This window comes from Helicobacter sp. (assembly GCF_022770205.1).
Taxonomy (GTDB): domain Bacteria; phylum Campylobacterota; class Campylobacteria; order Campylobacterales; family Helicobacteraceae; genus Helicobacter_D.
The window spans coordinates 173014-230684 of sequence record NZ_JALEIK010000019.1 but is presented as its reverse complement, the minus strand read 5'-3'; the positions used below and the strand labels follow the sequence as shown (position 1 = coordinate 230684).

Here is a 57671-nt window from a genome sequence, read left to right as displayed (position 1 = left end):
CAAAGCTTATAGAATCTTATGCCTTGTATCATAAGTTACAGAACAAAAGTATTTTTGAATACCAAAAGATGGTAATTGGCGTAGGAGATAAAGAAGTTGATTTTATAAAGAATCGCCACGAAGAATTTAAAGAAATTTATCCGGATTTAGAGTTCTTTACAAAAGAGAATTTAAAAGAAATTGAACCTAATGTTGTGAAAATGGCAGATGGTAGTGATAGGACTGAAAATATTGTGGGTTCTGGTATGCGTAAGAGCTTTTGTGCGATGAATTTTTGCTCTGTGGCGACACATATGATTGAGCAGTCTTTAAGCCCTGAACACGCTGTGTTTTTTAATTATCTTGTAGCAAGCATAACACAGCAAAATGATGGACGCTATTTGATTCGCTCTAAAGGAAAAGAGGCTATTAGCGCGTCCTTTGTGCTTGTAGATGCTGGGGCGCATTCTTTGTTTTTGGCGCAAAATATGGGTTATGGTCTTGATCTTGGCTGTTTGCCTGTTTCTGGAAGTTTTTATTTTATACCCGGCGATAAATTAAAAGGCAAGGTTTATACTGTGCAAAATCCTAAGCTTCCTTTTGCGGCAATCCACGGAGACCCTGATGTTGTTGCACAAGGAAAGAATCGTTTAGGACCAACAGCACTTGCTTTACCAAAACTAGAACGCTTTAAAAGTGGAACTTATTTGGATTTTATGAAAGTTTTTGGCTTTGGCAGTGCGACGACAAAAATTATGTGGGATTTGCTATCAGATAAAGAAATTCGCAATTACATCTTTAGAAATTTTTTGTATGAGATTCCAAGTATTGGGAAAAAGTATTTTTGGGAAGAAGCTAAGAAAATCATTCCCTCTATTCAATTAGAGGATTTAACTTATGCAAAAGGTTTTGGTGGAATCCGTCCGCAAGTTTTGGATAAAAATCTAAAAAAGCTTGTGCTAGGAGAGAAAAAAATTAAGAGTGGCAAAGGAATCACTTTTAATATGACTCCAAGTCCGGGAGCTACTAGCTGTATGCGTAATGCTTTAATTGATATGCTAGAGATTGCAGAATATTTAAATGCGCAAGTAAAAATGGACAGAATCAAAACAGAGCTTAATGAAGAAAGTTTGGAGTGGCTGGTTGATTAATGCACTTTCTTATACATTTGTGCAAAATGCTCTAATGGGAGCATTTTTTACTAGCATAATTTGTGGAATCATCGGCACGCTTGTGGTAACAAATCGTATGGTTTTTATTGCAGGTGGAATCGCACATAGTGTCTATGGAGGCGTTGGGATTGCGGCATTTTTTGGATTGCCTATTTTAGTGGGTGCAACAGGTTTTAGTGTGCTTTGTGCAGTGATTTTAGCTTATATGCTTTTATATGCAAAAGAGCGTTTAGATTCCATAATTGGTTCTTTATGGGCATTTGGGATGGCATTGGGTGTGATTTTAGTTGAATTAACTCCGGGATACAACAAGGACTTTATGGGATATTTGTTTGGAAGTATTTTAAGCATAACGCAAAATGATATTCTTGTAATGGCTGGCTTTAGCTTCCTTTTGTTTGTGTTTTTGCTGCTATAATATCGTGTGATTTTGGCGTTTTCTTACGATAATGAATTTACGCAACTTCAGGGAATTAACACGCGCTTGTTTAGTGTTGCATTGATGGTGCTAATTGCTGTTGGGATTGTGATTTCTATGCGTTCTGTTGGGATTATTCTTGTTATTGCGCTTGTGAGCATTCCGGCATATTGCAGTGAAATTTTTACCGCTTCGCTTGGAAAGATGATGTTTTGGGCGAGTGTAATTTCTTGTGGTGCGATGTTGGGTGGAATTACAATTGCATACTATTATGATTTGCAAGCAGGTGCTAGTATAGTGATGGTTTTGGCTTTGTTTTCTTTTGTTTTAGCATTTTATCATTACTTTTTAAATTCTAAAATGCGATTAACTTAAAATTAAAGGGATAGGAATGGAAGAGCAACAAAAAACTTTAGAGTTAGCTAAAAGCACAGCAAAAAGAGCGGTAAAAATTGCTTTGATTGCTTGTGTGATTACAATCCTTTTTGCGACACTTAGCCTTTGGGTGTTATTAAATCAAATTACTGCTACTGCAAATTTGACAAAAATGCAAAAAATACAAGAAATGCGCTTAGAAAAACTAGAAAAAGGTTTGATATAAAAATATTTTTTGGATATAATTACGCCTCTAAATGCCGGGGTGGTGAAATTGGTAGACGCGCCAGACTCAAAATCTGGTGGGGGCAACCCCGTGTCGGTTCGATTCCGACCCTCGGCACCATTAATAGAAATAATGTAATCTAAGATTCCAACTACACGATATTCCAACAATAAAATATAATCTAATCGTTTATGGAATAAATTTTCTTTTTAAAAGAGAAGCTTTATAAGAATTTTTGCTATTTTTACTCGCTTTTAGTTTTATGGGTAGGCATCAATATTTATTGAATTTTTAATACCATTTTTATATTTTTTAAAATAGAATTATAGAGAATGCATAGTAATATTTTATATTTTTTGAAATTTATAGAAGGATAAATGCGTAATTTCAATATCATAATTATACAATCGGGTATTGGCATGGGGGATTTTAATTAAATCAATAAGGGCTGTGCATTTATCCTTCTCTAAATTTCAAAATTCTTATTGATGTTTATTCTATTTCTCTTTGATTACTTCTTGAGGGATAAAATCTTCTTTTTTTGCTATTTTGATAGAATTGTGCTATCTTAAAAAATAATTTTTAATAAAAGGATAAATATGCAAGCATTTTATGATTTAGTTGGTGCTATCAGTGGGTTTTTATACACTTATTGGCTTGTTTTTGCGTTAATTTTATGCGGATTGTATTTGACGATTAGAACGCGCTTAATTCAGTTGCGTTTTTTAAAAGATGTATTTTGGGTGTTAAAGGAGCGTGGAAACAAAGAGCATATTACGCCCTTTGGTGCATTAATGATTTCTACGGCTTCAAGAGTTGGAATCGGAAATATTGTAGGGGTTTCCGTAGCAATTACTGGCGGGGGCGTTGGAGCATTGTTTTGGATGTGGGTTACTGCTATTATTGGTGGGGCAAGTGCATTTGTGGAATCTACTTTGGCGCAAGTGTATAAGCGCAAAGACGGAGAGCATCATTATAAGGGTGGTCCTGCGTATTATATTGAGAGTGCGTTAAATTCACGCATTCTTGGTGTAATCTTTGCCATTTCTTTAATCTTTTGTTTTGCTTGCGGATTTAATGGATTACAATCTTACACACTCACTTCTGCGTTTGAAATTTTTGTGGGAAAAGAAATTTACAATAATGGTTATTTGACGCTTTTTGTGGGCTTAATTTTGGCGATTTTAGTAGCGTTTTTCTTCTTTGGTGGAGCAAAGAAATCTGCAATCATTTCATCAGTTTTAGTGCCAATTATGGCATTGGGTTATCTTGTGGTGGCATTAATTATTGTGGGTATGAATGTGGATAAGATTCCGCTTATTTTTGGAAATGTTTTACAGGAAGCCTTTAATTTTGAAGCAATTTTTGGCGGATTTGCTGGAAGTGCAATTGTGATTGGGATTAAGCGTGGATTGTTTTCTAATGAAGCGGGTATGGGTTCTGCACCAAATGCCGCCGCCGCTGCACACACTAGCCATCCAGCAAAGCAAGGTATGGTGCAAACACTATCGGTGTTTATTGATACGCTAATTATTTGTTCAGCAAGTGCTTTTATAGTGCTTTGCTCCAATATCGACAAAGAAAGCTTGCAAGGAATGTTTCTAATTCAAGGTGTGATGCAAGGGCATTTAGGGACTTTTGGGCTTATGTTTGTGAGTGTTGCAATTGTGCTGTTTGCATTTACTTCATTGATTGGAAATTATTTTTATGCAGAGGCAAATTTTAAGTTTATTACAGAGAATAAGCTTGCATTGCAGATTTTTCGTTTTTTGGCTGTGCTTATGGTGTTTATTGGTGCGCAATTAAATTTATCGCTTGCTTGGGATTTAGCCGATGTGTTTATGGGGCTTATGGCAAGCATTAATATTATTGTGATGTTGCTTTTGAGTAATCTTGCCATTAAGGTTTTAAAGGATTATGAGGCGCAAAAAAAGGAAGGAAAAAATCCTGCATTTAAGGCTGAGAATGTTGGAATCACAAATACAGAGTGTTGGAAATAAATGCAATCTTTATTTTAAGCTTTAAAATCTGTTACAATTTGAGTTTTAATTCTTGGAGTGGAAGTGTTAAGACGATTGCGTTTTTTCTCTAAAGATAGAAGCCGTAGGATTCTAAATATTGCAATTCCTTCTGGGTTAAACTCGCTTTTGGACATTATTAATCTTAGCATTGATTTGTTGATGATTGGTGTTTTTGGAGCAAGTGCAATTGTAGCAGTGGGGGTTAGTTTGAATTTTATGCTACTAATCTTTGCATTTACGACGATTATTTTTGTTGGGAATAGTGCGCTTGTGGCTAGGTTTCTAGGTGCAAATGATGCAAGAAGTGCAAATGAGGTGGCACTTAGTTTAACCTTCGCCTCCTTTTGTTTGTCTTTGCCTTTGATGGTGTTGGGATTTTTTAGTTATGAAATTTTTTTCTCTTGGATTGGAATCTCTAATGAAGCGCACGAGATTGGAAGTGCGTATTTAGAAATCGCACTTTTTAGTGTGCCTTTACTTTTGATTAAGCAAGTGAGTATTTCTGCATTTTCTGCTGCTGGGGCTGCGAAATTCCCTTTTTATATTAAGGTTATTATCACGCTTATTAATCCTTTTATTAAGTTTATTTTAATTTTTGGCTTTGTCCTTATTCCTGCTTTTGGTGTGATTGGGGCGGCTATTGGCACATTAATTATTAATACCCTAGAAACTTTAGCACTTTTTTTGCTTTTGTTAGTGTATAAAAATAGTCCTATTGCATTAAGGGGGCGGATTAATTTTAATTACATTAGGCGTGCATTTGTTGTTGGGATTCCAAGTGGGGCGGAGCGGTTTTTAACGCTTTTTGCAATTTTATTTATGACAAAATTTGTAGCTCTTTATGGCACTTATGATTTGGCGGGCTATCAGATAGCTACACGGATTGAAGGATTTGCTTTTATGCCGGGCTTTGGATTTATGATTGCTGCAATGGCGTTAATGGGACAAAATCTTGGAGCAAAGAAGCCTTTAGAAGCAAAATATTCCACGCTAAATACTTTGCTATTAGGTGGAATCTTTATGGGGCTTGTTGGGCTTATAATGAGTGTATTTGCTCCAGAGCTTGCAGGATTTTTCACTCAAGACATTGAAGCAATAAGTGCAAGCGCAAGCTATCTTATCCCTATTGGAATCTCTCAATTACCTTTTGCTTTTATTTGTATTTTAGATGGGGCATTGCGTGGAGCTGGGATTACGAAGATTACATTAGCAATTAATAGTGTGATGATTTGGGGATTGCGTGTTCTTCCTTGCTATTTTATTGCAACGCTTGGATATGCTGTAGAGTATATTTATTTATGTATTTGTTTAGAAACTTTTTTAAGAGCATTTGTGTATTGGAAAATTTTTCAAAGTGGGATATGGAGAAAACAGAAAGTCTAAGATTCCAAAAGTTGGAATCTTTTTGTGGGTTTTAGCTAATTAGGGCGATGAATAACTCAAGATTGCCTAAAATATATAATATGATGATTCCAAAACAAACTAAAAACGCCACAAAGAATAAAAGTTTTTTTTCAAAGCTTGTCAGTTTGGTGCTATTTTTTCTAATTGAAATTCCAGCGATTGCTAAAATTACAAGTGAGATTCCGCATAGAATTGAAAGCGTGAGTGTAAAATTCCCAAGCATTTAAACTCCTTAAAAAAGCTTAATTATATATTGTTTTTCTTTGATTTTTCCTAATTTATAAAATTTTTAGCCTATTTTAAAAAGCAGTATTGTAGAATCCTTACATCTTCAAGTTTGTTGGGGTTATGGTATGATTGATTTAAAACTTCTTGTCAATGCCTTTGATTCTGTGGCAGAAAAATTATCAAAACGCAATATTGATGCAGCTTTCTTAGATGCTTTGCGTCAGAGTAGTTTAAATTATAAGCAAAAGAAAATTGCCCTAGAGGAGTTACAAGCAGAGCAAAATGCAAAAACAAAGCTTTTTGCAAAATACAAGCAAGAAGGCGGCGATATTAACGCTCTTAAAATAGAGTGTGATGGGCTTAAAACACAGATTGATTTGCAAGCAAAAGAGTTAGAAGTTTGGGAAAATCAACTTCAAGAATTAACGCATAATATCCCAAATATTCCGGATTCTAAAACGCCTTTTGGAAGAGATGAGAACGATAATGTGGAACTAAAAAAGGTGCTAGAGATTCCACAATTTAATTTTAAGCCAAAGGAGCATTGGGAATTAGCGGAGCAAAATGGGTGGATTGATTTTGAGCGCGGTGTGAAGCTTGCTAAAAGTCGTTTTAGTGTGTTTATGGGAATGGGAGCGAAGCTAGAGAGAGCATTGATTAATTATATGCTTGATTTTAATAGTGCGCACGGATTTAGTGAAGTTGGCACTCCAGTGATTGCAAATGCACAGACGCTTTTTGGCACAGGGCAGTTACCAAAGTTTGAAGAGGATTTATTTAAGATTTCTGATTTTAAAGAGGAAGAGAGTGGCAAGGGACGCGCATTATATTTGATTCCAACGGCTGAAGCAACGCTTACAAATCTTTATAGTGATGAGATTTTAAAAGAGGATATGTTACCTATGATGCTAACAGCTTATACGCCTTGTTTTAGGAAAGAAGCGGGCAGTGCAGGGAGAGATACGCGTGGGATTATTAGACAGCATCAATTTGATAAGGTAGAGCTTGTGGCACTCACAACGCCACAAGATAGCGATAGGATGCAAGAGAGAATGGTTGCTTGTGCTTCAGAATTGCTTGTGTCTTTGGGACTTCCCCATCGTTTAGTGCAACTCTGTGGTGGGGATTTAGGCTTTAGCGCAAGCAATACGATAGATATTGAAGTGTGGCTTCCGGGGCAGAATTGTTATAGAGAGATTAGCTCCATTTCCAACACAAGGGATTTTCAAGCAAGAAGGGCTAAAATCCGCTATAAAGATTCCAATAAAAAGAATGTCCTAGTGCATACATTAAATGGTTCAAGTCTAGCAGTGGGTAGAACACTTGTAGCCATTATGGAAAATTATCAAAATGCTGATGGAAGCATTAGGATTCCATCTGTTTTGGAATCTTATTTGAGATAGTAAATGGCTGAGAATCAAAGCAATACACCAAGCAATGCGCCACAAGCCCCTGATGGCGATGTGATTCAACTTGATGATAGCTTTAATGTTTTAGATGATATTTTAAAAAAAGATGCAGAACCACAAAAGCCAGAAGGGAAAACAGTTAGGTTATTAGACTATTTTGCACAACATAAGAAAACAACAGCTTTTTTATTTTTTTTGTTTGGGCTTTTGTTGCTTGCATTTATTTTTCTCATTGGTCTTCTTTTGACTAAAGAGCATAAAGAACCGCAACAAACAGATGCTATGATAACTCCGCCAGGAGATTTTACGATTAATCAAAGCAAAGAATTGATTACAAATGCTGAAAATTTAGAAGCATTGATTAAAAAGGCAAATTTTTTATACACAAATGGAAACAAGCAGGAAGCATTAGACTTATATGGAAGAATTTCTAATTATTCTGAAGTTTTGTCTAATTATAATTTAGGTGTGGCACAAATGGAAGAGAGGGCTTATGCAGAAGCCCTTAAGTCGTTTCAAAAAGCGATTGATTTAAATGAGGATAGGGTGATTAGTGCATTAAATGCGGCGGTGTGTGCTTTGCGTTTAGGGGAGCCATTGCAATACCGCTACTATTTGCAGTTGGCACAAACTTATTTGCCTTATTCTGGAAATTTGCCTTTATATTCTTATTTGTATTCTTTGACAAATTTTTATTTGGGGAATTATTTAGAAGCGTTTTCATCCCTTTTGCATAGAAATTCTCCGTATTATCAAGCTGAAAGTGATGCGCTCTTAGCAGCGATGTATGCGTATTTTAATAATAATTACAAAGCCATTGAAGCTTTGAGTAGAAATTCAACAGATGCTAAAAATTGGTTTAATCTTGCTTTGCTTTATGCGCGCATTGGGGATTATCCGCGTGCAAACTCATTAATGCTGCAAAGCATTGACGCCTTTGGAAGCACTCAAGAAGCAGATTTTGCGTTGCTATTAATTAAGATGAAACTTCCAGAATACGGACAAGCTTCTAGGATTTCTAGTAAGTATGCAAACGATGAAGGTGCATTAAAGAGTAATCCCTATCCAATTAAAATCACTTTGCGCGATGAGTTTTTTAATGTGGATATTGCACAAAAGCGTTTTTGGGAGAGTTTTAGCGGACAAAAGCTAAATGCTTATAAGATTCTTTTTTATTATGCACCTTATAAGGTTTTTGATGCGCAAGAAGCCTTTAATGTGATACAAGAAGGTGGGATTAGCATACACATTGAAAATTTGCAAGAAGCAAAAGAGATTTTAGTGCGCGGACAGACGATTTCTCGTGTTAATCGCAATATTGCAAATGCGATTTTAGAAACGCTAAATGGGAATGTTCGCAATGCCAATGCACTTTTAAAGAAAGCGGTGGATACCTATCCAAACCATTCTATTTTGCATTATAATTTAGGATTAAATTATGCGCAAATGAATGATTTTGACTTAGCATATCGTCATTTTTTGCGCGCGTTTCACTTAAATCCTAGTGATTTGCACGCCGGACTTTTTGCGATGATTGCAGCAAAATTAACATACAGAGATACCACACGCTTAGAAGAAGAAGTGGGCAGGGAGATTGTAAATTTTAATGGCAGTATAATGGAGCAAGAGTTTATTCAAGCACTCTTAAATTTTGTGCGTGATGGGATTCCAAATTCTTTAGAATCGCTAGAGAAAGAAAATAGCAATGTGGCAATTTATTATGCGCTAGATTTTGCGCAAGGTGTGCAACTCAATAACCAAAGCTTGCTAATTAAAAGTGCGGAATCTTTAAAGCATATTGCACCGCGCGATCCTATTGCAAATTTGCTAACCCTGCTTGCACTTAATTACAAAGATGATCCAAAAGCCCTGTCTTTAAAACTTCAGCAGTATTACCAAGACAAAAATATCAATAAAGATGCGTTTTATTATGGCGCATCTGTGGTGCGTGAGATGTATGTTGAGATTGCATATATTATTGGAACTTTGCATTATATTGAACAAGATTTAGATGTGCGTTTAATCACGGAACAAAAAGATGTGCGTGGCGTGATACAGGCTTTAGCATTAACTTATTTGTATCTACAAGAGTTTGAAAAAGCTTTTACGCTTTATAATAGTTTAATAGATGATTTTAAGGAGCAGGATACGCAAACGCTGTTTTTAGCGGGAGTTACAGCAGTTGGGGCAGGGCATTTAGAAAATGCTGCTGCGTTGTTGCAATTAGCTAAACTAGAAGCACCAACGCATTATGAAACAAGGATTGCTAATGCAATTATTTATCTACAAGAGAAAAATTTTAATGCAGCAAGTGTGCAGTTTGGAATGCTTGGGGATTCTAAAGTGGAATCTAAATATTTTGATTTTAAAATTGATACAAGGCAATTATTACAGAATCCATAATGGCTTTTAAGATTCCAAAACATCCCTCTAAAAAGTTTTTAAAAGTGTTTTTAGAAGCACAATATCAGAATTTTAATGCAGAATGCGCTGTGAGTGAAGAGTTCTTAGATCCCTTGCTTGTGGCAAGAGAGTTTAGAAATGAAAAGATTGCTTTGTTTTGTGCGTTATTTGCTTATGGTAATGTTAGGGCGATTTTAAAATTTTTACGGAGCTGTAATTTAGGGGATTTGTTAGATTCTAATGGGAATTGTAAATTGCAAACAAATCAACCTTATCGCTTTCAAAGTAATGCAGAGATTCAGGATTTCTTTAGGGTGTTGTTGCATTTAGAGTCTTTGGAGAGTATTTTTTATCAAGGGTATCAAAAAGTTGGAATCCAAAATGGTATTTTAAGTGGAATCCAAAGTTTGCAAAATGCAATTTATAGGCGTTTGCAAAACCCAAATTCTAAGGGCTTGCAATTTTTGTTAGGTGCTCCAATTACTGAGAAAAACACTTCGCCTTTAAAAAGATGGAATCTTTTTTTGCGTTGGATGGTGCGTAAAGATTTTCTTGATTTAGGGCTTTGGAGTAGTGTGGATACAAAGGATTTATTATTGCCGCTTGATACGCATACTTTTAGAATCTCACAAAGGCTAGGATTGCTAAAGCGCAAAAGTTATGATTATAAAGCGGTGCTTGAAGTCAGTCAGAGTTTAAGGGAGTTTGATGCAAGCGATCCGATTAAATATGACTTTGCGCTATACAGAATCGGACAGCTTAGGCTTTTGTCTTAGCGTTTGAGTTGGATTGCTTCTTGCATTAGCTGATCGGCTGTTGTGATGGATTTAGCACTCATTTGGTAGCCCCTTTGATAAATGATTAAATCTGTTAGGGCGGTTCCTGTATCTACATTGCTAGTTTCTAGCATATGGTCCATTACTTGCCCAAACTTAAGCCCTGCAAGCCCTTTCTCATTCCACGCTAAAATCGGAGGTCCGCTGACAACATTCGTTTCTTCATTAATGGTGCGCACATTCATCTCAAAAAGATTCCCACCTATTTTGCTTAAACCTTGATCATTAACAAATGCAGCAATTCCAAAGCGTCCAATAGGCTCCATTTTTCCATTTGTGAAATTAACTAAAAGGATTCCATCATTATTAATGATAATGTTTTTTACAATTCCAGCTTGTGTTCCATCTTGCGTAACGGATTTTGTGGTGGAATCTGTGTAGGCAAAGTTGCTAGAAGTTTTGCCATCTTCAGATTTTGTTAAATCCACGCTAATACTTTGGTTATTAAATGGCACTTCAAAAGGAGTAGCATTTGCGCTTCCGTCAGCATTAAAAGTGATTTCACTCATCACGGGAGCATCGCTAATTAGCATTTTTCCTGTGCTGTCATAAATTTCTGTGCGCACTTCCCAGTGCTCTAGTGTTGCTGGGTTAGCGTTAGGGTTGCTTTGTTCTAAAAGCACATATTGACTCTTTAAAATAAATTTTTCACCAGAATCGCTAAAGATTTCTGTATTTGTTTCATAAGTTGGAACTTGAAGTTGTGTGCTAGTGATGCCATTGACTCTAAGTGGTTTCCAGCCTTGTGAGTCTTCGGCAGGATTTGTGTTGCCTGTGCCATTAATTTTTTGGTATAGGATTCCATTATGGCTAACAATAGAATCCTGCTCATAGGTTTCGCCTTCTTTGTATTCTCCGATACTCCCTATTGCAGCTTCAGCGACTTCTTTCCAGTTTGCTGTGTCTTCTGCTGGGGGAGTAATGGTAGCTTCGCCAGTAACGGGATCTATGACTTCTGTTATACCCCCTTTTCCTGTTTGCTTTTGATAAATCTTACCATCTACAACAACAAGGGCGTCTTTTTCATAATCTTTAGCCTGTTTCTCAGAATATTCTGCCACAATGCTACTATCAATAAGCGTCCAACCATTAGGATCTTCAAGTGGATTTGCAGCAGCTGCTCCATCGCCATTTTTTTGAAAAATGATTCCTTCATATTTAACATAGTCTTTGTCTTTGTAAGTTTCGCCATCTTGGTATTCTTTAAGCTCGCCTTTAAAAGCGGATTCCAATGGGCTTTTATTTGCTTTTAAACCTAGTTTATCTGCTAGCTTTCCGCTAACACTTAATTTTATATCTTGCATTCCGCTATTGCTTAAGAATAAAGAACAATCAGTGGGATTGCCAAGGCTATCAAGCTTTAATCCTAATGTTAAGCCAGTTGTTTCCTTGATGCGCTCCATAAGCTCACCCATACTTTTAAAATCTACTCCATAAGAGAAAGCATAATCTCTAGTTATTCCTTCTTTTTCAATGCTAAATTTAATGTCTTTAAAGTTTTGCGCATCAATAAGCTTCCCGCTAGCGTCCATTAGGGAGTTAATGTCTTGTGCTAGGAATTTATCCATACTAAAATTGCCCTTTTCATCTTTTAAGGCGGTGATTCCCTTTGGATTTTGTGTGCGGTTTAAATTGATGGCAAGATTTACTTCTGTGGTTAGTGTTGGTTGGTAGTGTAGATTTTTTGGGATTTGCAAAGGCTTTAATGTTGATCCTCCAAGTGCTGCATAATCTGCTTCTAGGTTGTTTGTGCCTGTTAGCGTTCCATCAGCTGCGATTTTTCCTAGATTGATTCCATACATATAATAACCGCTAGAATTTACTAAATAGCCTTCACCATCTAAGCTAAAAGAACCATCGCGCGTAAAAAAGTTTTGTTGCACTCCTGTGTAGTTTGGTGCTTTAATGTCAAACTCTCCGCCTTTATTTAGCCCCACAACAAACCAGCCTTTTCCGCTATAAGCAACATTAAACTCTCCATCAGCCTTTACATAAGTCCCATCATTAGCGTTAATTGCATTTGCTCCAATCGTAGAACCATAATTATAGTCATTAGAAATTGGAGAGTTAGAGTTGATGTAGTTTAGATTTGTTGAAAAAAGACTTTTAAATTCTGTGGAATTTGCTCTGTATCCCGTAGTATTAACATTTGCAATGTTGTTTGAAGTGGAATCAAGTGCGAATTGATGTGTTCTGATTCCACTAATCCCTCTGTATAATGAACCTATCATTGCAAACTCCTTTATGCTTTGTTTTCAGGCTTGGGCAAATCAGGCAGGTCTATTCCTTCCCCTGTTTTTTTATAATAAGATGTAACATAGACAATGGGGATGGTTAATTTCTCTCCTAATTTCACATAAGGCACTCCTTGATCAAATACGATGCTTTGCACCTCACCTCTGCCTAATTGCGTTTCTTTGTATTTGTTTGAAGTTTTATCAAGATTGTATTCTGCTCTTACTACATAATCGCCTTTTTGCATAAAATTGCCTTGATTATCTCTTGTATCCCATTGGAATTGCACATATCCTTGCTTGCCTTGATACTTATAGCTTCCATCAGAGTTTTTTTCAGCTAAGTCAATTTCTTTAATGACTTTATTGTCTTTATCCATAATGGTAATTTTAGGAGAACCTTTTGTTGGATCAATTGGCTCATCAAAGTAAAGCTCAAAATCAATGGCTTCGTTTTTTTCTATTTTGAGTGCAGTAAATGGTGTTTCTGCGATATTTCCTATCATTCCAATTGTGTTGTAACCATTAAGGATAGAACCATCTTGAATGCTTCCAGAAAGATTTCCCATTGTTTCTAGCATTTTTTCTTGTGTTTCTACAAGCTTTTTTTGTGCTTCAATGGTAGCTTGATTTGTTTCTTGCATAGACTTCATTGTAGTTGTCATATCTTCCATTGCTTTTTTCATTTTTTCTTGTGCTTCAACTTGTGTAAGCTGTGCAGTTTGGGTTAAAATCTCTTGTGTTTCCATAGGAGCAGTTGGGTCTTGGTTTTTGAGCTGTTCTAAGAATAAGCGCATAAAAGCTTCATTGGATAGGGAATTACTATTTTCTTGGTTTTTATTTGGAATGGGCTTATCGCCTAGTGCATTAGTGTTGTTTTCTGATGGCTCAGTAGAGTTTGCTGTATCGTTTGCGCTTGTATTGTTTTCTAATTTGTTAGTGTCTTCTTCTTTTGTTGCGCTTGGTAAGATATTATTTTCTCTTGAAGTTGGGAATTGGTAGTTGCCATTTAAATTTGGGATTGTTGACATAGTTGCTCCTTAGGCGTAATATGAAAAGCTAAGTTCCACAATGGCTAATTTTTCATAGGGATTCTTTGCTTTTTTGTCTATGTGCAAGCTATTTTCGTTCCAATTTTCAGTATTTTGTGAATTTTGTTGTGTGTTTTGTTGAAAATTGTGTGGATTATGTTGTTGTCCTTGTTGGAATCCGTTTTGCTGATTTCCGCTAGAATCGCTAAAATTCCCATTACTTAGACTACTACCTTGATTATCTTTAAAGTCAATCTCTACATTTTGGAATCCTAAATTGCCTAGTGCATTTTTAAATTCTTGTGTGTTTTGCATAATGAGTTGCAAGGCACTTTGGTTAGAGCTAATTTGCACAGAGAGCTTCTCGCCATTTTTGGCAATGGTTAGCTCCACACTACCTAGATTTTGTGGGTTTAGCTCTAGGCTTATTTTTGTAACAGGGGGGCGATAATTTGTTATAGCATCTCTTAGGTGATCGCTAAAATGTATAAAAGTGTTTTGGGGATTAAAGCGTGATTCCCTTTGGGTTTGTATGGGGTTTTGGTAATTTTCTTGGTTTAATTTTTCATTTTCTTTACGGATTTCTTTTTCTTTGGGTGGTTGTTGGGTTAGTTCTTTTGGCTCGCTTTGTGGTTTTTGGTTGGTTTTTAAAAAATTATCTAAAAAACTTTCTTGTTTAGTCTGTTCTAAGGACTGCTGAGTGATTTCTTCTTTTTGTGTTGCAACTGCATTAAGGGTATTGGGCAGATTTTGTCTAATCTCTGTTTGTTTGTCATTTTTGATTGCAGGTTCTTTTTGGGATTCTTTGCTGTTTTTTGGAGTAAAGTCCCTTTGTATAGCATTTGGCTCATTTTTAGTTTTAGAATTTATTTTGGATTCTAATTTTGTAAAGTCTAGCTTGGAGTTAGTTTTAGATTCTGTTTTGGACTCCTTTGATTCTTTTTCTTTAATGGGTATGTCTAATTCAGATTTAGAATTTATTTTGGATTCTAATTGGATTTCTGTTTTAGATTCTGGTTTTATCTCTGGTTTGGTGTTTGTTTGAGATTCTTTCTTTTTAAGGGGAATGGAATCTAAAATGTTGGATTCTGTTTTTGTTTGTTTAATTGTTTTAGTTTCTTTGGTTTCCCTTATTTTTGGAGAATCTTTAGAAACTAGGTTTTTATCCTGTAAAATTAAGTTAAGCAGCGAAGAGTTTTTTGGAATGTTTTGGAGTTGTTGTTTGGATTCTATTGTATTTTTAGATTCTATTTTAGATTCTACATTTTCTGACTTTATAGAGATTTTTTTAAGAGAGAGTTGTAAGTTTTTGGTAACTTCGCTTAAGTCTTTGAGTGTTTTGCCTTGTTTTTGAGAGCTTGAAAACTCTAACAAATCTTTAGCACTCTTTAGTGGAGGGGTTTTTTGGTTTTTGAAATCTTTTGTTAGATTATATTTTTCATCAAGGATTTTTAGAAAATTGCTAGGTTGTTGATTGGGGGTTAGCTTATTTCTTCTATTTAGCGTTTTTAGAGTAGAATCTTTTTTTGTTATGGGTTGTGTTAGCGCGTTAAAAATTTGTGCAAAATCTTGAGAATTCTCTGTGGGGTTATCCAATAAATTTTGCGTTTCTTTAGAGATGCCTTTAATGAGGGTAGAGGATTTTTTTGGAATGGATTCAACTTCTAAGAAAGGGAGCATAACAACGCCTTTTGATAAAATTTATTGTATTTTAAAGCAAAAAGTATTCCAAAATATAGAAGCAGGATTAGTCTGATTTTTTAAGGATTTTTTGAGTAGAATCCGCAATTTATTTTATTGATTAAAACTCTTTAAGGAAACAAATGCAAGAGATTAGAAATATTGCGGTTATTGCGCATGTAGATCACGGAAAAACAACGCTTGTGGATGGTTTATTGCGGCAGTCTGGCACATTTGCAAGCCACGAGCAAGTTGATGAACGCGTGATGGATAGCAACGATATTGAAAAAGAGCGTGGGATTACGATTTTATCTAAAAATACAGCAATCCATTACAATGGGACTAAGATTAATATTATAGATACTCCCGGACACGCTGATTTTGGTGGAGAGGTTGAACGCGTTTTAAAAATGGTTGATGGAGTGCTATTGCTTGTAGATGCGCAAGAAGGGGTGATGCCACAGACTAAATTTGTGGTAAAAAAAGCATTAGGGCTTGGAATCCGTCCTATTGTGGTAGTCAATAAGATTGATAAACCTGCGGCACAACCTGATAGAGTGGTTGATGAGGTGTTTGATTTGTTCTCTGCAATGGGAGCAAATGAGGAACAATTAGACTTTCCTGTCATCTATGCTGCGGCGCGTGATGGCTATGCAATAAAGGAGCTAGAGGATGAAAAAAAGAATTTAGAGCCACTTTTTGATGCGATTTTAGAATATGTGCCATTGCCTAGTGGGAATAGGGAAAATCCTTTGCAGGTGCAAATTTTCACGCTAGATTATGACAATTATGTGGGTAAAATTGGAATTGCAAGAATCTTTAATGGTAAGATTAAAAAGGGTGAGAATGTAATGCTTGCTAAGAGTAATGGGGAGAAAATTACAGGTAAGATTACAAAACTCATTGGTTTTTATGGGCTTGCAAGAACAGAGATTGATGCAGCGCAAGCGGGGGATATTGTAGCCTTAGCGGGATTCCATTCTATTAATGTTGGGGATTCTATTGTAGATCCTAATAATCCTATTCCACTGGATCCTATGCACTTAGAAGAGCCAACAATGAGTGTGAATTTTGCAGTTAATGACTCCCCATTTGCCGGATTAGAAGGCAAGCATGTAACAGCAAATAAGTTAAAAGAGCGCCTTGAAAAAGAGATGCAAACAAATATTGCAATGAGGGTTGAAGAACTAGGCGAAGGGAAGTTTAAGGTTAGTGGCAGGGGAGAGTTACAAATCACAATCCTAGCGGAGAATTTAAGAAGAGAGGATTATGAGTTTAGTATTTCGCGCCCTGAAGTGATTGTTAAAGAGATTGATGGGCAAAAATGCGAGCCTTTTGAATCTTTGGTTGTGGATACGCCACAGGATTATTCTGGGAGTGTGATTGAAAAGCTAGGGCGTAGAAAAGCGGAGCTAAAGGCTATGAATCCTATGGGTGAGGGATACACAAGATTAGAATTTGAGATTCCAGCTAGGGGGTTGATTGGATATAGAAGTGAGTTTTTAACAGATACTAAGGGAGAAGGTGTGATGAATAATAGTTTTTTAGAGTTTCGTCCCTTTAGTGGAAGCGTAGAAACACGCAATAATGGTGCGTTAATTTCTATGGAAAATGGAGAAGCAACGCCTTTTTCGTTGGGAAATATGCAAGAGCGCGGTGTGCTATTTATCCCGCCACAAACTAAAGTTTATATAGGAATGATTATTGGAGAGCATAGCAGAGAGAATGATTTAGATGTTAATCCCGTCAAAGCCAAGCATTTAACAAATATGCGCGCAAGTGGAAGTGATGATGCAATTAAGCTCACTCCGCCTAGAGATTTAAATTTAGAGCGTGCATTAGAATGGATTGAAGAAGATGAGATTTTAGAGGTAACACCAAAGAGTATTAGAATCCGCAAAAAAGTGCTAGATCCAACGCAAAGAAAAAGAAAAGCAAAATAATTTTAAGGAGAAGAGAATGGATGCATTTTTAGAATCTGTGCATTTTAGACATGCTTGCAAGTTATTTGATAGAGACAAGAAGATTCCACAAGAGGTTTTAAATGCAATTTTAGAAGTTGGAAGGTTGGCACCTAGCTCCTTTGGTATGGAACCAACAAGAATGGTAGTTTTTCAAAGTGAGGAGGCAAAAGAGTCTTTGCAGACGCTTTGTTGGAATCAACCACAAATTGCCACTGCCAGTGCTGTGGTGGTTTATAAAGTTTTGTGTCAAGATTTAAATCCACCAAGTGCATATTTAGCGAAGCTTGCAAGCGGAAAAGCCCCTAGCAAAGAAAGTTTAGATGGGCTTTTTAATGTGTTAAAACAACATCTAAAAACTAGGGGATACTTAGAAAATAATATTTTTCAATGGGGAGCAATGCAGGCTTATATTATGGCAACTTATATGGTTGCTTATGCAAGTTATCTAAAGATTGACACTTGCTATATGGAGGGTTTTGATAAGGCAGGGATTGAAAGCTATTTGCATTTAGATGCAACAAAGGAACAAGTGGCTTTAGTTGTGTGTTTTGGTTATAGGGCAAAAGCGCAGCAAGAGAGATTTCGTTTAGGATTAGATGAGATTGTAGAGTATAAGTAATTAAGGCTTTCTTCGTGCAGTTTATAAGACTTTAGGTTAAACTATGAGAAATTAATAAGGGGTATTATGCTAACAGTGATAAAAAGAAATGGACGCATTGAGCCGTTAGATGTTACAAAGATTCAAAAATATACGCGTGATTCTGTTGTTGGATTAGAGGGGGTTTCTCAAAGTGAGTTAGAAGTGGATGCAAAATTGCAATTTCGCGATAAAATCACCACACAAGAGATTCAACAAACACTCATTAAAACAGCGGTGGATAAGATTGATATTGATTGTCCTCATTGGACTTATGTTGCAGCGCGCTTGTTTTTATATGATTTATACCACCGCGTAAATGGATTTAATGGCTATAAAAGTCTTGCAGAGTATTTTGCAGTGGGGGAAAGAGAGAATCGCATTATTAGGGGATTAAAAGAGAAGTTTAATTTGGAGCGTTTGGATAAAAAAATTGTAAAAGAGAGGGATTTGCAGTTTAATTATTTGGGTGTCAAAACGCTTTATGACCGCTATTTGCTAAAGGATAAGCAAGGCAATCCCATTGAATTGCCGCAGCATATGTTTATGGGGATTGCGATGTTTTTGGCGCAAAATGAAAAAGATCCAAATTATTGGGCGGAGCAGTTTTATGATTTACTCTCAAAATTTGAAGTAATGGTAGCAACACCAACACTCTCTAATGCAAGAACGCCGCGCCATCAGCTTAGCTCTTGCTACATTGGAAGCACTCCTGATAGCATTGAAGGGATTTTTGATTCTTACAAAGAGATGGCACTTTTAAGCAAATATGGGGGTGGAATCGGATGGGATTTTTCAAAAATCCGTGGATTAGGAAGTTTTATTGATGGGCATAAAAACGCTGCAGGTGGGGTGATTCCCTTTTTAAAAATCACAAATGATATTGCTATTGCTGTGGATCAATTAGGCACTAGAAAGGGTGCAATTTCTGTGTATTTAGAGCCTTGGCATAGTGATATTTTTGATTTTGTGGATATTAAGAAAAATAGTGGTGAAGAGCGAAGACGCACACACGATTTGTTCCCGGCATTATGGATTCCAGATTTGTTTATGAAAAGAGTGAGTGAAGATGGCTTGTGGAGTTTGTTTGACTCGCTTGCTTGTGCAGATTTAACTAATCTATATGGTGAAGCCTTTGAAGCGCGCTATATGCAATATGAGCAAGATGCAAGTATTGTTAGAGAAACCATTAAGGCTAAGGATCTTTGGAAAAAGATTCTAACAAGTTATTTTGAAACAGGCTCTCCCTTTTTGTGCTTTAAAGACAATGCAAATCGTGCTAATCCAAATGCTCACATAGGGATTATTAGAAGTTCAAATCTTTGCACAGAGATTTTTCAAAATACAGAGCCAAACACTACTTTTATCCGTGTAGAATTTGAAGATGGTAGCATTAAAGATTATCCAGAATATCAGTTGATTCTTACGGATTGTGGCATAGAGAAGCCTTCTAATAAAATCACTTCTACAGATAGCATTGGTGGGAAAAAGGTTTTCATTGCACAAAGAGAGTCAAAAGATGGAAAAACTGCTGTGTGCAATCTAGCGTCCATTAATCTTTCAAAAATCCACACAAAAGAAGATATAGAGCGCGTTGTTCCCATTGCAATTAGAATGCTTGATAATGTGATTGATTTAAATTTTTATCCCAATCGCAAGGTTAAGGTTACAAACTTAGAGAATCGTGCCATTGGGCTTGGCGTGATGGGTGAGGCACAAATGCTTGCAGAATCGCGCATAGAGTGGGGGAGTGATGCGCATTTAAAAAAGATTGATGCAATTATGGAATCTATTAGTTATAATGCGATTGAATCAAGTTGTAAGTTGGCGCAAGAAAAGGGTGTGTATAGCGATTTTGTAGGCTCTGAATGGTCTAAAGGGATTTTTCCTATTGATAAGGCGAATAATGAAGCAAAATCCTTAGTGGATCGTGGTGGTTTATTTGCCTATGATTATGATTGGAATGCCTTGCGTGAAGAAGTGAGAAGCAAGGGGATGCGTAATGGCTATTTGATGGCGATTGCGCCGACAAGTTCTATTTCTATTTTAGTTGGCACAACACAGACGATTGAACCCATTTATAAGCGCAAGTGGTTTGAGGAAAATCTTAGCGGTTTGATTCCCGTTGTTGCTCCAAATTTGAGCTTGGAAAATTGGAGTTATTACACTTCAGCCTATGAAATTGACCAAAAATTATTAGTAAAAGCCGCCGCTGTGCGCCAAAAATGGATTGATCAAGGGCAAAGCACAAATATCTTTATGGCTCTTAATCTAGCTAGTGGAAAATACTTAAATGAAATTTATATGCTTGCTTGGAAGCTTGGCTTAAAATCCACTTATTATTTGCGCTCACAAAGTGTAGAAGCAGAAGCCACAACAGATACAATGGATAGAAGCATTGAATGTGAAGGTTGTCAATAGGTGAAAAAATCCTATCTCATTGACACTTCAATCATCTTAGATGATGTGGAGAATCTCTTTTTTCTCCATCAAAATGGTGAAAATGCAATTTTTATTTGCGATGTAACCTTAAGCGAGCTAGATAAGAAAAAGGACTTAAATAACGAAACGGGATTTTTTGCAAGGGAATTTTTTAGAAATATTAATAGTGATAACACTAGCATACCACGCATTTGCGCAAAGGAAAATGACAAAATCCATACGCTATATTTTAGCAGTAATGCTAGAGAGATTCCTTTACAAATTATCCATCGTCCCATTTATAAAACAAAATTTCAAGATTATGGGTTAAATGATGCGCGCCTTTTAGAAATTGCAAAAGATTATAATCTCACACTTTTGACCAATGATATTTCACTAAAAGTTTATGCACTCTCTTTAAGTATTAACTCACAATCTCTAATGCGCGATCGCATTGAAAATCCCCAAGAGATTGATTTTTTAACGCATTTTAGCGCACATAAGAGCGATATTAAAGCAAACATAGAGAAAGAGCAAGCATTTAAACATTTAAAAAATTGGAGCTTGCTTGCCATTGATGAGTTGGACAACACAGAAAATAGTTTGTATCAAACAGGTAGAAAGCACTATGGATTTAAGCTTGATGGAGCTTTTGAGTTATTGGATTTTGATGTGCTTTTAGAAGAATTTATGTTTTATGTCAAGCCTATTAATTTAGAGCAAAAATTTCTTTACGCACTTTTAATGCACCCTAGGAATAAAATCACCATTTGTAGCGGTGCAACAGGGAGCGGGAAAACGCTCATTGCATTACAGGCGGGGTTGCATTTGCTAAAAAAAGGAGTGGTGAGTGGAATCGTGTATTTGCGCAACACCATTACAGCAAATGATAAGGAGGCAGAACTTGGATTCCGCAAAGGCGATGAAAATCAAAAACTCAACTATTTTATGTATCCGCTTTTTAGTGCAATCAACTTTATGATTACTAAAATGCAAAAGGAATCCCTAGCAAAGCGTATTGAGTATCGCGGAGAGGCAAATAGCATTCAAAGCAAGGAGGCAACGGAATATTTTATCACAAAGCATAATATTGAAGTGATGGATATTGCGCACGCTAGGGGGGTTAGCATTGCTAAGAAGTTTGTGATTTTTGATGAAGCGCAAAATGCTTTAAATGCGACGATTAAGCTGATTGGCACAAGAATGGCAGAAGATTCTAGGATTGTGTTTTTAGGCGATCCTATGCAAATTGATCATCCTTATTTAAGCAAGTTTCGCAATGGGCTTGTAAGCTTGCTAAAAAAAGCAAAGCAAGATGATTTTTTGTCTGCTATTGTGTTGCACCAAACAATCCGCAGTGAGATTGCAGGTTGGTTTGAGGATAATTTTTAAATTACGATTCCGCATTTTGCGTATTAATGTGAATAAGCACGCCTTCTAAAATCGCATCAATATCGCCATCTAAGATTGCATCTACATTAGTGTAAGCAAGATTGGAGCGTAAATCTTTGACTTGTTGATAAGGCGTTAAAACATAGCTTCTGATTTGATGTCCCCAGCCATTATCGCCTTTGTCTGTATTGCTAGTTTGTGCTTCACGCTTTAGACGCTCTAGTTTATAAAGTTTAGATTTTAGCATTTTAAGCGCACTGGCTTTATTTTTATGTTGGCTTCTATCATTTTGGCATTGCACGACAATTCCACTAGGCTTGTGTGTGATGCGCACAGCAGATTCTGTCTTATTCACGTGCTGTCCGCCTGCACCGCTAGCACGATAAGTGTCAATTTCTAAATCTTTTTCATCAATTTCAATCGTGATAGCATCATCAATTTCAGGGCTTACTTGCACGGAGCTAAAGCTTGTGTGGCGTTTAGCATTTGCATCAAAAGGAGAAATGCGCACTAGGCGATGCACACCATTTTCAGCCTTCGCATAACCATAGGCGTTTTCACCCTTTATGATAAAGCTTGCATCTTTAATCCCTGCTTCATCTCCTTCTTGATAATCTAGTAATTCCACCTTAAAGCCCTTGCGTTCTGCCCAGCGCAAATACATTCTATAAAGCATACTTGCCCAATCTTGCGATTCCGTCCCTCCAGCACCCGGAGTGATGGTAAAAATTGCATTGTTGGAATCTAATGGATCACTTAGCATCACTTCAATCTCAGCATTTTTAATTGTGGATTCCAACTCTTCAGACTCTGCAAATAATGCTTCAAGGCTGTCTAAATCATCACTTGAGAGTTCAAAAAGCTCACTTGCATCATCAAGGGCGGATTTTGCATTATTGTATTTTTCAAGTTGTCGTTCACAACGCTTTTTTTCCTTTTGTAACTCCCCTGCTTTTTTTGCATCTTCCCAAAATTCCTTTGTTTGTTCTAGTTTTAAAATTTCATCAATGCGCATTTTTAGGGAGCTAGGTTGCATAATTTTTGCAATGTTTTCACATTTTGTAGCAAGAGTTTTTAATAATTCGCCATAAGTGTAAGTATCCAAAAGTTTCCTTTATTTGTAAAATTGTGTAGCAAAATTGCAAATTTCAGTATGCGCTTGCTCTAAGGAGTGATAGGGAATGGTATGGAGATAGGATTCCTTTTTATAAACCTTATCGTAATATTTTATGAGTAAAATCTCAGCCACTCTTTCTAAATCTCCGCATTCAAAGGCATTTTTAGCATTTTGCCAATATTCCTTTTTCATAAAAGGAGCAATTTTTTGCATTGCATTTTCAAAAAATGTGGGTGAAATTTTACCATATTGCTTAGTAATTCTTTTAATGCGCTCATTAATTGGAGTTTGGATAAGAATTTTTGGTGCATTTTGGTAAGTGTTATAAAGCACACTAGGCAAGATTAAATTGCCAATCCTTTTGCTCTCACCTTCAACCAAAATAAAGGGAGCGTTTTCTAGCTCCTTAAGCCTTGTAAATAGCGTGTTTTGGAAGTTTTTAACGCTAGGTTGGAATCCAAAAATTGCCCCAAAGCTAGAACCTAAATGCCTTGCAATCCCTTCTAAATCCAAAGAATTTTTAAAAGAAGCGATAATCTCACTCTTCCCACTGCCTGTTTGTCCTATAAGCGTAATGAAGCGGTGTGGCAAGGGGGATTGCAAATAGCGCACAACCTCTTTGCGGTAAGCCTTATACCCACCTTCTAGCAAAGCGACTTGATAGCCAATTTGATGGAGTATAATCCCAAAGGATTGACTACGCATTCCACCGCGCGCGCAATAGATTCCAATAGGTTTTTTAGGATGGATTGTTTCTTGTAGTTTTAAAAGATATTTAGAAATATTTGCGCTTACAAAACTTGCACCTAACACCTTAGCATTAAAGGGATTTTGTTTATAGAGTGTGCCAATGCGCTCAAACTCATCATCATTTAAAACAGGGTAATTTATGGCGTTTGGAATGTGTGATTGTGCGTATTCTCTAGGGGAGCGCACATCTATGATATGAGAAAAATCTGTTTGTAAAAATGTTTCTATGGGAAGTTTGTTTGTCATTTTAAATCTTTAACACCCTTTTTAAGATACTTGCGGCACATAGATGTTTTAGAGGCTCTGCTGTGTTCCCACCCTGAAGCATTATCTAAAAAACCCATTGCACAAGTCTCAAAAAGGGCAGTTAGAATTATATTTTAAACTTTAAAAAAAAGCAAATTTTAGATTCCAACTTTTTAGATAAGCCTTAATAAGACTTGTTGTTTAAAGTTTTGCGCTTTACATACAAAGGATAGAGATAATTTTGTCAAAGGCTGTTTTTTTATGCAATTGATGTTTAAAAAGTTAGAATCGTAATTGAACTGTTTGAAAAATTTAAAACACTAGAAGTTGCAATGCAAGATATTCTTTAAAGTTGGAATCGGTTTTTAGATTCCAACTATTATACAAATTACACAGGGAATACCCTAATGCTAGAATCTAAAGATTCTTGTAAGACGGATTCAATGGCAAAGAGTGTTCCAGTAGCACTACTAGAACAACCGCTGCAAGCACCTAAATAGCGGATATAAACATCTGTGTAGCCATCACTTCCATTTTTTAAATCAATGATTTCCATATTGCCACCATCCATCATTAGCATTGGACGGATTTTTTCATCAATTGTGTTTTCAATGGCTTTAATTTTTTGCACCATTGTCATTTCTATGAATTTCAAATCCCCGTGGCTTTGTGCATCTGCCTTTTCTTTTAAGGATTCTTCTTCTATTTCTGCACGCACTTCATTAAGAATATCCACTAAATAATACTCTCTCTCTTCGTGTCCACCGGGTTTAATGCAGCTTTTACAAAATGCACCTGCCTTTGTGTATTCTGTGATTTCTTCTACACTTTTTAAACCATTAAGTTTAATCACTTCTTTAAGCGTTCCAAGACTCACTCTAGCGCATTCACACACGATAATTTCATCTTCAAAATCTTCAGGATTTTTTCCTAGATAGAGTGCTGCTGCTTTTTTAATCACATCATATGCCATTACAGAGCAGTGCATTTTTTGCCCCGGAACAGCTGGAGTGTCAGGTTCATCGCGTAAGGCTTTTTCCACATCAATGTTTGTGATTTTCACAGCCTCTTGCACTTTTTTGCCCAAACAAAGTTCTACCATCATATCACTGCTTGCAATTGCCGTTCCACAGCCAAAGCTCTTAAACTTTGCATCTACAATCACATCATTGGAATCCACAAGCCAATATAAACGCACAGCATCGCCACAAGCTTCTGCGCCATAATCAGCAACAATCAGTTTTAAGCCTTTTTTATCCGCTTCCTCTTGCGTGATAACTCCCAAATGCGTAGGATTATCCATTCTTTCACTAACTTTTTTAGAATATGCATCCCATAATGCTCCACCTAATAATTCATTTTTTGCCATATTTTTTCCTTTAATAACTGCTTGAAATCGCTCTTAAGCGCTCAATGGATTTTTTAAAAACTTCAATTGCATAGTCAATCTCCTCTTCTGTTGTAAAACGGCTAAGAGAGATTCTAACTGCTGTGTGTGCTAGCTCTTTATCCGCTCCAATCGCACTCATCACTGGATTTGCTTCTAAGTCCTCACTTGCACAAGCGCTTCCTGTGGAACAAGCGATTCCGTATTTGTTTAAATCCCAAAGCATTGCTTCACCTTCAACTCCACGGATGCTAATTAGAATTGTGTTTGGCACTCTTAAAGAACGATTTCCTACCACAAAAGTATCTTCAATGCTCAAAAGTGCATCTTCTAGTTTATCTCTTAATCGGCGCACATTATTGCGTTCAAAATCAAGATAGAGTGTTGCTTGGCGCATTGCCTCACCCATTGCCACAATATAAGGCACATTTAAAGTTCCGCTACGGCGTCCCCCCATATGTTCACCTCCGTGGAATAGGGGAGTGAGCTTCACGCCTTTTTTAATGTATAGTCCGCCAATCCCCTTTGGTCCGTGGAATTTATGTGCACTAAAGCTTAACAAATCAATATTGCATTTTTGCACATCTACGGGAATTTTACCAATAGCTTGCACGGCATCTGTGTGAAAAAGGATTCCGTGTTTTTTGCAGATTGCGCCAATTTCTTCAATGGGGAAAATGATTCCTGTTTCATTATTTGCCCACATCACGCTAATAAGTGCAGTTTTGTCTGTTATTGCTGCTTCAAGCTCAGAAATATTGAGTGTGCCACTTTCTCCAATGGGTAGATATGTAATATCTACTCCTAAATCTTCTAAAAAATGACAGGCAGCAAGAATCGCTGGATGTTCTACTTCTGTTGTGATAATGTGGTTTTTCTCGCCAAAGCGCAAAATGTCAAAATACACGCCCTTTAATGCCCAGTTGTTGCTTTCTGTCGCACAAGAAGTGATGATAATATCGTCTTCATCGCGTGCATTAATACCTTCATAAAGATATTCAAATGCCTCTCTGATTGCTGGATGCGTTTCTGTTCCGAAGCTGTGCAAAGAATTAGGATTCCCGTATTTTTCACAAAAATACACATCCATTTTTTCTTTTGCTTTTGGGTCTAGCATTGTGGTGGCATTGTTATCTAAATAGACCCTTTTGTTAGACTTCTCCATATTGTTCGTCCTTTCTTTAAGAGTATGGAAATAATGTTTTGTATTAATGTCAATCATAAATTGCGTTTAGCTTTTACTCTAAAAATGCTTAGATTATTTTTAAGTTTATAAATGCAGGGTAACACAGCTTAATCTAGTTTTAGTCTTTTAAATTTTACAAACAAGAAAAGGCAACCTTGAATTGCAAGCGATTCTTTCCTTATTGCTTGTAAAACTTAAAATTCTAAAAGTCTTCGTTACTCCTATTTAGAAGTGTAAAAAGTTGGAATCTAAAATGAATGCGACAAGATTTTTAGTGTGCGTTCTAAATCTTCTTTTATGTCAATGCCAAAAGATTGCGATTTAACCTTTGCTATTGCGATGGTTTTGCGATTTTCTAATGCGCGAAGTTGCTCTAGTTTTTCACTAGATTCCAAAGTGGATTTTGGCAAGGTGCAAAATTCTTGCAAGCTATCCATACTAAAAGCATAAATTCCTAAATGCCCATAGTAAATTACAGAATCCAAATTATCCCTATTATAAGGAATCTTAGCACGAGAGAAGTAAATTGCTTCATTGTTTGCATTTAACACAACTTTAACAAGGTTGGGATTTTCTGCTTCATCTTGCGTGATGACTTTTGCACAACTTCCTATAAATGGGTTTTTGTTTTGCATTAAGTGTTTTAGTGTTTGAATCACTTCAATTTCTAAAAAAGGTTCATCCGCTTGTAAATTTATCACAATCTCAGAGCTTTTAAGTTTCAAAATGCGTGCGCATTCTGCGATTCTGTCTGTGCCGCTTTCGTGTGCGCTACTTGTTAAAACAGAAGGAATTTTGTGTTTCTTGCAAGCTTCAACAATGCTAAAATCATCACAAGCCACTACAACATCATCAACTTTTTGCGCTAGCATTGCAGTGCGAACTACCATTGGGATTCCATTAATCTGCGCTAAAACTTTCTTGGGAAAGCGCGTAGATTTAAGTCTTGCTGGAATGATAATCATTGCTACTCCTTAGAATCAGTGTTATGGGGCTTAAGAAGGGTTTTGTAAATCCTAAGCAATGCAATAAACAGAGCAGTGATTGCTGGTCCTAGCACAATTCCCCAAAATCCAAAGCTTGTAAGTCCAGCAATAATGGCAAAGAAAATTAGCATTTCATTAATTTGCACAGGGGTTTTAATGAATACGCGGTTAATAAAGGCGATAATAAGAGGCTTTATGCCATTATCCGCAAGGGTTGCGATGATAATAATAGAGTAGAGTGTGATGACAATGGCGTTTGTGTAATTGCCAAGATAAAGTTCATACCCAACAATAGGAAGCCATACAAGAGAGCCACCAACAACTGGAATAAGGGAAGCAAAGCCGTAAAAAACGGCGAGCAAATAGGCATTATAACCAAAAAAAAGCATTAGGATTCCAAAGAGTGTGCCTTGCAAAATCATTGAAAAAATAGAAGAATAAAACACCACGCTAATCACAGCACTGACTTCATTGTATAGAGATTGTGTCTGTGTAGGGTTAAAAGGGATTAATTCTAAGAAATAATGTCCTAGTGCATTTCCGTAATAATAAAAAAAGAATAAAAATACGAGAATAAATAGCGTATCGCTTGCAAAATAAAAACTATTTTTTGAGGCTTTTGCGACTAGATTTAACACTTGCTTAACGACATTGCTCCAATTGATTGTGTGAAATTGCTCTAAGTAGGCATTCACTTCATTTTGCATTATTGTTGGTAAATAAGTCAGCAAGTCTTTGCTAAAAAGTGTTAAGCGTATTTGAGTATCAAGTAAGAAATTTTGAAAATTTCCTAAATCCAAATTTGTGGCTATGCTTGCGAAACTTAATAAAATGTAAAAGATTGGAACAAAACAAAGAGTGATGAGGATTAATACCATTAATATTGCAACAAGAAACGGAGATTTTAGGCATTTTAAAAGTGTGCAATAGATGCCTTGTGTAGCGATAAACAATAAAAAAGCAATTAAAAGATTCATCAAAAAAGGCATATAAAGCTTAAAAAGTGCTAATAAAGTTAGCACAAAAGCAATTAAAAGGAAATAGATTCCACTGCTACGCATTGCTAGCCCTATTTATCCATTACTTTGTTAGGAGGATAGATGAACACACTTTTTCTATGCACTTCAATGGGCTCTTTGCTATCTAGTGCATAGGCTTTGATTTGTAGCTGAATATGCGTATTTTTCTGTGCATTTTGTGCTAAGTTTTTATTTGTGTAAAGGGTAACGGGTTGTTTTTGCTTTTCTCCTGCTTTAACCAAAAATGGTTTGCTTGGGCGTTTAATTTTGATGGCATCGTTATTTTCAATTGTAAAATAGAATTTATAATTTTCATTGCTTGTATTTTGGAATAAGAAAATGTAGGAATTTTCTACGATGTGATTATCGCGGATGGATAGCTCTCCTCGGTTAATATTTAAAAGCATACTTTCTTTTGTGGCACTCATTGCTAAAAGCCCAGAAAAAACGATTCCTAGTGCAACTGCATAGGCAATGGTTTTAAAACGCACATAGCGCACTTTTTTGCGCTCTTCAATGCTTTGGGGGCTCGTCCAAGAAATGAGTGTTTCTTTGCCAAGCTTTCCCATTACTTGGGTGCACGCATCGGAGCATTCAAGGCAGTTAATGCACTCTAATTGCATTCCTTTTCTAATATCAATGTGTGTGGGGCAGATTTTTACACACGCTTCACAGCCGGTGCATTCTGCATTAGGAGTTTTAGGTTTCTTCCAAAGTTTAATCCCTTGGGGATCAAATATAGTGCCACCACGCTTATAATCATACACAGTCATAATGGTGTCATTATCATATAAAACACTTTGCACACGACTATAAGGACAGATATAAATGCAAAAATTTTCTTTAATAAACACAACATCAGCAACTAAAAATAGTGTGATTCCAAGTAAAAAAATGGATAGATATTTATGTTCAATTGGGTTTTGAATGTAGTGAAAAAAGTCTGTTGGTGGAACGAAATACCACATAAAATTTGATGCTGCAACAAATGCTAAAAATCCCCAGATAAATACAGCTATGATTTTTTTTATTTTGTTGATTCCTAACCGCATATCAGGTTCTAGTTGGCGGTTTTGGATGCGCTTTCTTAAGCGTAGAATTTTTGTTTCTAATAAGTCTCTGTATAGCACACGGAATATTGTCTGTGGGCAAGCCCAGCCACACCACACGCGCCCAGCAAGTGCTGTCAGAAAGAAAATGGACAAAAACATTAAAATGAGCAAGAAGGGCATTAAATACAATTCCTGCATATCAAAAGCAACGCCAAGTAAATGCAACTGCTTGTGGTCAAAAGATAGGAGAAAAATTTGATTGCCATTGATTTGAATAAATGGAATCACAAAGACAAGAATTGTTGTGATAAGATACACTATATAGCGTTTTTTGAAGTATTGTCGCATATTGCGCACCTGTTCCATAAAAACTCCTTAAAAAGTCTAAAAATTTGTCGCAATACTAGCGCAATAAGAGTAAAAAGTAGCAAAAAAAATCATATTTTAACTTACTTTATGTTACAATAAGCGCGCTTTTTTATAAAGCAAATTTTAAATTTTAACACGAAGGTGGTGATTTAGATGCCAGGTATTAAGGTTAGGGAAAACGAATCTTTTGATGATGCGTATAGAAAGTTTAAAAAACAAGCGGATAGAAACCTTGTTGTTACTGAAAGTCGTGCAAGAAGATTCTTTGAACCAAAAACTGAAAAGCGTAAAAAGCAAAAAATCAGCGCACGCAAAAAAATGCTCAAACGCTTATATATGCTTAGACGCTACGAATCAAGGCTCTAATACAATAAGGATTCTATGTAGAATCCTTATTGCTCTTTTATCTGCTTTAATATGAAGTAAAATTTACTCATATTTGCTATTGTAAACTTTCCCTTGCGATTCTTTTTGCTACATCTAGTGCTTCTTGGACTTTGTTAGTATCTGTTATCTTACCCCCAGCGGTGGCAAAGTCATCTCTACCCCCACCATTGCCTCCTAAGATTTGTGCGACTTGCTTCACCCAAGCCCCCGCTTTAAGTTTAGATTCCATACCCTTTATCCCTGCAGTAATGGCGATTTTCCCATCAGATGCACTAAGTAATAAAATCGCCACCTTTTCATTCTCATTTTTCGCCCTATCTATCATTTCTTTTGCCTCTTTTGCTTCCGTTAAATCTAGCTTTGAAACAATGAGTTTTACTCCATTTATTTCTTCATAATCTAAGCTTTTGACGCTTTGTTTTGTTTTGTTTGCACTCTCTTTTGCTTCTCTAAGCGCATTTTGGAGCTTTGCTACACCTTGTAAGACATCTTGGCTTTTTAGTGTTTCTTTTAGTTTTTTTATGGATTCTAATGCTATCTTGCCATAACTATACGCCGCCTTGCCACATACCGCTTCAATGCGTCTAACACCACTGCTTACACTGCTTTCTTTAGTGATATAAAAGCTCCCTATCTCGGCGGTATTTTTCACATGAATCCCACCGCATAATTCAATAGAATCACCGAAAGTTATCACACGCACACACTCCCCATATTTTTCACCAAAAAGAGCCATAGCCCCCTTTGCTTTTGCTTCTGCAATTCCCATAGTTTCGCACACTTGAGAGTTTTGGTTTAGGATTTGTGCATTCACAAGTGATTCAATTTTTTCTAACTCCTCTTGCGTCAAAGCTCTTGGGTGGCTAAAGTCAAACCGCAGGCGATTAGATTCTACAAGGCTTCCAGCTTGTGTGATATGAGAGCCTAGAATCTCACGCAACGCATAGTGAAGTAAATGTGTAGCAGAGTGATGCTTAATAATCTCAAAACGGCTAGAATCTACTTGCGCTATGATTGTATCGCCTGTTTTTAAAGTGTTTAAAGTGTTGATTTTAGAAAGATTTAAGCCAAAATATTTTTGGGTATCTAAAACTTTAGCGACTATATTTTGTGGATTGCTAGAATCCACAATTCTAGTATTTGCGGTATTGCTAGTGGGGCTTTTTGTGGATTTTAGGGAGGAGCAAGAATCAATATCGCTAGAATTTTGGCATTCTAAGATTGTGTTGCTAGTTTGGGAGTTGTCAAGAAAATCGCGATTGAGCTTACTAGAAGCAAGTGATTGAGCGATTTTCTCAGATTCCGTCGAAATAGCAGTCCAAGCTGAATGCCCTAGCAATATCCCTTTGTCTCCAATTGGTCCGCCTGACTCTGGGTAAAACGGCGTAACATCTAACATCACATAGCCTTCTGTTCCACTTGCTAGGGATTCTACGCATTTAAAATGTGAGTCAAGCAAAGCTAGAATCTTAGATTCTGTCTGTGCGTGCGTATAGCCTACAAACGCATTCTCTCCAAATGTGCTTAGAAGTGCATTAAAATCGCCATCTTTCACGCTATCACCACTGCCCTTCCAGTGCGCTTTACTTCTATCTTTTTGCTCCTGCATACATTTTTCAAAGCCCTGCAAATCCACGCTTAAGCCTATCTCTCTTAGCATATCTTGGGTTAAGTCAAGCGGGAAGCCATAAGTGTCATAGAGTTTAAAAGCTATCTCACCATTAAAAGTGAGTTCCCCACTACTAAAATTATTGTTTTTAGCCAGTTCGCCTATAAGGTTTTTTAGTCCTTTTGCAATGTCTTCCCCTTGTTTATATCGCTGCTGAAGTTTTGTTAAAGAGGGCAATTGTTCGTGCATTAATTTTTTGATAGTTTTTATGTTTATTAACTTTACAAGTTCTCGCAAAAAACTTTTATTAAAGTTGCCAATATCGCTCCAAAATCCTTTCCAGAGAATATTTTCCACTTCTTTTTGAAACAATGCCATTCCTGATTCTATTGTTTCAAAAAATTTCTCTTCTTCTGCCTTGCACTGCTCTTGCATAGCGTTTTTGCGCTCTTGTAGATAGCTATAATGCGCACCCATACTATCACACACAACGCCTATCACTTTGTATAAAAACGCCTTTCTTAAGCCTAGCAAATAGCCATGCCTTACTGCTCTGCGTAAGATTCTGCGCAAAACATAACCCCTGCCTTCTTTATCAAAATTTACCCCTTGTGCAAGTAAAAATGCTACACTTCTAGCGTGATCAGCAATAACCCTAAAACTTGCTACAATCTCATCGCCTCCAAGTCTTGTTGCTTTAAAAGATTCTTGACTATTATCAATAGAATCTTCCATATTGATTGTGCTAATATCAGTTCGCTTATTTTTTGCATCATCAGGGATATACTTATATCCACTTATCTCTTCAATCTTTTGCATTAAAGGCGCAAAAAGCGAAGTATCAAAATTACTAATTTTCCCTTCTTTTAATGCCACAACTCGCTCCAGTCCCATACCTGTATCAATACTAGGCTTAGGCAGCGGTGTCAAAGTCCCATCAGCACTTCTTTCATACTGCATAAACACAAGATTCCATATCTCTAAAAATCTATCCCCCTCTCCGCCAAAATAGTCCTCTTCACCATTAAAAAACTCCGCCCCCTGATCCACATATATTTCACTACAAGGTCCGCAAGGTCCAGTGTCTCCCATTTGCCAGAAGTTATCTTTATCACCCATTCGCTTAATGCGACTAGATTCTATATGCTCACACCACAGCTCATAGGCTTCATCATCGCTTTCGTGGATTGTTACATACAGCACCGATTTATCAAAGCCTAGAATCTCTGTTACAAACTCCCACGCATACGCAATCGCATCTTTTTTGAAATACGCTCCAAAGCTAAAGTTTCCTAGCATTTCAAAAAGTGTGTGATGGCGCGCGGTATAGCCGACATTTTCTAAGTCATTATGCTTCCCACCTGCGCGAATACATAGCTGTGCGCTTGTAGCGATATTAGGGTTTGGGGCTGGAATCTTGCCTGTGAAAATGTCTTTAAACTGCACCATTCCTGCATTGGTAAAAAGCAAGCTCGCATCATCTGGCACTAAAGGCATAGAATCATAGACTTTATGCCCCTTGCTTTTGAAAAAATCTAAAAATAATGCTCTGATGTCTTTTGTGTCCATTGCGATACCTTAAAAATTTTAAGTAAAAATTGCAAAATTCTACTTTTTTTCAATTAAAAGCCCGCTTTAGTTATGGTTTTTGCATAAAATTATGCGAGATTTTGCAGTGCGCTTTGCCATAAATTTTTGTGTTTTAGTAATGTTTGGGCTGTGTTTTGGTGTGCTTGACGCAAGGTTAAATTGTGATAGGATTTTACAAACTCTATGACTTTTTGTGTGATTGTTTCTTTGGGAAATGTGTAGGCTTTTGGAATGTTTAAGGTGCAAGTTTGGAAGCTTTGTAAATTTGCGCTTTGATTGCTTACAACTTCTAATGCAATGGCTGGGATTCCACAAGAAAGGATTTCTCTTAAACTCTGTCCGCAAGCACAAATGCAAAGATCCATTGCACAAATACACTCTACCATTGCTTTTGGATTAAGATGGCAGTATGCAGTGATGGTTTTGGGTAAAGCGTTAGAATCTTTTGTGATGCAATGGATTTGTAGGTTGGGAAAAGTGCTTGAAAGGGCATAGGATATAGGAATATTAAGCCCTAAAATGTCTTCACCACCTAGTGTAATTAAGCAATGCTTAAGGGTAGAATTGAGTTTTGTGTGCGCTTTTTGTTTAAAAATATTTTGTGTTAGAGCGTATCCACTGCCTAAAAATAGTGTATGGTTGGGGTATTTTTCTTTGTATTTTTTGGATTCCATATTTGCGCTATTGACAATAATCCCTTGGGGGTAATTTAGACGCAAAGTGTCATCAAAAAATAAACAGCATTTAGCGTGCTTGGTAGCTAAGATGTAGGAATCTAAAGGTAAAATGTAAGAATCAATTGCTATTAAATCATAAAGGGTTTGGAAGTTGAAAGATTCCAATAATGCGGAATCTAAAAGTTCTGTTTTGAAATTTTGGGATTCTAACTCTTCTTTTAGGGCAGTGCAACGGCTAATATGCCCCAAACCAACACCAAGTTTGCCATCAGCAAAGAGTATAGCGGTTTTTGTTAGCATTAGAGCGTGTAGAGTTTTTTTAAGTTTTCAAGCTTGCTTGTTGCATTTAATAAAAGCATATCTGCTAGGATGAGTGCAAGTTGTGCTTCACACACAACACTGCCGCGCACGGCAATGCAAGGATCGTGGCGTCCTTTGATATTGCATTCTACCGCATTGCCTTGAATATCTTGCGTGCTTTGAGGGAGAAAAATACTAGGCGTGGGCTTAAAATGCACTTTAATTAGAATTTCACTCCCTGTGCTAATGCCTCCTAGGATTCCTCCGCAACGATTGCTTTGGAATCCGTCTTTATCCATTGCATCATTATTTTCTAAGCCTAGCAAATGCGTTGATTCTATACCATTGCCAATTTCTACTGCCTTCACACCATTTAGCCCTAGCATTAGCGCACCAATTGCTCCATCAAGCTTGTAATACAAAGGCTCACCAAGCCCAGCTGGGATTCCGCTTGCTTTAATTAATGCCATACCGCCTATGCTATTGTGCGTATTTCTTGCGTGGCTGATTGCTTCTTTTTGTTGGGATTCTACACTTTTGTCTAGGGCAAAAATTTCGCTGTTTTTGGCGTATTTAAAATCCATTTCTTTGCCTAAAATTTTTCCAATGCTTAGGATTCCACTTTCTGTGCTGATGTTAAAATGTTTTAAGAATAACTTTGCAATTGCTCCTGCTGCTACGCGTGCAGCACTCTCTCTAGCACTGCTTCTGCCACCACCTCTATAATCGCGAATTCCGTATTTTTGAAAATAGGTAAAATCAGCGTGTCCTGGACGGAACAAATTTTTTATAGAATCGTAATCTCTACTTTTATTTGCAGAGTTTTGGATAAAAAATCCAAGCGGTGCGCCTGTGGTTTTACCTTCAAAAACCCCACTTAAAATTTCAACCACATCGGCTTCCTTGCGCTGTGTGGAATAGAGATTTTGACCGCCAGCTCTGCGTCGCATTTCTTGATCAATAAAGTCAGCATCAATTGTAATGCCCGAAGGCAGCCCATCAATCACCCCGCCAATCCCCGCTCCGTGGCTTTCTCCAAAAGTTGTAATTCTAAGTGCTAATCCAAAAGTATTCATTCTATCCCTTTAGTGCTTTAATGGCGATTTTTGCGCAATTTTGTTGGGCTTCTTTTTTGCTTTTTCCTTTTGCTCTTGCAAACTCTTTTCCTTGGATTTTGACGCCCATGAGAAAGTTTTTATTATGGTCTGGTCCGCTAGAATCTAGCAAAACATACTCTGGAGTTTCACCAAATTTTGCTTGTGTGAGTTCTTGTAGGGCTGTTTTGTGGTCGTAAAACAGGCTGTTTAAATCAATATTAGGATGGACTGCATTTAAAAGATTATGCACTAAAGTGCGCACTGCTTCTAAGCCGCTTTCTAAATAAATTGCTCCTATGAGTGCTTCAAAAGCATTGGATAAAATGGAATCCTTTTGACGCCCATTGTTTTGCTCTTCAGAATTTGAGATGAAAATATAATTTCCAATGTTTAAATGGCGTGCAATTTTAGCAAAGGCTTTTTCATTAACCATTGAAGCACGCATTTTAGAGAGTTCTCCTTCTCTTGATTTTGGGAATTTTTTATACAAAAATTCACCAATGATTAAATCTAAAACGGCATCTCCTAAAAACTCTAAACGCTCATTATGCACACCCTTTTTTGCACTTTTATGCGTGAGTGCTTCTTTGAGCAAATGTTGTGTTTGGAAATGATAACCAAGTGTCTTTTCAAAATGTTTTAAATCCACGATAATCCTTAAGCATTTTTAAATTTTAATGCCTCTTCTTTAGCAATCCTATCGCAACGCTCATTTTCATTGTGTCCGCTATGTCCTTTTATCCATTGCACCCTGATTTTGTGGGGTTTTGCAGCTTTGATGTAGCGTTGCCAGAGCTCAGGATTTTTGACATTTTTAAAATTTTTAGCAATCCAGTTTGGAAGCCACTTACTAAGCCCATCTAGCACATATTTAGAATCGCATACAACAAGCACTTCGCAGGGTTCTTTTAAGGCTTCTAAGCTTGCAATTAATGCCATTAATTCCATTTGATTATTTGTGGCGTTTTTTGCACCTCCACTTAGGATTTTTTCGTGTTCTTTGTAGCGCAAGATTCCACACCAGCCACCAAAGCCTGGATTTCCTAAAGAAGAACCATCACAGAATAGGGTAACACACTTCATCTTGCTTTTCCTTTAAAAATGTTAGTGTTTTAGAAGTTAATAGTCCATCACAATGCGGACAGCGGTCAAAAGATAGAGGGGAGATTCTGCTGCAATTTGTGCATTGATAGCTAAAATGCAAATCGCCTAGATAGCTTTTGTTTGCGCGCAATAAACAGAGCACTTCTAGCTCAAAAGTTGCCTTTTTAGAAGCACTTAGTGGTAGGATTCCTTTTGCTTCTAAAATGCTTTTTACAATCCTTTGATTGTCTTGTAAAGTGGCATTTTCTAGCTCTTTTAGTAAAGAAGTTGGAATTTCTTTTTGATTCCATAATAAGTCTAGGATTTGCAAGAGTGCATTATGGGGGATCTCTAATAAACATTTCCAAAAGAGTGTAGGGTGATAGTCTTTTAAAAAACTTAAAATTAAACGCGTAAGTTTTAGCTCTTTTTTAAGCAAGGAAAGAAGTTTGTAGGGAAGTTGATTTTGACTGATTTTATTGGGATTTTTGTGTGTGAAAATTAGAATCTTAGCTTTTAGGTAGGATTTGTGGAGTTGTGTGCCACCTTGCATTTCTTCTAGGCAGTCTAACGCATTGAGTGCATCTTCAAAGGCATTGAGCGTTTCGTAAATTTTAATCAGTGCATTTAAAATCACAGGATTGCGTGGATGGTGGTGTAAGATTTCAAGATAGATTTCTTTTGCGCGCAAGGGAAAGCCTGCTTTTGTATAGACAAGCCCTAGGGATTCTAAAATAGGAATCTTATCAAGGGGGTTTTTGATGGAATCTAAGAGGGTGGCATATAGGCGAATAGCTTTTTCATAATTTGCGCTTTTTTGATACATTTTTGCCATAAAGAGTAAAGAGGGAATCGGATTTGGACTTAGGGCTAGAAATTCTTTAACTTCCTTATCAAAGCCAATATAATCAAAGCTTTCCATAAATTTACTTAAAGATTTTTGCTGTTTTTTGCTAATGATATAGTTCCAATAATAGCCAAGAAGACTTACAAGCCCTATGCAAAAAATCAGCACCACAATACCAAAAAGCGGATCGCGATATTCAATATTATGGATTGTGTATGCAAAAAAATCCATACCTTTCCTTGCTTTTTAAAAATGCAAGGATTATAACAAAACTTATAGGTTAAATTTTGTAAAATGCACTTTTTTAAAGCAAATTTAGATTCTTTAAAACACACTTGGATTTTTGGAGTAGAATTGATACAGCAACAAAGCATAGATGCGCTAAAAAATCAGTTAGACATTTTAGAAGTAATTAGCCATTATATTGAAGTGAAAAAAATGGGCAGTAGCTATAAGGCTTGCTGTCCTTTTCATCAAGAAAAAACACCAAGCTTTGTGGTCAATGCAAATAAGGGCTTTTATCATTGTTTTGGTTGCGGGGTAAGCGGGGATCCCATAAAATTTGTAATGGAGTATGAAAAATTAAATTATGTAGAAGCTATTGAAAAACTAGCGCAATTTTATAATGTGCGTTTAGAATATTCCCAAAAATCTCAAAACAATGAGAGTTATAGGATAATGGATTTTATGAATGGTTATTACCAAGCAATGCTGAATGCTGAAGTGGAATCTTATCTTAAGCAAAGGGGGATTAGCACAGAGATTAAGGTGCGCTTTGAGCTAGGTTTTGCGCCGCAAAACCACGAAATTATGGCGCATTTACAACGCAATGGGGTGCATTTACAAGATGCGCTTAATCTTGGAGTCTTAGGCGTGGATTTAGAAAATGGAGTGAAGCGTTATTATGCGCGTTTAACGCAACGCTTGATTTTTCCTATCCGTTCAGCACAGAATAAAATTATAGGTTTTGGCGGGCGCACACTTGCAAATCATCCTGCAAAATACATTAACTCGCCCCAAACAAAGTTGTTTAATAAATCCCAAGTGCTTTATGGCTATCCGCAGGCTAAGGAATCCATTTATCGCTTAGGAAGTGTGATTATTACAGAAGGCTATTTAGATACGCTAATGCTCCATCAAGCAGGCTTTACAAATGCAGTAGCAACGCTTGGAACAGCACTGACAAAAGAGCATTTACCCTTGCTTGCTAAAGGCAGTCCCAAAGTGATTTTAGCCTTTGATGGTGATAAGGCAGGAATGCAAGCGGCTTTTAAGGCGGCAAGCTTGTTAAGCATTGCAAAAAAACAAGGAGGAGTTGTGTTATTTGAGGGGGGATTAGATCCTGCTGATATGGTAAAAAATGGTGCAATTGAAGAGCTAAAAAGCCTTTTTGATTCTCCGATTCCACTCATTGATTATGTTTTAGAAAGTATTATTAAGTGCTATGATTTGCAAAATGCGGTGCAAAAAGATGATTGTCTAAAGGAAGTTTTAGAATATCTCCATCAACTCTCCCCTGTGATTCAAGAAGAATATAAACTTTGGTTATCCCAGCATTTAGCACTCCCAGCGCATTTAATCCAAACTAAAAAACCTAGAGTGAAGCATCAAGGCATTACAAAAGAAGCTTTGCATTTGAGTGCAGCAAGTTTTTATGATTTACCAGAAAAAATCATCATTAGAAGCGTGCTAGAGAATATGGATCTTTTAAGTTTTGTATTAGATTATCTTGATCCCCAAATGTTTCGCACACAAAAAGAAGCTTATATCAAGCTTTTAAAAAATGAACTTGAAGATCCCTTACTAATTGGAATCCTATTAGATGAAAAGATAAAACCACAGGATAAGGAGCATTTAAGATGGCAAATTATTATGGTTTTATACCAGTATCACGACCAAAAACGCAAGGAATTAAGCTATAATAAGAATCTATCTTTGCGTGAAAAAGCATTTTTATTGCGGAAATATCAAAAATATTTAGACGATTTGAAAAAAGGAGATTTATCGCTGTATGAAGGCATTAGCATTATTTAGCGGTGGGCTTGATAGCTTGCTTGCAATTAAGATTGTTAAGGATATGGGAATTGATGTGTTGGCGTTACATTTTAATATGGGCTTTGGTGCAAGGCGTGATAAAAGCGCACTTTTACGCCAGCGTTTAGATCAAATCGGTGTGGAGCTTAAGATTGTAGATATTAGAAAGCAGTTTTTTGAGGATGTGCTTTTTAAACCAAAATTTGGTTATGGAAGATATTTTAATCCTTGCATTGATTGCCACGCAAATATGTTTTCACACGCCCTAAGTCTGCTAGAGAGTGAGGGAGCTAGCTTTGTGATTAGCGGAGAAGTGCTAGGGCAAAGACCTAAAAGCCAAAGGGCAGAAGCATTAGGGCAGGTGGAGCGTCTTTGTGAGGGTGAGGGTTTAATTGTGCGTCCGATGTGTGCAAAGCTTTTGCCAATAACAATTCCAGAGCAAAAGGGTTGGATTGATAGAGAAAAGCTCCTTGATATTCACGGAAGGGGGAGGGAGCGACAATTACAGCTTGTCAAAGAGTATGGCTTAGAATATTATGAAAGCCCAGGTGGAGGCTGTTTGCTTACAGAAACTTCCGTAGCAAATAAGATAAAAGACATTCAAGGGCGTCGTGAAGTAGTGTTTGAGGATATGGAGCTTGTGAAGTTTGGGCGGTATATGATTTTGCCAGATGGCGGGCGTTGCGTGATTGCAAGAAATGCAGAAGAAAATGAACGCCTAAGCTTTGTGCATCCTAAAATGAGCAAAATTGAGCTATTAAATTGTATTGGACCTTTAGGGCTTGTAGAAAATAGCGCAAGCGAGAGTGATAAGCAACTTGCAATAGAGCTTACATTGTTGTATGGAAAATCAGAGGCGGATAAAAACTATAAGGTGCGCTTTGAAGGGCAGGAACGAAGTGCTAAAGCCTTTGAAAGTAAAGAAAAAGCAAGAGAATTTTTAATAAAGGAATGAAATGGAATTTTTAGAAACTATAAAGGCGCGTTATTCTTGTAGGGCTTTTAAGGAAACTTTAATTGATGAAAAAATTTTGGATTCCATCTTAGAAGCAGGGCGTTTAGCTTCTAGCTCTCTAGGTTTAGAACCTTGGATGTTTTATGTGGTGCAAGATGCTAAGAAAAAGCAAGAGATTGCACAAATTGCAAATCATCAAAGCCAAGTTGGGCAGTGTGGGGCAATTATTATTATTGTTGCGCGTTTGGATTTTGAAGAATATTTTGAGAGCAAATTAAGGGCGCGCAAACTCCCAGAAGCAGAATTGCAGAAGCGTTTAAAGGCGTATAAACCCTTCATTGATGGAATGAGTGGTGAGAGAAAATTAAGCTATGCTAGGGAGCAGGCATTTTTGGCGTTAATGAATATGGCAAATGCTGCGACTGCTTGTAGTCTTGGCTCTTGTATCATTGGTGGTTTTGATAATGTGGCGTTGGATAAATATTTGGGATTAAGTGAGAGTCAAAAGAGTGTGGTGATGCTTGTAGTGGGTGAGCAAAAAGAGAGTGTTGTGGTGGAGAAAATACGGAATCCAAAAGCAGAAGTTGTAAAATTTTGGTAGAGGAGAGTTTGAATAAATCCTTAAAATATAAATCTTTGCAGTATTTTGATAGGACTAATTAAAGGAGATTTTATGTTTGGTAATTCAAAAAGAGAGCAAGAATTAGTTGCAGAAAATAGCGCATTATTGTTAAAAATTGATCAGCTTCAAAATGCGTTGCGCCAACAAAATGAAGAGAATGAGAAAAAAGATGCTTTGATTGCAGAATTTAGTAGAAATAGTGGAGAGAAAGGAAAATCTACAATTTTTAATGCAGTTTTTCAGGTGTTGATGGGTTCTTATATAAAAAATTTGCAAGCATTGCAGGATAATTTTGCCTCTTCGGTGGAGATCTTAGAGAATGCAAAAACCACTTCTACGGAAAATGCGAAGCAAACAAAGTTTTTAGAGGAGGCAATTGCAGATAGCGTGCTTCAAGTGACAGAGCGTTTAAATAGTTTTCAGGGAATGATTCAACAGGTGTATCAGGATTTAGATTCCATTGCTAATGTGATTAATCTAATTACTGATGTTAGTGATCAGACAAATTTGCTAGCACTCAATGCTGCCATTGAAGCAGCAAGAGCAGGAGAGCACGGAAGAGGGTTTGCTGTTGTTGCTGATGAAGTGCGAAAACTAGCAGAGCGCGCACAAAAGGCAACAAAAGAAATTGAGATGAATATCCAAGTGTTGCGTCAAAATTTCTCAGAGGTGCAGACTTCCACAGAGGAAATTGTAGATGATATGCACGCAGTGAATAACGAAGTTGTAAAGTTTATAGAGGTTGGGGAAACTTCAATGGAAGTAAGACACGATTCTGCAAATGTGCTTGATATGACATTTATTGGTCTTGTGAAGTTGGATCATTTACTCTTTAAAATTAAGGGTTACAAGGCAATTTTAGAAGAAGATTTAGAAGCAGAGCTTGTTTCACATCACGATTGCCGTTTGGGTAAATGGTATGAACACGGAATCGGAAAAGAAGCATTTGGGCAATTAGCAGACTATCCCCGTTTGGAATCTCCCCACGCTGGTGTTCATAATTGTTTTAAAGGCGCAATTGAGGTTTTTAAAAATAAAGGTATTGAGGGCAATTCTGAAGAGATTTTAGAGTTTTTAAAAGAAGGAGAAGTTGCTTCAGATCAAGTTGTAGAAGTGCTTGATAAAATGCTTAGCGCAAAGATTGCAGAGCGTAATAGTCGTTCTTAATTATCTATTGCGCTAATAAGAGGAGCAGTAATGCAAGTTAGCGATGGAGTGTCTATTTTACAAAATAGCTATCATTTTGAAAAAGATTCCACAAAAGCTAAAAATACACAATTTATCACAGATAAAAAAGCTCCTAATGGTGAAAATTTAGATCCCCAAGAAGTGCAATATGTAAGGGAGCTTGAAAGCATCGATAGGAATGTCCGTGCACACGAAGCAGCACATATTGCAGCAGGTGCTGGTGTTGTAACCGGTGGTGCTTCTTTTACCTATACGCGCGGACCTGATGGAAAAATGTATGCAACTGCTGGTGAAGTTCCAATCGCAATGAAAGAAGGTAGAACACCAGAAGAAACGATACAAAATGCGCGTCAAGTTATCGCTGCTGCGTTAGCACCATCAGATCCTAGTCCGCAAGATTATAGAGTAGCAGCAAGTGCAGCACAAATGGAGAGTGAAGCTAGAATAGAACAGGCAAAAGAAAAGGTTAAAGAAGTAGAGGAAGCATTAAAGGATTCCACAACTCTGCGCGATTATGCAATCCAAAGCTATAAAGCAAATTCTGAAAATTCTTCCCCTTTGCTTGAAATTGCAGGTTAGACACATTGTATAAATTTTTAGGATAAATATGCGAATTATTTTTATGGGAACGCCAGATTATGCAGCAGTGATTTTAGATGCTTTATTGCAATGCCATACTATTTGCGCTCTTGTGTGTCAGGAGGATAAAAAGGCAGGGCGGAGTATGCAACTCAAAGCTCCTGCAACAAAGGAGTTTTTAAGACTTAAAGACTCTACGATTCCTATTTTTCAGCCAAAGTGTTTAGATGCGTCTTTTGTAGCAGAACTAAAGCTTTTAAAGCCTGATAGGATTATTGTTGCAGCTTTTGGAAAAATCTTGCCAAAGGCAGTTTTAGATATTGCGCCTTGTGTGAATTTACACGCATCAATTTTGCCAAAGTTTCGTGGAGCAAGTCCAATCCAACAAAGCATTTTAGAGATGGAATCGTATTTTGGCGTGAGTGTTATGCAAATGCAAGAAGGTTTAGATTGTGGCGATATTTTAGGTTTTAAGGTGGTAAAAAATACAGGACAAGATGCGATTGCACTTTTTGATGTTTTAGCAAAGCTTGCTGGGGAATTGATTTTAGAATATTTAGAGCGCATTAGCAGGATTCAACCTTTAGTGCAAAATGATGCTGGTGCTAGTTATTGTAAAAAGATTAAGAAAGAATTTGGGCTTGTAGAATTTGATAATGCCAAAATATTGGCAACTAAGGCACTTGCTTATCGCCAATGGCCTGAAATTTATTTAAAAAGTGGTTTAAAATTAAAAGCCCTTAAAATAGATTCCACAGATGGTGTGTATGAGAAAGGGGAGATTTTAGAAATTACAAAAAATGGAATCAAAATTGGTTGTGCAGAGGGAAGCTTGTGGATTACAATGGTGCAAGTACCTTCAAAAAAAGCAACAGAAGCTTATGCCTATGCGCAAGGCAAACATCTAAAAGTGGGGGATATTTTAGAATGATGCAGATGTTAAAATTTGATTGTATAGAATCTACGCAATTGTATTTGGCAGAACGCTTGCGTGAAGGCAGTTTGAATGCTCCCATTGTTGTTGTGGCGGACACACAAAGCGGGGGGGTTGGTAGCCGTGGTAATGTGTGGGAAAGTGTGCAAGAGGGATTGTATTTTTCTTTAGCGATTCCATTATCTATGCTTCCACAAGACTTAATGGTGGAGTCAATGTCAATTTATATGAGCTATCTTTTTAAGGAGGTTTTAAGCCAAAATGGCGCACAGGTGTGGCTAAAATGGCCCAATGATTTATATGTAGGGGATAAGAAGGTTGGAGGAGTGATTTGCACTAAGATTGAAGAAAATATTGTTGTTGGAATTGGACTTAACTTAAAAGTAAGCAGCATACGCTTTGGAGCAGTGGAAGTTGGAATCAAAAAAGATGAGATTTTAGAGGCTTTTGTGGAAATCTTGGAAAATGCAAAAAAAAAGTTTAGCTGGAAGCAAATTTTTAGTAAATATGAGTTAGAATTCCCTAAAAATTTCAGCTATGGATTCCATCATAAAGGCAGGATTGTGGAGATGAGTGAAGCGGTGCTATGCGATGATGGTGCAATTTTAATTGGAAATGAAAAAATTTATAGTTTAAGATAAAGTGGAGTTTAAATGATGTGTGAAATCATTTGTATTGCAAATCAAAAAGGGGGCGTAGGAAAGACAACAACAGCGGTTAATCTCGCCGCCTCTCTTGCTGTGGAGGAAAAGCGTGTTTTATTGATTGATGCTGATCCGCAGGCAAATGCGACAACAAGTTTGGGATTCCACCGCAATAGCATAGAATTCAATATTTATCATGTCCTAATTGGCACAAAAAAGCTATCCCAAATCCTTCAAAAAACTGCGATTCCAACTTTGCATTTAGCTCCTTCTAATATTGGTTTAGTTGGAATTGAAAAGGAATTTTATAGTCATAGGCGCAATGGGCGTGAGTTAATTTTAAAAAAGAAAATTGCAGATGTTTTAGGTTTATATGATTATATCATTATTGACTCTCCGCCTGCACTTGGACCACTTACTATTAATGCGCTTTCTGCTTCAAATTCTGTGATTATTCCCATCCAATGTGAATTTTTTGCGCTTGAAGGTTTGGCGCAACTTTTGAATACGATTAAGATTTTACGCAAAGAGATTAATCCGGATTTAGAGATTAAAGGTTTATTGCCAACAATGTATAGTGCGCAAAATAATCTCTCAAGGCAAGTGTATGCGGATTTGGTGCAGCATTTTGATAAGCAATTGATTAAGGAGGAAACTTCTAAGGCTACTATTGCTATTCCGCGTAATATTAAACTTGCAGAATCTCCAAGCTTTGGAAAGCCAGTGATTTTATACGATGTGCGCTCCCAAGGAAATATGGCGTATCAAAATCTTGCACGCGCAATTTTAAAGAGAGCTTAATGGCAAAGAAGGGATTAGGGCGCGGGCTTGGTGCAATTTTAAGCGAAGTAGAAGAGGCGTATCAAAACGACTTAGGGGATAATTCTGGTTTAGTTGTGGAGCTTGACATTGAAAAAATTAAGCCAAATCCCTTGCAGCCACGCAAGGTTTTTGATGAAACTTCCCTACAAGAGCTTGCTGTTTCTATTGAAGAGCACGGGTTGTTGCAGCCTATTTTAGTGTATGAGGATAGTCAAAAAACAGATTTCTATTATTTGATTGCTGGTGAGCGGCGTTTGCGTGCGAGCAAGCTTGCTAAAAAAGAGAGCATTAAAGCAATTATTGTAGATGTCCAAACAGGTAAATTGCGTGAATTAGCACTGATTGAAAATATACAAAGAGAGGATTTAAATCCCATTGATTTAGCACGCTCTTATAAAGAACTCATTGAGGATTATGGAATCACGCACGAAGAAATGGCAAAACGCCTTTCAAAATCACGCACGCAAATCACTAATACATTGCGTTTGTTGGATTTAAGCAAGGAAGTGCAAGAGTTAGTATTGGAGAATAAAATATCCCAAGGACACGCAAAAATTTTAGTAGCATTGCCAAAAGAACAGCAAAATCTCATTGCAAATTCTATTATCGGACAAAAATTAAGCGTGCATACAACAGAGAAAATTGTAAAAAATTTTAAAAATACGAAAAGCAAAAACACGATTCCAAATTTTTCAACAAATTCCTTGCGGGAGCAAAAAAATCTCAGCAAAGATTCCATTGCAGCTTTAGAGGCTACTTGTGTTGCATTTAAAAACAATGGAATTGTAGCGTTTGTTAAAAAAAATCGCTTAGTTGTAGAGTTTAGTAACGACGAGGAGGTGAAAAAGTTTAGTAAAATTTTGCTAATATGAAGTTTTTAAGAAAAACTTAGAAAAAGTCGTGTTAAAATAAAAACTATTTACAAAATAGGGAAAGGAGTGCAAATGACTATTATCCCAACTCCTTGGGTAATGGCGTTAGTCTTTGTTGTTTTTCTTGTCTTGGTGTATTTACTCAATCGTATGTTGTATAAGCCATTGTTGGTGTTTATGGATACACGCGATGCTTCCATCAAGAAAGACAGCGAAGGAATAGAGAGTAATACTGCAGATATTAAAGCCTTGAAAAAACAAGCGGATGAGATTTTACAAAAAGCTAGAGAAGAAGCAGCCTGCATTAAAAGTAAGGCTTATGATAGCGCAAAACAAGTTGCAGAAATGAAGATTTCTGATAAAAAGAATGAATTGGCACAAAAATACCATACATTTATGGTGAGTTTAGAAGGTGAAAAAGAAAAGCTCAAGGTATCTTTGCGCTCTGAAATTCCACTCTTTAAAGAAAGCTTACAGGCTAAGCTTGAAAAACTTTAAAGGAGATAGGTATGGGCAATAAAAGATGGCATCTTTTATCATTATTGTTTGTTCCTGCTGCGCTTTTTGCGCTAGGTGCTGAGAGTGCTAGTGTTAATAATTATGATATTATTGAGAGAACGATTAATTTTGTAATTTTCTTTGGGCTTGTGTATTATTTTGCGGCAGATGCGATTAAAAATAGTTTTAAAACCCGTCGTGATGAGATTGCAAATTCTTTAGCAAGGATTCAAGAAAAATTGCAAGATTCTAAAAAAGCAAAAGAAATGGCGCAAATGCAGTTAGAAGAAGCCAAAAAGACTGCACGAGATATTGTAGAAACTGCACATAGGGAATCTGTAATTATTGCCCAAAAGGTTGAAGAAGCGACAAAAATTGAGCTTGAAAATCTTGTGCGTCAATACAATGATCACATTGCATTTGAGCAAAGAAAGGCAGAAAAATTGGTTGTTAATGACATTTTATCCGAGTTTTTAAATCAAGATTCTGTTGCGATAAGCAAAGATGTTTTGGTTAAATCTTTACTAAAAAAGGCGGCATAAATGAAAGATTTGATTGCCAAGCGTTATATTAAAGCGTTAGCTGTTTCAGTATCGCAAAGTCAATTAGAAGAAATTGCATTGTTGCTTGCAAAATTAGCAGAAGCAAGTGCAGTTTTAAAATTTAGGGATATTATGGAATCGCCTTATGTATCCACAACACAAAAGGTTGCTTTTATCTTGAAAGATATTTTAGACAACTCCGGGAATATAAAGTTTGTGAATTTTATTAAAGTTTTGGCAGAGCATAAGCGGTTAGATTTGTTTGAGGGGCTTTATAGGGAGTTGTCTTTGTATTTAGCGATTTTAAATAAAGAGTATATTGCGCAACTCATTGTGAATGAGGGTTATGAAGATTCTGTTTTAAAAGAAATTGAAAGTAAGTTTAGTAAAAAGTTTGGCGTGAATCTTTTATTAAAGCAAAAGATTATGGCAAATATTGGAATCAAACTAGTTGTAGAAGATTTGGGTATAGAAGTTTCTTTTTCAAAAGAAAGATTTATTAGTGATTTAAGAAATCATATTTTAAAAGCATTTTAATTTTAGATAAGGAGTTGCAGTGGTAGCAAAGTTACAAGCAGATGAAATTAGTTCTATCATTAAAGAAAGGATTGATAATTTTGAACTTGATTTAGATATTGCACAGACGGGGAAGGTTGTTGCATATGCTGATGGAGTTGCAAAAGTTTATGGGCTTAAAAATGCAATGAGTTACGAGATGGTTGAGTTTGACACTGGCGATAAAGGATTAGCATCAAGTTTAGAAGAAGGTAGTGTTGGTGTTGTTGTGCTAGGTGCTGGAAAAGAAATTAAAGAAGGGACTTCTGTTAAGCGTTTAAATAAACTTTTGCGTGTGCCAGTTGGCGATGGTATGATGGGGCGCGTTGTGAATGCTCTTGGTGAACCAATTGATGGAAAAGGTGCTGTTGAAGCAAAAGAATATCGTTTTATGGAAGAAAAAGCTCCCGGAATTATGGCTAGAAAATCTGTTCACGAACCACTTCAAACAGGTTTAAAGGCTATCGACGCACTTGTTCCAATTGGTAGGGGACAAAGGGAGCTGATTATTGGCGATAGACAAACGGGAAAAACGACGGTTGCAATTGATACGATTATTAACCAAAAAGGACAAGATGTTGTTTGTATCTATGTTGCAATTGGGCAAAAGGAATCCACAGTTGCACAAGTGGTAAGAAAGCTTGAAGAACACGGTGCAATGGAATATACAATTATCGTTAATGCACCAGCTTCAGATTCTGCTGCAATGCAATATCTTGCACCTTATGCGGGTGTTACAATGGGTGAGTATTTTAGAGATAATGGCAGACACGCATTAATTGTTTATGATGATTTAAGCAAGCACGCTGTCGCTTATCGTGAGATGTCTTTGATTTTAAGGCGTCCTCCGGGTCGTGAAGCCTTTCCGGGTGATGTGTTTTATCTCCACTCAAGATTGCTAGAGAGAGCAGCTAAGGTTAGTGATGAATTAGGGGCTGGATCTTTAACTGCGCTTCCAATCATTGAAACGCAAGCAGGTGATGTTGCAGCATATATTCCAACAAATGTCATTTCTATTACAGATGGGCAAATTTTCTTGGAAACGGATTTGTTTAACTCTGGAATCCGTCCTGCAATCAATGTGGGTTTATCGGTTTCTCGTGTGGGTGGTGCAGCTCAAATTAAAGCAACAAAGCAAGTTTCTGGAACTTTAAGACTTGATCTTGCGCAATATAGAGAGTTGCAGGCTTTTGCGCAGTTTGCTTCAGACTTAGATGAATCTAGCAGAAAGCAATTGGATAGAGGTCAAAGAATGGTAGAAGTGCTTAAGCAGCCTCCGTATTCTCCATTGGCAATAGAGCGTCAAGTTGTGGTTATTTTTGCAGGTGCTAGAGGATATATGGATGATGTTCCAGTTGCGAATATTACGAGGTTTGAAGAGGATCTCTATCCGTTCTTGGAAGCGAAGTATCCACAAATTTTTGAGGATATCCGTTCTAAAAAAATGTTAGATAAAGATATTGAAGAAACACTTTGCAAAGCGTTAGAAGAATTTAAATCTAATTTTGCTGTATAAAATAGGGAGTTGTTATGGGAAACAACCTAAAGGATATTAGAAAACAGATTTCTAGTGTTTTAAATACACAGAAAACAACGCGTGCAATGAAGCTTGTATCTACTTCTAAACTTAAAAAAGCTGAAGAGATGGCTAGACGATCTCGTATGTATGCAGCAAAAATCGTAGAGGTTTTAGAAGAGATAAAAGTTAAAGTTGCAAGCGGAGAGAATGTGCAAGAAAATCCTTATTTTAATGCAGGAAATAAGGAATCCAAACTCGTTGATATTGTTTTGGTGACAGCAGATAAAGGACTTTGTGGTGGATTTAATATTAACACAATAAAGGAAGTTAATCGCATTATCACTGAACAAAGAGATAAGAATCTAAAAGTGCGTTTGCGCGTAATTGGTAAGAAAGCTGTTGAATATTATAAGTTTAATGAAATTGAAGTGCTTGATAGTGCTGTTGGTTTAAGTGCTACACCACAATATGCAGATGCTGCAGAGTTTATTGGTAGAGCGGTTGCAGATTACTTAAGTGGCGTAACTTCTAAAGTAATTTTAGTGCATAATGGTTTTAAAAATATGATATCCCAAGAAATGAAAATTTCTCAACTTTTGCCAATTGAAAGTGCAACGCTTGCAGAAGAATGCTCTTCAGTGTTAGAAGTAGAACCAAATGAGCAAGAAAGTGAGATTTTGAGCCAGCTTGCTAAAAAATACATTGAATTTAGTATGTATTATGCGCTTGTGGATTCTTTAGCGGCAGAACATAGTGCTAGGATGCAGGCAATGGATGTGGCAACAAGCAATGCTGGTGAGTTAGCAAAAAGTTTAACGATTGCTTATAATAAGGCGCGCCAAGAAGCCATTACAACAGAGTTGGTAGAGATTAATACCGGCGTTGAGTCAATGAAATAAGGAGTAGAATAAATGTCAGAAAATATGGTAGGAAAAATCATTCAGGTAATGGGTCCCGTGGTTGATGTTGATTTTGAATCATATCTGCCTGCGATTAATGAAGCATTGGACATTGATTTTGAGATTGATGGGCAAAGTCGTAAGTTGGTTTTAGAAGTTGCAGCACATATTGGGGATAATCGTGTGCGTGCAATTGCTATGGATATGACAGAGGGCTTAATAAGAGGCGAGAAGGTAAGTGCTAGAGGGAATCCCATCACTGTTCCCGTTGGCGAGCAAGTTTTAGGTAGAATCTTTAATGTAACAGGTGATGTGATTGATGGTGGGGAAGCACTAAATAATCCTGAAAAATGGTCAATCCATAGAAGTGCTCCGACTTTTGAGAACCAAAGCACAAAAACAGAGATGTTTGAAACGGGGATTAAAGTTGTGGATTTGCTTGCACCTTATTCTAAAGGGGGTAAGGTTGGTTTATTTGGTGGTGCTGGTGTGGGTAAAACCGTTGTTATTATGGAGCTTATCCATAATGTTGCCTTTAAGCATAGTGGTTATTCCGTGTTTGCTGGTGTTGGTGAAAGAACGCGTGAGGGGAATGATCTTTACCACGAAATGAAAGAATCAGGTGTTTTAGATAAAGTTGCCTTGTGTTATGGGCAAATGAATGAGCCACCGGGTGCTAGAAATAGAATCGCATTTACAGGGCTTACAATGGCAGAGTATTTTCGTGATGAGAAGGGTTTAGATGTATTGATGTTCATTGATAATATTTTTAGATATGCGCAATCTGGTGCGGAGATGTCGGCACTTCTTGGTAGGATTCCATCTGCGGTAGGTTATCAGCCAACATTAGCAAGTGAAATGGGTAAGTTACAAGAGAGAATTACTTCTACAAAGAAAGGTTCTATCACTTCTGTGCAAGCGGTTTATGTGCCCGCTGATGACTTAACTGACCCAGCGCCGGCTTCTGTTTTTGCTCACCTTGATGCAACAACGGTATTAAATAGGAAGATTGCAGAAAAAGGAATCTATCCAGCAGTAGATCCTTTAGATTCCACTTCAAGAATTTTGGATCCCCAAGTTGTAGGAGAAGAGCATTATAAAGTTGCTACAAGTGTGCAACAAGTGCTTCAAAAATACAAAGATTTGCAAGATATTATTGCGATTTTAGGGATGGATGAGCTTTCAGAAGAAGATAAAAAAGTTGTGGAAAGAGCTAGAAAAATTGAAAAGTTTCTTTCTCAACCTTTCTTTGTTGCGGAAGTTTTCACAGGAAGTCCGGGTAAATATGTAACGCTACAAGAAACTTTGGAGGGCTTTAAAGGAATCTTGGAGGGCAAATATGACCAAATCCCAGAAAATGCTTTCTATATGGTTGGTAACATTAATGAGGTTCTTGAAAAAGCAGAGAAAATGAAAGCTAACGCATAAGGAGCTTTGAATGGATACCTTAAAATTAGATATTGTAACTCCAGAGGGTAAGATTTTTTCTAATGCTGTAAAGGCTGTTACTCTTCCCGGTAGCGAGGGTGAGTTTGGCGTTTTGCCCGGACATGTTGGGATTATAACAACATTGCGCACAGGAGTGATTGAGATTGAAAAAGTTGATGGGCAAAAAGAGATTGTTGCAATCAACTGGGGATATGTAAAAGTTGATGAAACAAGTGTAGATGTGCTAGTAGAGGGTGCAGTGGATATTAATGGCAATGGTGAGAGTGAGATTGCTCAGGCTATTGCGAGTGCAAAACAACTCCTTGAAGAATCTACTGATAATAGTGTGGCTGTTTCAATGGTAGTTTCACGCATTGAAAATGCCGCAAAGAGTGTCTTGTGAATTTTTTCACATTACTGGATAACTATGGGGTGATTACTATAGTTGTCCTTTCTTGGCTTTCTTTATATTTTATCTTGGTACTTTGGATTTTTATCTATCGTTATTCTTTGATTGTGGCAGCTTTGTCTTATGAGAAGAGATGCTTAGAAACATTGTTAGGCGGTCGCAATACATTACCTCAAAACTCTTTATTGGGCTCTAATTTGATAGGGGTTGATAAAAAGCTAACAGAACCAATGTTGCAATATGCTTTGGATAAGGCGATTAAAGATGTAACAATTGGCTTAACATTTTTAGCCATTGTTGCATCAACTGCTCCTTTTATTGGGTTATTTGGAACGGTGGTTGAAATTTTAGAAGCATTTTCAAAATTGGGAGAAAATTCAAAAGCAACTTTAGATGTTATTGCGCCGGTTATTTCAAAAGCACTTGTTGCCACTGCTGCTGGGATTTTAACGGCAATACCTGCCTATTCTTTTAATTTATTCTTAAAGCGCAAAGTTTTTGAACTTAGCACCTATTTGCAGTTGCAAATCAATGTTTTAGTTTCTCCAAAAACTTAAAATCAGGAATCCTATTTTGAAGTCGCATTACAATTGGAATGAAACTCCAGAGCTAAACATTACGCCTTTAGTGGATATTATGCTTGTGTTATTAGCGATTTTAATGGTAACAGCTCCTGTCATTGTTTATCAAGAAGAGATTGTTTTGCCGCAAGGTTCAAGGAGTGTAAAAGTTCAAGAGGATTCTAAAATTGAAATTCGTATGGATGTAAAGCGCAATATTTATTTGAAAGATGAAGTTTTGACTTTTGATAGCTTTCCAGATGCTTTTGTTGTGTTTGCAAATTCTTATGACAAAAATACGCAAGTGTATATCCGTGCAGATAAAAATCTAAAATATGACGATGTGATTTATGTTTTAAAAATCACAAAGCAGACCGGATTTTCAAGGGTTTCACTCGTTACTGATGGCTAGAAATCTCTTATTTTTAACAAGCGGTAGTATTTCTATTTTTTGCTATGCCATTATTATTGCTTTATTGCTTTGGCGTTTAAACACAGCTAGTCAGCCCCCAAAAGCTTATACAGCCTTTCAAGAAACCACTTTTAATGTTGATTTTATTGAAGAGATTAAACCTAAAAAAGAAGTCAAAGTTACACAAAGGAAAATAGAGAAAAAGGTTGAAGAGATTCCAATTAAAAAAGAAAGTGCGTCTGTGAGTCCTAATATGGGTGTTGGGATTAATGATTTATTTAAACAAGTGGAATCCAAAATGCCAGTAAAATCCACAAAACCTCCTAGTCAAAACGATAAAATCGCTAACAATAAAAAAGCAAAAGAGAGTGTGCAAAGAGAGAGTTTAGACGATGAGTTAGAAAAAATTATGGCAGATTTAAACACACAAGAAACACTTAGTTTTGTTACTCCAAAGGGTGAATATGATGCTTTTTATGCAAAAGTGCACGCAATTTTGGCACAAAATTGGAATCCTATGCGCACACTTATTGAACATTTTTCAGAAGTCGCAATCACTATTGATGCGCAGGGTAATTTTTCCTATGTGATTGTCAAAAGGTCAGGAGATTTGAAATTTGATGAGGCTTTGCAAGGCTTTTTGGATATAATGCGCACTAGAGAGTTTCCTCCTTATGAAGGTGGAAATAGCACTAAAATTATGGTAACTTTCAAAACTGAGGTGTGAAAATGAAAAAAATTGTTTTTATGTTGTTGTGTGCTTTAGGGTTTGCTTATGCAAATGCAGTGGATGCAACTTTGGAGGTTGTAAAAAAGTTTGGAAATCTTCCTAAGATTTTAGTTCAAAATATAGGGGGTGATTATTCTGAGCGCGAGTTTAGTCAAAGAATATTTAAAATGCTTGTTGCAGATTTAAAAGTTACAGGGCATTTTGTCGTCCAAGAAGCTAAAGAGATAGTCCCTAATGAAATGCTTGTTAATTTTGATGAGTATCGTAAAAATAAGATTGATTTAGTCGCACGCATTAAAGCGGAAAAAAGCGGTGGAGGTGTGCTTGCAAGACTTCAGCTTTTTGATGCAAATTCTGGTTTAGTTGCGTTAAGCAAAGAATATAAAAATACACAACAAGAAACTTATCCTTTTTTAGCGCATAAAATGGCGATTGATATTAATGCTTACATTAAAGCTCCAAGCGTAGATTGGATGGAGCGTATGGTAATCCTTGCATATTATACAAAGCCCGGAGAAAGCGATATTATAATGAGTGATTACACGCTTACTTACAAAAAGAGAGTATTAGGAGGTGGTTTGAATATTTTTCCAAAGTGGGCAAATGAGGCACAAACTGCATTTTACTACACAAAATATCTTGACAAGCCTACACTTTTTAGATTTGAACTTACAACAGGGCAGAATCAAAAAATGTTTGATAGCAATGGGATGCTCATTGCTTCGGATGTAAGTAGTGATGGGAATAAAATTTTAGTAACAATGGCACCTAATGAGCAGCCAGATGTTTTTATGTATGATGTTACAAATGGTGTGCTAAAGCGCCTTACACAATATAGTGGTATTGATGTTGGTGGGAACTTCATTGATAATGAAGAGCGTGTGATGTTTATTTCTGACCGCTTAGGCTATCCTAATGTATTTGCGATTCCAACTAGTGGTGAAATTTCTGGTAAGGTTGAGCAGATGGTATTCCACGGACGCAATAATAATGCAGCAAATGCCTATGGGAATTATATTGTGTATTCTAGTCGTGAGAGTAGTGATGAGTTTAGTCGGAATACTTTTAATTTATATCTTGTTTCCACAAAAAGCGATTTTATCCGTCGTTTGAGTGCAAATGGCGTCAATCAATTGCCGCGCTTTTCTAGGGATGGAGAAACGATTATGTATATTAAACACGAAATAGGTCAAAGTGCGCTTGGAATTATCCGTTTAAATTACAATAAAACGCTGTTGTTTCCTTTGCAAGGTGGTGTAATTCAGTCAATGGATTGGTAAAATAAAAATATTTTGCAAAAAACGAATTTTTTCTGCTATAATGCGATGTTTTTTAAAAAATAGGGAGAAGAGATGAAAAAGTTTCTAGTCTTAGGCTCATTAGCCGCTGCATTATTGGTAACTGGTTGTAGTCAAAAAAGTAGTGTGGATTCTGCCACAGATGTAAATCAAGCTAAGGATAAGGGTTATGCAAGTGCTCAAGATAGTTTTGCGACTTTTCAAGATAGAATTGGTTATGTTGAAAACCAACTCCAAGATGTATTTTTTGATTTTGATAAGTTTATTATCCGTCCTGATATGCAAAGTGTTGTTGATAACGATGCTAATGTTTTGAAATCTCAAGCGATGGGACAATTAACCATAAGAATTGAAGGAAATACTGATGAGTGGGGAACAGATGAATATAACTATGCTTTAGGTTTAAAAAGAGCAGTTGCTGTGAAGGAAGCACTTGTTTCTAAAGGCGTGGAAGAAGGAAGAACTATTTTGGTAAGCTATGGTGAGAGCAAACCAACTTGCACAGCAAAAACAAAAGAATGTTGGGCTGAAAACAGAAAAGTAACATTTAAGATGTTGCCATAACTGGTAATTGGAGGTTTTATTGCGCAAGTTATTCACCTTAAGTTTTGCCATTGCAAATTTAGTTTTTGCGCAGGAGCCCTCTGCATTTAATGCAGGTGGAATCTCTCCTCAGAAGACAGAATCTCAAATTCTCAATGAGAGACTTTTTAATCTTTCTGCACAGGTAAGGAATATTGCAGAATCGCAAGAGGGATTAAAAAGTGTTTTTGAAGGACAACTTCAGAGAATGCAAGATGTTACGGGTAAGATTGAGAATTTAAAAGCGGAAAATAATGCTATAATCACAGAAGTTAAACAACACACTGATTCTAACTTTGCCTTACAAAATGAGAATATTGAAACAATTAAGCAGAGTATTTCTGCTCTTGGAGCGTTGATTAAAAAGACAAATGTGCAAATGCAAAGTCAAATTGATGCTATGCAAGAAAAGATTACAGCGTTAGAATCCTTACAAACAGCGCGACTAACGCTTACAGAGAACAATGACACTCCTATCAAAGAAATGGATAATATCAGTCAAGTTAGAGAGAATACATCAGAAAAATTGCCAATAGATGGTGTAGAAAATAATGTGGCAGAAGTTAAAACGAAAAATTTAGAGGCTTTGGCACTACAGACATCTGAGATTGACAAGGTGGAAAATGTCCAAAACATTGAAAAATTATCTAATGATACAAGTGAGAGTCAAGAGACTTTAATACATAAGCAAGATATGGAATCTAAAACGGATTCTGAAGGAGTAGAGGATAAGAGTATTCAAAAGGTTGTTCCAATAGAGGTTGCAAGAAGCCAGAATCTCAGCTTATCATCAGACACAACAAAAGAAAATGCGGATTCTATAAAAGCAGAATCTAAAAATGATACAAATAAAGTAATGCAAGAAGTGGATTTAAAGAAAAAACCATTAGCAAGCGTGTTTAAAGAAGGTGAGCAGTTTTATAAAGATAAAAATTATCAAAAGGCTGATGAGTATTTGCAGTTTGTAGTAAAGGGCAATTATAAACCAGCGCGCGGAAATTATTTATTGGGTGAAGTTGCATTTGAACAAAAGCGTTATGAAGATGCAATTTATTACTATAAAACAAGTGCCACGCGCTATGATAAAGCGGATTATATGCCGCGCTTAATGCTACATAGTGCAAAGTCTTTTGACGCACTTAAGGAAAAGGATAATGCAAAGCGTTTTTTAGAAACTTTAATTGCTCTGTATCCTGAATCTACTGAAGCAATGGAAGCGAAAAAACTTATTAGATAATAAAATAGGAGAAAAAGATGATTGATAAGAATCAAGTTGTAAGTGTTGAATATTCTGTAAAAGAAGAAGGGAAAAGTGATATTTTGGATTCCAATGTTGGCGGAAAACCGCTTGAATTTATTATGGATGCTGGTGAAATCATTAAAGGTTTAGAAGAAGCGGTTTCTGAAATGGAAGTTGGCGACAAAAAAGAAGTGGTGATTGCTCCGGTTAATGCTTATGGAGAATATCAGTCTGATTATGTGCGAGAAGTTCCGCGCGATCAGTTTGTTGGGATTGACTTACAGCAAGGAATGACACTTTTTGGTCAAGGTGAAAATGGCGAAACGGTGCAAGTGATTGTCAAAGATTTTAACGATGATATGGTAATTGTGGATTACAATCATCCCTTAGCTGGCAAGACACTAAAATTTTCAGTAACGATTTTAGCAGTGCGTGAAGCAACAGAAAAAGAGTTAAGTTATGGCTTGCATTATCAAGAACATAAACACGGCGGTGGTGGTTGCTGTGGTGGTGGATGCGGTTGCCACTAAAGATTGCTAAATGCGATGAATCTCTCTTTTGCTTATACGCACTCACCGATAGAATTTTATTTTAAGCAAAATCCCCGTGATTTTGTCGTTGAGGAGGTGCCACTCTATCCCTTTAGCGGTGATGGTGTGCATCTTATTTTAAAAATCCGTAAAAAAAATCTCACGACTTTTGAACTTCTAAAAATCCTCTCAAACCATTTAGGAATTAAAGAAAAAGATATGGGTTATGCGGGATTAAAAGACAAAAACGCTCTTGCCATTCAGCATATCAGTTTACCACTTTCTGT

The 57671-nt window shown here is 36.8% G+C and carries 53 protein-coding genes, 1 tRNA gene, 1 other RNA gene and 1 pseudogene (2 of these 56 only partly in view); 38 read left to right on the top strand and 18 right to left on the bottom strand.

Annotated elements, in window-relative coordinates; genetic code table 11:
- The 6 genes and pseudogenes from MRZ19_RS04835 to MRZ19_RS04810 form a co-directional block, all read left to right on the top strand.
- Positions 1–1130: the 3' portion of an FAD-dependent oxidoreductase gene (locus MRZ19_RS04835; protein ID WP_291030881.1), read on the top strand. Its footprint begins 226 nt before the window's first position; 1130 of the gene's 1356 nt are visible here — the last part of the coding sequence; its start codon lies beyond the left edge, outside the window; it ends in the stop codon at positions 1128–1130.
- A pseudogene (locus tag MRZ19_RS04830) lies at positions 1099–1944 on the top strand (metal ABC transporter permease). Before MRZ19_RS04835 ends, MRZ19_RS04830 begins: the two are co-directional and overlap by 32 nt.
- A gap of 16 nt (positions 1945–1960) precedes the next feature.
- The gene (locus MRZ19_RS04825; protein ID WP_291030879.1) at positions 1961–2170 is read left to right on the top strand and encodes a DUF5408 family protein; all 210 of its coding nucleotides are present in this window, start codon (positions 1961–1963) and stop codon (positions 2168–2170) included.
- 33 nt (positions 2171–2203) lie between these two features.
- A tRNA-Leu gene (locus MRZ19_RS04820) sits at positions 2204–2290 on the top strand.
- A gap of 479 nt (positions 2291–2769) precedes the next feature.
- Positions 2770–4170, top strand: coding sequence for a sodium:alanine symporter family protein (locus tag MRZ19_RS04815; RefSeq protein ID WP_291030877.1), 1401 nt, complete (start codon positions 2770–2772; stop codon positions 4168–4170).
- Between the two features lie 63 nt (positions 4171–4233).
- Complete coding sequence (locus tag MRZ19_RS04810; protein WP_291030875.1) at positions 4234–5574, top strand: MATE family efflux transporter; 1341 nt, start codon at positions 4234–4236, stop codon at positions 5572–5574.
- 31 nt (positions 5575–5605) lie between these two features.
- On the opposite strand, the gene MRZ19_RS04805 is transcribed toward MRZ19_RS04810, so the two are convergent.
- Entirely contained in the window at positions 5606–5818 is a 213-nt protein-coding gene (locus MRZ19_RS04805; protein ID WP_291030873.1) for a hypothetical protein, read from the bottom strand.
- 130 nt (positions 5819–5948) lie between these two features.
- On the opposite strand from MRZ19_RS04805, the gene serS reads away from it, so the two are divergent.
- The 3 genes from serS to MRZ19_RS04790 are packed head-to-tail and all read left to right on the top strand — an operon-like array spanning position 5949 to position 10411.
- Positions 5949–7226, top strand: coding sequence for a serine--tRNA ligase (gene serS, locus MRZ19_RS04800; RefSeq protein WP_291030871.1), 1278 nt, complete (start codon positions 5949–5951; stop codon positions 7224–7226).
- Positions 7227–7229: 3 nt separating this feature from the next.
- A complete protein-coding gene (locus MRZ19_RS04795; protein WP_291030869.1) occupies positions 7230–9635 on the top strand; it encodes a tetratricopeptide repeat protein in 2406 nt (801 codons plus the stop codon).
- Positions 9635–10411 carry a TIGR02757 family protein gene (locus MRZ19_RS04790; protein ID WP_291030867.1) on the top strand — a complete coding sequence of 259 codons (777 nt, stop codon included), beginning with the start codon at positions 9635–9637 and terminating at the stop codon, positions 10409–10411. Before MRZ19_RS04795 ends, MRZ19_RS04790 begins: the two co-directional genes overlap by 1 nt.
- Here MRZ19_RS04790 and MRZ19_RS04785 read toward each other — a convergent pair.
- From MRZ19_RS04785 to MRZ19_RS04775, 3 genes are read right to left on the bottom strand one after another with little or no spacing between them, the layout of a single operon-like run.
- Complete coding sequence (locus MRZ19_RS04785) at positions 10408–12702, bottom strand: flagellar hook-basal body complex protein (RefSeq protein ID WP_291030865.1); 2295 nt, start codon at positions 12700–12702, stop codon at positions 10408–10410. The two genes, MRZ19_RS04790 and MRZ19_RS04785, sit on opposite strands and share 4 nt — an antisense overlap.
- Positions 12703–12713: 11 nt before the next feature.
- On the bottom strand, positions 12714–13736 hold the full coding sequence (flgD, locus tag MRZ19_RS04780; protein WP_291030863.1) for a flagellar hook assembly protein FlgD: 1023 nt from the start codon (positions 13734–13736) through the stop codon (positions 12714–12716).
- 9 nt (positions 13737–13745) lie between these two features.
- Positions 13746–15416, bottom strand: coding sequence for a flagellar hook-length control protein FliK (locus MRZ19_RS04775; RefSeq protein WP_291030861.1), 1671 nt, complete (start codon positions 15414–15416; stop codon positions 13746–13748).
- Between the two features lie 143 nt (positions 15417–15559).
- Between MRZ19_RS04775 and typA the strand changes: the two genes are divergently transcribed.
- The 4 genes from typA (at position 15560) to MRZ19_RS04755 (ending at position 21830) form a co-directional block, all read left to right on the top strand.
- The gene (gene typA / locus MRZ19_RS04770; protein ID WP_291030859.1) at positions 15560–17359 is read left to right on the top strand and encodes a translational GTPase TypA; all 1800 of its coding nucleotides are present in this window, start codon (positions 15560–15562) and stop codon (positions 17357–17359) included.
- A gap of 16 nt (positions 17360–17375) precedes the next feature.
- Positions 17376–17999, top strand: a complete 624-nt coding sequence (locus MRZ19_RS04765) for an NAD(P)H-dependent oxidoreductase (RefSeq protein WP_291030857.1) — start codon at positions 17376–17378, stop codon at positions 17997–17999.
- Positions 18000–18065: 66 nt separating this feature from the next.
- Positions 18066–20438: a ribonucleoside-diphosphate reductase subunit alpha gene (locus MRZ19_RS04760; RefSeq protein WP_291030855.1), complete on the top strand. Its 2373-nt coding sequence runs from the start codon at positions 18066–18068 to the stop codon at positions 20436–20438.
- On the top strand, positions 20439–21830 hold the full coding sequence (locus tag MRZ19_RS04755; protein ID WP_291030853.1) for a PhoH family protein: 1392 nt from the start codon (positions 20439–20441) through the stop codon (positions 21828–21830).
- 1 nt (position 21831) lies between these two features.
- Here the strand turns inward: MRZ19_RS04755 and prfB are convergent, their stop codons facing one another.
- From prfB to ccoG, 8 genes are all read right to left on the bottom strand, one after another.
- Positions 21832–22935 carry a peptide chain release factor 2 gene (prfB, locus tag MRZ19_RS04750; protein WP_291030852.1) on the bottom strand — a complete coding sequence of 368 codons (1104 nt, stop codon included), beginning with the start codon at positions 22933–22935 and terminating at the stop codon, positions 21832–21834.
- Between the two features lie 9 nt (positions 22936–22944).
- Complete coding sequence (gene mnmH, locus MRZ19_RS04745) at positions 22945–23943, bottom strand: tRNA 2-selenouridine(34) synthase MnmH (RefSeq protein WP_291030850.1); 999 nt, start codon at positions 23941–23943, stop codon at positions 22945–22947.
- A gap of 16 nt (positions 23944–23959) precedes the next feature.
- An RNA gene (gene ffs / locus MRZ19_RS04740) (signal recognition particle sRNA small type) lies at positions 23960–24057 on the bottom strand.
- Between the two features lie 274 nt (positions 24058–24331).
- Entirely contained in the window at positions 24332–25312 is a 981-nt protein-coding gene (locus MRZ19_RS04735) for an iron-sulfur cluster assembly scaffold protein (protein ID WP_291030848.1), read from the bottom strand.
- Positions 25313–25322: 10 nt separating this feature from the next.
- Positions 25323–26495: a NifS family cysteine desulfurase gene (locus MRZ19_RS04730; protein ID WP_291030846.1), complete on the bottom strand. Its 1173-nt coding sequence runs from the start codon at positions 26493–26495 to the stop codon at positions 25323–25325.
- 269 nt (positions 26496–26764) lie between these two features.
- Complete coding sequence (gene kdsB, locus MRZ19_RS04725) at positions 26765–27481, bottom strand: 3-deoxy-manno-octulosonate cytidylyltransferase (protein ID WP_291030844.1); 717 nt, start codon at positions 27479–27481, stop codon at positions 26765–26767.
- Between the two features lie 2 nt (positions 27482–27483).
- Positions 27484–28563 carry an AI-2E family transporter gene (locus tag MRZ19_RS04720; protein WP_291030843.1) on the bottom strand — a complete coding sequence of 360 codons (1080 nt, stop codon included), beginning with the start codon at positions 28561–28563 and terminating at the stop codon, positions 27484–27486.
- 8 nt (positions 28564–28571) lie between these two features.
- Positions 28572–29939, bottom strand: coding sequence for a cytochrome c oxidase accessory protein CcoG (ccoG, locus tag MRZ19_RS04715; RefSeq protein ID WP_291030841.1), 1368 nt, complete (start codon positions 29937–29939; stop codon positions 28572–28574).
- Positions 29940–30095: 156 nt separating this feature from the next.
- Here ccoG and rpsU point away from each other — a divergent pair, with 156 nt between their 5' ends.
- A complete protein-coding gene (rpsU, locus tag MRZ19_RS04710) occupies positions 30096–30308 on the top strand; it encodes a 30S ribosomal protein S21 (RefSeq protein ID WP_006803152.1) in 213 nt (70 codons plus the stop codon).
- A 76-nt stretch (positions 30309–30384) separates the two neighbouring features.
- On the opposite strand, the gene alaS is transcribed toward rpsU, so the two are convergent.
- The 6 genes from alaS to MRZ19_RS04680 form a co-directional block, all read right to left on the bottom strand.
- Positions 30385–33507, bottom strand: a complete 3123-nt coding sequence (gene alaS / locus MRZ19_RS04705) for an alanine--tRNA ligase (protein WP_291030839.1) — start codon at positions 33505–33507, stop codon at positions 30385–30387.
- 89 nt (positions 33508–33596) lie between these two features.
- Positions 33597–34505, bottom strand: a complete 909-nt coding sequence (locus tag MRZ19_RS04700) for a hypothetical protein (RefSeq protein ID WP_291030837.1) — start codon at positions 34503–34505, stop codon at positions 33597–33599.
- On the bottom strand, positions 34505–35581 hold the full coding sequence (gene aroC, locus MRZ19_RS04695) for a chorismate synthase (RefSeq protein WP_291030835.1): 1077 nt from the start codon (positions 35579–35581) through the stop codon (positions 34505–34507). Before aroC ends, MRZ19_RS04700 begins: the two co-directional genes overlap by 1 nt.
- Before the next feature lies 1 nt (position 35582).
- Positions 35583–36251, bottom strand: a complete 669-nt coding sequence (gene rnc / locus MRZ19_RS04690; protein ID WP_291030833.1) for a ribonuclease III — start codon at positions 36249–36251, stop codon at positions 35583–35585.
- An 8-nt stretch (positions 36252–36259) separates the two neighbouring features.
- Positions 36260–36685 (bottom strand): ribonuclease HI, encoded by a 426-nt coding sequence (gene rnhA, locus MRZ19_RS04685; protein WP_291030831.1) that lies wholly within the window; start codon positions 36683–36685, stop codon positions 36260–36262.
- Entirely contained in the window at positions 36660–37763 is a 1104-nt protein-coding gene (locus MRZ19_RS04680) for a tetratricopeptide repeat protein (protein ID WP_291030829.1), read from the bottom strand. Before MRZ19_RS04680 ends, rnhA begins: the two co-directional genes overlap by 26 nt.
- Before the next feature lie 63 nt (positions 37764–37826).
- Between MRZ19_RS04680 and dnaG the strand changes: the two genes are divergently transcribed.
- The 24 genes from dnaG to truD all read left to right on the top strand — a co-directional run.
- Positions 37827–39566 carry a DNA primase gene (gene dnaG, locus MRZ19_RS04675; RefSeq protein ID WP_291030827.1) on the top strand — a complete coding sequence of 580 codons (1740 nt, stop codon included), beginning with the start codon at positions 37827–37829 and terminating at the stop codon, positions 39564–39566.
- Positions 39544–40521 carry an argininosuccinate synthase domain-containing protein gene (locus MRZ19_RS04670; protein ID WP_291030825.1) on the top strand — a complete coding sequence of 326 codons (978 nt, stop codon included), beginning with the start codon at positions 39544–39546 and terminating at the stop codon, positions 40519–40521. The genes dnaG and MRZ19_RS04670 overlap by 23 nt, the downstream gene beginning before the upstream one ends.
- Position 40522: 1 nt before the next feature.
- The gene (locus MRZ19_RS04665; protein WP_291030823.1) at positions 40523–41122 is read left to right on the top strand and encodes a nitroreductase family protein; all 600 of its coding nucleotides are present in this window, start codon (positions 40523–40525) and stop codon (positions 41120–41122) included.
- Between the two features lie 72 nt (positions 41123–41194).
- Positions 41195–42310 carry a methyl-accepting chemotaxis protein gene (locus MRZ19_RS04660; protein WP_291030821.1) on the top strand — a complete coding sequence of 372 codons (1116 nt, stop codon included), beginning with the start codon at positions 41195–41197 and terminating at the stop codon, positions 42308–42310.
- A gap of 30 nt (positions 42311–42340) precedes the next feature.
- Positions 42341–42910, top strand: coding sequence for a putative metalloprotease CJM1_0395 family protein (locus tag MRZ19_RS04655; protein ID WP_320606392.1), 570 nt, complete (start codon positions 42341–42343; stop codon positions 42908–42910).
- A 28-nt stretch (positions 42911–42938) separates the two neighbouring features.
- A complete protein-coding gene (locus MRZ19_RS04650) occupies positions 42939–43841 on the top strand; it encodes a methionyl-tRNA formyltransferase (protein WP_291030819.1) in 903 nt (300 codons plus the stop codon).
- Positions 43838–44485 (top strand): biotin--[acetyl-CoA-carboxylase] ligase, encoded by a 648-nt coding sequence (locus MRZ19_RS04645; protein WP_291030817.1) that lies wholly within the window; start codon positions 43838–43840, stop codon positions 44483–44485. The genes MRZ19_RS04650 and MRZ19_RS04645 overlap by 4 nt, the downstream gene beginning before the upstream one ends.
- A gap of 15 nt (positions 44486–44500) precedes the next feature.
- A complete protein-coding gene (locus MRZ19_RS04640) occupies positions 44501–45289 on the top strand; it encodes an AAA family ATPase (protein WP_291030919.1) in 789 nt (262 codons plus the stop codon).
- Entirely contained in the window at positions 45289–46182 is an 894-nt protein-coding gene (locus MRZ19_RS04635) for a ParB/RepB/Spo0J family partition protein (protein WP_291030815.1), read from the top strand. Before MRZ19_RS04640 ends, MRZ19_RS04635 begins: the two co-directional genes overlap by 1 nt.
- Positions 46183–46254: 72 nt before the next feature.
- Positions 46255–46680: a F0F1 ATP synthase subunit B' gene (locus MRZ19_RS04630; RefSeq protein WP_291030813.1), complete on the top strand. Its 426-nt coding sequence runs from the start codon at positions 46255–46257 to the stop codon at positions 46678–46680.
- Positions 46681–46691: 11 nt separating this feature from the next.
- Entirely contained in the window at positions 46692–47222 is a 531-nt protein-coding gene (locus MRZ19_RS04625; protein WP_291030811.1) for a F0F1 ATP synthase subunit B, read from the top strand.
- Positions 47223–47759, top strand: coding sequence for a F0F1 ATP synthase subunit delta (locus MRZ19_RS04620; protein ID WP_291030809.1), 537 nt, complete (start codon positions 47223–47225; stop codon positions 47757–47759).
- Between the two features lie 19 nt (positions 47760–47778).
- Positions 47779–49293, top strand: a complete 1515-nt coding sequence (gene atpA / locus MRZ19_RS04615) for a F0F1 ATP synthase subunit alpha (protein WP_291030807.1) — start codon at positions 47779–47781, stop codon at positions 49291–49293.
- 14 nt (positions 49294–49307) lie between these two features.
- Positions 49308–50195 (top strand): ATP synthase F1 subunit gamma, encoded by an 888-nt coding sequence (atpG, locus tag MRZ19_RS04610; protein ID WP_291030805.1) that lies wholly within the window; start codon positions 49308–49310, stop codon positions 50193–50195.
- Between the two features lie 24 nt (positions 50196–50219).
- The gene (atpD, locus tag MRZ19_RS04605; protein ID WP_291030917.1) at positions 50220–51623 is read left to right on the top strand and encodes a F0F1 ATP synthase subunit beta; all 1404 of its coding nucleotides are present in this window, start codon (positions 50220–50222) and stop codon (positions 51621–51623) included.
- Positions 51624–51633: 10 nt separating this feature from the next.
- The gene (atpC, locus tag MRZ19_RS04600; protein ID WP_291030803.1) at positions 51634–52026 is read left to right on the top strand and encodes an ATP synthase F1 subunit epsilon; all 393 of its coding nucleotides are present in this window, start codon (positions 51634–51636) and stop codon (positions 52024–52026) included.
- On the top strand, positions 52023–52589 hold the full coding sequence (locus tag MRZ19_RS04595; protein WP_291030801.1) for a MotA/TolQ/ExbB proton channel family protein: 567 nt from the start codon (positions 52023–52025) through the stop codon (positions 52587–52589). The genes atpC and MRZ19_RS04595 overlap by 4 nt, the downstream gene beginning before the upstream one ends.
- Positions 52590–52605: 16 nt before the next feature.
- Complete coding sequence (locus MRZ19_RS04590) at positions 52606–53004, top strand: biopolymer transporter ExbD (protein ID WP_366936148.1); 399 nt, start codon at positions 52606–52608, stop codon at positions 53002–53004.
- Positions 52997–53731, top strand: coding sequence for an energy transducer TonB (locus MRZ19_RS04585; protein WP_291030799.1), 735 nt, complete (start codon positions 52997–52999; stop codon positions 53729–53731). Before MRZ19_RS04590 ends, MRZ19_RS04585 begins: the two co-directional genes overlap by 8 nt.
- A 2-nt stretch (positions 53732–53733) precedes the next feature.
- Complete coding sequence (gene tolB / locus MRZ19_RS04580) at positions 53734–55014, top strand: Tol-Pal system protein TolB (protein WP_291030797.1); 1281 nt, start codon at positions 53734–53736, stop codon at positions 55012–55014.
- Between the two features lie 72 nt (positions 55015–55086).
- Complete coding sequence (locus MRZ19_RS04575) at positions 55087–55596, top strand: OmpA family protein (protein WP_291030795.1); 510 nt, start codon at positions 55087–55089, stop codon at positions 55594–55596.
- 19 nt (positions 55597–55615) lie between these two features.
- Positions 55616–56851: a tetratricopeptide repeat protein gene (locus MRZ19_RS04570; RefSeq protein ID WP_291030793.1), complete on the top strand. Its 1236-nt coding sequence runs from the start codon at positions 55616–55618 to the stop codon at positions 56849–56851.
- Between the two features lie 17 nt (positions 56852–56868).
- A complete protein-coding gene (locus tag MRZ19_RS04565) occupies positions 56869–57384 on the top strand; it encodes a peptidylprolyl isomerase (RefSeq protein WP_291030791.1) in 516 nt (171 codons plus the stop codon).
- Between the two features lie 15 nt (positions 57385–57399).
- Positions 57400–57671, top strand: partial view of a tRNA pseudouridine(13) synthase TruD gene (truD, locus tag MRZ19_RS04560; protein WP_291030789.1) — the start only. Its footprint extends 862 nt past the window's final position; 272 of the gene's 1134 nt are visible here — the first part of the coding sequence; its start codon is at positions 57400–57402; the stop codon falls past the right edge of the window.

Coding starts and splice junctions, on each gene's coding strand:
- MRZ19_RS04565 (WP_291030791.1), top strand. CDS start 56,869: ATGATTGATAAGAATCAAGTTGTAAGTGTTGAATATTCTGTAAAAGAA.
- MRZ19_RS04650 (WP_291030819.1), top strand. CDS start 42,939: ATGCGAATTATTTTTATGGGAACGCCAGATTATGCAGCAGTGATTTTA.
- MRZ19_RS04730 (WP_291030846.1), bottom strand. CDS start 26,495: ATGGAGAAGTCTAACAAAAGGGTCTATTTAGATAACAATGCCACCACA.
- MRZ19_RS04795 (WP_291030869.1), top strand. CDS start 7,230: ATGGCTGAGAATCAAAGCAATACACCAAGCAATGCGCCACAAGCCCCT.
- MRZ19_RS04655 (WP_320606392.1), top strand. CDS start 42,341: ATGCAAGTTAGCGATGGAGTGTCTATTTTACAAAATAGCTATCATTTT.
- flgD (WP_291030863.1), bottom strand. CDS start 13,736: ATGTCAACAATCCCAAATTTAAATGGCAACTACCAATTCCCAACTTCA.
- atpC (WP_291030803.1), top strand. CDS start 51,634: ATGGATACCTTAAAATTAGATATTGTAACTCCAGAGGGTAAGATTTTT.
- MRZ19_RS04620 (WP_291030809.1), top strand. CDS start 47,223: ATGAAAGATTTGATTGCCAAGCGTTATATTAAAGCGTTAGCTGTTTCA.
- MRZ19_RS04760 (WP_291030855.1), top strand. CDS start 18,066: ATGCTAACAGTGATAAAAAGAAATGGACGCATTGAGCCGTTAGATGTT.
- dnaG (WP_291030827.1), top strand. CDS start 37,827: ATGCACTTTTTTAAAGCAAATTTAGATTCTTTAAAACACACTTGGATT.
- mnmH (WP_291030850.1), bottom strand. CDS start 23,943: ATGACAAACAAACTTCCCATAGAAACATTTTTACAAACAGATTTTTCT.
- MRZ19_RS04805 (WP_291030873.1), bottom strand. CDS start 5,818: ATGCTTGGGAATTTTACACTCACGCTTTCAATTCTATGCGGAATCTCA.
- MRZ19_RS04720 (WP_291030843.1), bottom strand. CDS start 28,563: ATGCGTAGCAGTGGAATCTATTTCCTTTTAATTGCTTTTGTGCTAACT.
- rpsU (WP_006803152.1), top strand. CDS start 30,096: ATGCCAGGTATTAAGGTTAGGGAAAACGAATCTTTTGATGATGCGTAT.
- MRZ19_RS04585 (WP_291030799.1), top strand. CDS start 52,997: ATGGCTAGAAATCTCTTATTTTTAACAAGCGGTAGTATTTCTATTTTT.
- MRZ19_RS04735 (WP_291030848.1), bottom strand. CDS start 25,312: ATGGCAAAAAATGAATTATTAGGTGGAGCATTATGGGATGCATATTCT.
- MRZ19_RS04625 (WP_291030811.1), top strand. CDS start 46,692: ATGGGCAATAAAAGATGGCATCTTTTATCATTATTGTTTGTTCCTGCT.
- MRZ19_RS04785 (WP_291030865.1), bottom strand. CDS start 12,702: ATGATAGGTTCATTATACAGAGGGATTAGTGGAATCAGAACACATCAA.
- alaS (WP_291030839.1), bottom strand. CDS start 33,507: ATGGACACAAAAGACATCAGAGCATTATTTTTAGATTTTTTCAAAAGC.
- MRZ19_RS04775 (WP_291030861.1), bottom strand. CDS start 15,416: ATGCTCCCTTTCTTAGAAGTTGAATCCATTCCAAAAAAATCCTCTACC.
- MRZ19_RS04645 (WP_291030817.1), top strand. CDS start 43,838: ATGATGCAGATGTTAAAATTTGATTGTATAGAATCTACGCAATTGTAT.
- tolB (WP_291030797.1), top strand. CDS start 53,734: ATGAAAAAAATTGTTTTTATGTTGTTGTGTGCTTTAGGGTTTGCTTAT.
- ccoG (WP_291030841.1), bottom strand. CDS start 29,939: ATGGAACAGGTGCGCAATATGCGACAATACTTCAAAAAACGCTATATA.
- MRZ19_RS04815 (WP_291030877.1), top strand. CDS start 2,770: ATGCAAGCATTTTATGATTTAGTTGGTGCTATCAGTGGGTTTTTATAC.
- aroC (WP_291030835.1), bottom strand. CDS start 35,581: ATGAATACTTTTGGATTAGCACTTAGAATTACAACTTTTGGAGAAAGC.
- MRZ19_RS04660 (WP_291030821.1), top strand. CDS start 41,195: ATGTTTGGTAATTCAAAAAGAGAGCAAGAATTAGTTGCAGAAAATAGC.
- MRZ19_RS04825 (WP_291030879.1), top strand. CDS start 1,961: ATGGAAGAGCAACAAAAAACTTTAGAGTTAGCTAAAAGCACAGCAAAA.
- MRZ19_RS04630 (WP_291030813.1), top strand. CDS start 46,255: ATGACTATTATCCCAACTCCTTGGGTAATGGCGTTAGTCTTTGTTGTT.
- rnhA (WP_291030831.1), bottom strand. CDS start 36,685: ATGAAGTGTGTTACCCTATTCTGTGATGGTTCTTCTTTAGGAAATCCA.
- MRZ19_RS04665 (WP_291030823.1), top strand. CDS start 40,523: ATGGAATTTTTAGAAACTATAAAGGCGCGTTATTCTTGTAGGGCTTTT.
- MRZ19_RS04575 (WP_291030795.1), top strand. CDS start 55,087: ATGAAAAAGTTTCTAGTCTTAGGCTCATTAGCCGCTGCATTATTGGTA.
- MRZ19_RS04670 (WP_291030825.1), top strand. CDS start 39,544: ATGAAGGCATTAGCATTATTTAGCGGTGGGCTTGATAGCTTGCTTGCA.
- kdsB (WP_291030844.1), bottom strand. CDS start 27,481: ATGATTATCATTCCAGCAAGACTTAAATCTACGCGCTTTCCCAAGAAA.
- MRZ19_RS04635 (WP_291030815.1), top strand. CDS start 45,289: ATGGCAAAGAAGGGATTAGGGCGCGGGCTTGGTGCAATTTTAAGCGAA.
- MRZ19_RS04765 (WP_291030857.1), top strand. CDS start 17,376: ATGGATGCATTTTTAGAATCTGTGCATTTTAGACATGCTTGCAAGTTA.
- MRZ19_RS04640 (WP_291030919.1), top strand. CDS start 44,501: ATGTGTGAAATCATTTGTATTGCAAATCAAAAAGGGGGCGTAGGAAAG.
- atpG (WP_291030805.1), top strand. CDS start 49,308: ATGGGAAACAACCTAAAGGATATTAGAAAACAGATTTCTAGTGTTTTA.
- serS (WP_291030871.1), top strand. CDS start 5,949: ATGATTGATTTAAAACTTCTTGTCAATGCCTTTGATTCTGTGGCAGAA.
- typA (WP_291030859.1), top strand. CDS start 15,560: ATGCAAGAGATTAGAAATATTGCGGTTATTGCGCATGTAGATCACGGA.
- MRZ19_RS04700 (WP_291030837.1), bottom strand. CDS start 34,505: ATGCTAACAAAAACCGCTATACTCTTTGCTGATGGCAAACTTGGTGTT.
- atpD (WP_291030917.1), top strand. CDS start 50,220: ATGGTAGGAAAAATCATTCAGGTAATGGGTCCCGTGGTTGATGTTGAT.
- MRZ19_RS04680 (WP_291030829.1), bottom strand. CDS start 37,763: ATGGATTTTTTTGCATACACAATCCATAATATTGAATATCGCGATCCG.
- MRZ19_RS04790 (WP_291030867.1), top strand. CDS start 9,635: ATGGCTTTTAAGATTCCAAAACATCCCTCTAAAAAGTTTTTAAAAGTG.